Origin of the sequence: Paenibacillus sp. FSL R5-0407 (genome assembly GCF_038009185.1) — a bacterium.
GTDB classification, from domain to species: domain Bacteria; phylum Bacillota; class Bacilli; order Paenibacillales; family Paenibacillaceae; genus Fontibacillus; species Fontibacillus vini.
The window spans coordinates 812,501-870,171 of the sequence record NZ_JBBPAX010000002.1; the positions used below are offsets into that span (position 1 = coordinate 812,501).

The following is a 57,671-nucleotide window of genomic DNA, read 5'->3' on the forward strand; positions in this document are numbered from 1 at the left end:
TGTTGGTGTTGGTGTTGGTGGGCAATCCGGTGTTCGGGTTGGCTTCGGCGTCTTTGTTGGTTTTGGTGTCTTTGTTGGTTTTGGTGTCTTTGTTGGTTCTGGAGTTGGTGTCGGCGTTGGCTTCGGCGTCTTTGTTGGTTTCGGAGTCTTTGTCGGTTCTGGTGTTGGTGTTGGTGTTGGTGTCGGTGTCGGTGTCGGTGTCGGTGTTGGTGTCGGTGTTGGCTTCGGCGTCTTTGTTGGTTTTGGAGTCTTTGTCGGTTCTGGCGTTGGTGTTGGTGTTGGCTTCGGCGTCTTTGTCGGTTCTGGTGTTGGTGTTGGTGTTGGCTTCGGCGTCTTTGTCGGTTCTGGTGTTGGTGTTGGTGTTGGTGTCGGTGTCGGCTGCGGTGTTTTTGTTGGTTTTGGCGTAGGCGTTGGGGTCGGAGGACAATCCGGCGTTGGGGTCGGCTTTGGTGTCTTAGTAGGATACGGGTGATATCCCCCTAAAGTGTTATACTCAGTCCCCCCCTGACTTTCTTCTTGTTCATCAGACGTAGCATTTACTGCATTGGCCGTTCCTAATACCAAGCCGGCAGCCAATGTTGCCGCAAGGGCGGTCCTTGCTTTCATTCTCATTCAGCCCACTCCCAATACAATTGATATACAGTTTCAAGAACCTATTTCCCTCTCTTATATTATTGGACTACAGCTTGCCTTATGCCTATCCGTATACTTATTGGAACATTCCAAAATTGTATAGGCTGCTTATAGGTATTATTGTTTCTATCAGCTATGGCTGCTCTCCCCCGGATAAATATCGAACCTGCTTGTAAACCCACAATCGGCTTCCCAAAAAATTCAGGACGAGCGTTATGCAGGTGACCCCCAGCTTGGCGATCAATACAGGTATCCCTATTGTTGAAACCAAAATTTTCAGCAATACTACGGAAACAACAAGAACGATTAAATTTAGCACAACAAACCGGACTAATCGCCTTGAGTCGAACAAGTGGCTTGTTCCTTTCGCTTGTTGATCACGAAAAGTATACCTTGCATTCAGTAAATAACTGTTTATCATTCCTGCCGAATAGGAGAGCGCTTGGGCCAAAGCATTCCCGATCCCCAAAGCGGCGAATACTGCAAACAGGGCAACATCCACGGCTGTATTTGCTAACCCGACCAGATTAAACTTTAAAAATTGTAAAAAAGATGAACGGAGGCGCTTAACCGGCATATTCCTCAACCTGTTCCCTCAGTCTTTCTTCCAAATAAGGTGACTGCCTCCCCGAAACGTGATTGTCATCGTATTCAAAACCTACTTTCTCGCGAACGATATACAAGGGACGATCCTTCGTCTCATCGTAAATCCGCCCAATGTACTCTCCCATCACGCCAAGTAGCATCAATACAATACCGTTAAAGAACAGATTAATCGCTACAATGGAAGCCCAGCCTGGGACCATGCCAAGCTCCAGCCATTTTTGCAGCAGAACCACGAACAGGTACACGAAACTGGAAAAAGAGAGCACGAAACCAACGTAGGAAGCTATTTTCAACGGTTTATGGGAAAAGGATGTAATTCCGTCGGCAGCAAAACGCAGCATTTTCCGCAAAGGATATTTAGTAACGCCGGCAAATCGTTCTTCCCGAACGTATTCCACCCGGGTCTGGCGAAATCCGGCCCATCCGACGAGACCGCGGACAAAGCGGTTCTTTTCTTTCAATCCTTTTAGCACATCGCACACTTTACGATCAATCAACCTGAAGTCGCCGGTATCCAAAGGAATATCAACCTGCGTCATTTTGCCGAGCAAACGGTAAAACATCTTGGCGGTCACTTTTTTAAATACGGTCTCGCCTTTGCGCTTCATTCTCTTTCCATAAACGACCTCGTAGCCTTCCCTCCATTTATCGAGCATCTCCAAAATAACTTCCGGCGGGTCCTGAAGGTCCGCATCTATGATCACGATCGATTGTCCGGCAGCATAGTCCATCCCTGCGCTGATAGCAATCTGATGGCCGAAGTTTCTGGAGAATTGGATTAACCGAACTTTGGGATCGCGCCGGCAAATGGCTTCCACAATTTCCGCAGTCCGGTCCACGCTTCCGTCATTCACAAAAATAAGCTCATAGTCCTCCTCCGAGCAGTCCATAACCCGCTTTAAGCGGTTATAAGTATGCTCAATGACCTCCTCTTCATTAAACATCGGAACGATCACGCTGCAGCCAATCGGCATTACTATTCCTCCTTCTCATCTATCAATTGAACGCAGCAGGCAGCTTCGGGCTTTAAAGCCTAAAACAACCATGAAGGAAACCAACGCAGAACATGCTCAATATAATTCGAACTGACCTGGATGCCGGACAACACCGGATAGAACATGGCGAACAACAGGATCGCCGCGGTCATGAACGCTTTTCTGATATAGCTGAGATGGGGCCGCTTTTCTTCAATTAACTTCACGACGTATACGATGGCCAGGATCAGAAACGGTACCATGGCAAAATAATGGTATAAAAAGGTTTCCCGAGAAACGAGCATCCAGGGAACATACTGCGCCAGAAAGGCGATCCAAACGACATAGACGCCCCGGTCCTTTCGCTTAAGCGAAAACCATAGAGCGGCAATCAGCATGAACACGCCGACCCACCAGATCAACGGATTTCCCATCGCTACAATGCTAGACACAATTCCAGGGTAATCCCCTTCCCCGCTGAAATACCAGACCGGCCGTTTCATAAAGGGCCATTCCCACCAGGAGGAGGCAAAAGGATGACTGCCCACTAGACCGCTATGATAACTGAACATATGCTGTTGAGCCTGAATCAGGCTGCGCCATGTGAACCCTTCCGATGAAGCCGAGAGCGGCGGAATAAAAGACAAAGCATAAATGAATGCCGGAATCATAACAAAAAATACGAGACAAGCTCCCAGCGTGATCAGAATGTTTTTTGAAAATGAGGTTACGATTCTCCGGTAAATCCGGAGGTGTTGGCCAAAATCATCCGAATCCGGATTCGCGGCTAAGGCTCGCTTGGCGGCCGCATATTCCCGGTAACGCATATACAACGATATTCCCAGCATCACCGCCAGGCCTGCCCCGCCATACAGTACGATCCATTTAGCGGCGACCCCGATTCCGAAGAACAGTCCCGCCCAAAATAGCGGAACCAGCGTCTTGCCGATTCCGATTTTGTTGAAATTCAGACTGGTATAACGACTCATAAAGTAAAACATTAAAAGGATAAAGAATACGCCGAATACATCGATCGTGGCGATTCTGGTTTGGGTGAAATGCATGAACTCGGCCGCAAATAACACGGCGGACATCACCGCATATTTCCGCTGGCCGAAGATACGAAGCGCAAAGGCATAAATTAACGGCAGCATGGCTGCTCCGAACAAGGTGCCGATGATGCGCCAGCCGAACGGATTTAATCCAAATACTTGAATGCCGACAGCGATGAGCAGCTTACCCAGCGGAGGATGTGTGTTTTCGTAGGGAGGAAGTCCATGTAAGTATTCATAAGCGGTACGTGCATGGTAAATTTCATCAAAGTACGTGCCGTCATAAAAATCCGGCTTTATCTTCGCGGTTGACGGTTCATCAAACAGTCGGCCGATTTCCCCGTCCTCTAAAGTCGCGCCCGAAGGCTCATGGATCTGGCGGATAGGAATAGGAACCTGGCCTCCCGTCTCAAAAAATGCCATTTCATTTAGGGAGAAGCCTGCCTTTTCCACTGTAAACTTCGCATATCTGGTCTCAAAACCAAGCGGAAGGCTCTTCCACGCGAACACATCACTGACATCCCCGGTGACCTCCAGAGGTCGCTCCCATGTTATCCCATCCAATCCGAATTCCAGTTTGAAGTCTCCAGACCCGATGCCGCCAAAAAGATTCAGTCGCTCTACCCGCTTTACATCACCTAGGTCCACGTAAAAACTTTCGCCCGCTTGTGGCGTCCATCCGCTCTGCGGCGCCCTAAGCGACCCTAACTGAAATAAGGAGACAGCCAAGTACACAAGTGTGATTAAGCCAATCCATTTCCATTCCTTGATGCGACGGAGAAAAGTAAGGCCTTTACTACCGGTACCCCCATGGTCCGGGGGCAACGCCAGCTCCGCCAACAGGCTCTGATCCTCAAGCTGTCGATCCTCATCCGTTCGAGGCATAAGCGGTTTGATTCTCTTTTTAACGTAAATATCAAAACCGAGGTACAACATATATCCAAGCAGCGCCACATTCGCAATGGAGCAAATCAGCACGATTCCATCATTTCCGGGGCTGGACCCGGCATTTAAATATTTCAGTACATAGGCCGCGTTCACATATTGGGTCAAGCTAAATCCCGTAAAAATCGCAAGCAATCGGCGATCCTTGATCTGAATAAAGCTGAACAGGCTTAATATTAAGGCCGGAAACATATAGCGCTCATGCATTTTCGTCCCCAACACGAACAGGATCACAATCAATGCCATGGCGATAAAATAGGAGCTGGAAAGATCACGTTTTGGCCCTTGTTTTCTAAAGGAGATATAACACACATAAGCAACCGCTGAGAGAATCGCCAGGAGTCCCCACACGCGGAACGTTAGAAATAACCAGCTGTTATCAAGCGGTGACCAATTTTGTCCAAACAACGCATAAATATTGAAGGCATTCACGGACGCATAAGGATACGAAGAAAGAGTTGTGCGATAAAGAGCGATCAATCCGGAGAGCCCGCCTTGATTCCAGAAAAAAGGCAACGCCAATAAACCGAACACACAAATTCCGCACAAAATACTCCTTGAGATCCGCTTGGCATCCCGATAATACAAACAAGCAATCAACCATACCGGTGCAAAGATGACTGCTTGCGGTTTGATCAGCATCGCGATAGCCAGCCATACCGCAGACCATTCAAAGCGGCGCTCCGTCAATGCCAAGATGGAGATGAGAAGAAACAGGACGAAGAATGAATCGACTTGACCCCAAGCCGAGGAATTGACGAGGACGGCCGGGTTCCACAGATATAGAATAGACAGAGCGAGGGCGATTTTGCTTCCCAGTGTTTTGCCGGCAGCCCGGTAGATCAAATAACCTGTAACCAGATCCGCCAGAATGGACGGCATTTTAAAGAGTAATTCCGCCCCTGCCGATCCAAAATCCATTCCTAACACGCTGCGGATAGAACCTAGCACATACAGGACGTAAATATAACCCGGCGGATAATCCGCAAACATCCCTTCATTATAAAAATTGCCGATCCCGCTTTCCGCCGCATGTTGGGCCCATGCCATAAAGGTGTTCATATCGGTTTCAAATCCATCCACGGTCAGACCGATTCCGATCCGAAGCAGCAGCGACGCGCCTATCATAAATGCGAACCAAGCATGTTCCTGGCTCACCGCTTCCCCGAGCCGAGCTTGTTGGCGACGCAGTACTTTTTGATACAAAAAGACGAATAACAGACTGAACATTACGGAAAACAGCATGATAGGCAGTATCGATACGTGGACCGCCGCATTTCCCGTTTGATCTTGCGGCTCTGCCGCCGCTTCACCAGCATCCCCTTGCGGCGGATCGGTGGTCGACGACTCCAGCAAGACCGGATTCACTCCTTCCGGCAGTGTTCCGGCTTCCCGAACGTCCAAATCATCGAAGTACGCTTTTCCCGTATTCAGTCGGCCGTATCCGCCAATGCCAGCGGCAACCGTGAGCTCTTGCTGCTCCGGTCCGGTTTTACCGTAAAATTGCAGCTTTTTCCACTGCCCCTCCGAATCCTTCAGATCCGGGAAAGCTCCGCCCACGCCCAGTGGAAAAATAGTCGCTCCGATCTCTCCACTGCCCATTTGCACGATTTGAACCCAGCCCGATATGACATAATCCGTCTCCGGCTTCACCGAAATTCGTTGTACCCATTTCGCGTGATTGGGCTGGATATTATCCACTACGGCGGCCGTATTTCCCGAATGGGCCGTATCCCGTACGATCCCCAATTGACTTGCACCCTCGGTCTGCACCCATGCATCCCGGCTCCAGTGATCCGGGGAATCCGAAACCGAATCCAAGTTCTCAAACCCTGCGTTTTGCAGCAAATTCCCTTCCTCTGCATGTACAACTCCAGCCGGAAGAAAAGTCAGCATCCACATCATTATCGCGGCCATAACCGCCTTCGTAATCTTTAACACGACCCTTGCTCACCCCGGATTTCAATGCATTTATATATTTTAAAAATATATGCACCGGGACAAAGGTTATGCCGGAATCGCGCTCAAGGTTATATCCGCAGGCCGCCGCAATACAAAAAAAACCCGCCATCCGGTTGATCCGGTTTGGCGGGCTTCCTACATTATATTAATGTTGGTTTATTAGCCTTGGCTTCCAAGGAAGACGTAGCGGAGAACGATAAGGATGGCCAGCACCCACATCATCCAATGTACTTTATATTTTCCTTTTGTACGAAGGTTCGCAATCAGTGCGAGCACGACATAGAACACGATCCCGAAGGAAATCCCGTTAGCGATATTGTAAGTGAAAGGCATCATCGTAATCGTCAAGAAAGCCGGGATCGCCACAACCATATCATTGAAGTCGATCTCACGAATCGATTGAAGCATCAGTACGCCTACAATAATCAGAGCAGCCGCGGTAGCGGAGCCAGGAATAAGCGCTGCGATTGGAGCCAGGAACAGAGCAAGCAGGAAGCAGACCCCTGTAGTTACTGCCGTCAAGCCGGTACGTCCGCCTTCGGCAACCCCTGCCGTACTTTCTACATAAGCGGTAGTAGTCGAGGTACCGAGCATAGCGCCGCCTGTTACGGCAACAGCGTCAACCAGCATCGCTTTACCTACGCGTTTTTTGCCTTCTACAGGATCCTTCATGAGCCCGGCGCGAGTCGCCGTACCTACCAGCGTACCGAAGGTGTCGAACAATTCAACGAAAGTAAAGGTAACGATGGCCGAAATAATGCCCGTATGGACAATGCCATTCCAGTCGAACTTCATAAAGTTAAGCTCGGAGAAATCAGGAATCCATTTAGCTTGGCTAGTCGATACCGAGTTGAAATCAACGGCACCCATCAGCATGGCAATAATCGTAGTTCCGAGAATCCCGAACAGAATAGCGCCGCGAACTTGAAGCACCATCAGAACGCCGATCAGGAGCAAGCCGATAATGGCGAGTTGCACGTCGGTGTTTTCCAGGCTGCCCAAGTGAATTACAGTTTCAAAAGAAAGAACGTCGGTAAATGTATGTGCCGGGATGTCATTGCCGGCTTCTACGCCGACCGTCATCAGGCCGCTGTTTTTCAAACCGACGATGGTAACGAATAGCCCGATCCCGACCGTAATCGCATGCTTCAGTGAATCCGGAATCGCGTCCAGAAGCATTTGGCGGACCTTGGTTATCGTCAACAGGATAAAGATCAAACCGGAAATGAATACGGCGGTCAAGCCCATTTCCCAAGTGAAAGGATGGTCCGTAGAAGCGGACGAAAGCACTACAGAGGCAAAATAAGCGTTCAGACCCATACCTGGTGCAAGTGCTACTGGGAAGTTAATAAAGAGACCCATGGCGATCGTGAAAATACCAGCGGCCAGAGCCGTCGCCAAGAAAACAGAATACCAGCCCATGTCGATCTGACCGAAAGCCGTCAGTGTGTTTGGGTTGACTGTAAGGATGTAAGCCATGGCCATAAACGTGGTGAGACCGGCCATAATCTCCGTACGAACCGTTGTACCATTCTGTTTTAACTTAAAAAAACGATCCATGATTCTAATACTCCTCCTTATTATGAGTCGGAAACGACAAAAATCCCGAGGTTAGATCATCCCCGGGTACCGTACAGCCAGAAGAAGCGCGAAGTAAAAACTCACGGACCGGTTCACTGATTCTGGAACTCTAAATCCGTCACCCTCAATATCGAAGGGTTTCGCTTCTTCTTTTCGTAGCCAGATCATTTACGGTGACCTCGTAGAGACTTCCGGGCCGATTCCCGGAATTATACGAAAAGCATTAAGTTGTAATTTGTCGAATCTTTCCGAAAGTCTTGGACTCAAGACCTATTACATGACTTATTCTAGGCTCGAACAGGCAGATTGTCAACTAAAAAAGCGAATATTATTTTATGTATTTGCTGGTATTGTTCGCATTTAGCGCATTTTTGAAATATATTGTTTAAATTCATGTTTAGTGTATTTGTTTTTCGCTGACAGGATTCGACAATTCAGATAGAAAACGGCTCGTTTTGGTGGAAGGCGCATAAAAGGCTGTCCCATAAGTCTGTATGTTGACTTATGGGACAGCCCCTTTTGTATTGCTGGCTATTGCGCAAAGTAAGCAAGAAGCTTGGCGACTTCAGCGCGAGTGATACTATTTTGGGGTTTAATGGACCCATCCTCATACCCGCTTACCACGCCTGCTTTCACTAGCGCGTTCACCGCTTCTTTGGCCCAAGAAGATACGGCTGCATCATCTATGAAGACTTGTTGATTACCTGAAGCATTCAATTTATCTTTTGCCATTTTATAGATGATCACAAAGACTTCTTCTCTAGTAATTTTTTGATTCGGCTTGAAGGTTCCGTCTTGATATCCCCCAACGATTCCCGCCTCTTTAACTGCACCGACACAGCCCGCATACCACGCATCGGATTTAACATCCTTAAATGCGCTTCCTCCTGCCGTGGACTCCAGCTGCAGCAGTCTGCAAACCAAGGTAACAAATTCTGCTCTATTAATCTCTTGATTTGGCTTGAAGCTTCCGTCAGGATATCCGCTGATAATATTCTTACTTGCCAATTTCTCAATTTCTTTGCTGGCCCAATGATTAGTTAGATCAGTGAACTTAGGAAGAGCCGGGGGTTGTGGTGAAGTCTCAGGGGCTTTTGGTTCTTCCGTTGGTTTTTGTTCTTCATTAGGTACTGCAGGCTTAACCGCCCCTGAATTGCCGGAGCCGCCGCCAGTGCTTCCTCCGCCGGAGCTGCCGCCGCTACCCGGATTGTTGCCGCCGGAGCCGCCGCCGTTCCCCGGATTGCTGCCACCGGATGGATTCTGAACGGTTACTGCGCTTTCTGCGGTGAAGCCGCCATCTTCTGTTGTCACTCTTATCGTTGCCGTTCCAGCCTTAATTCCTTTAACATTACCTTCTTGGTCCACCGTTGCTATTCCTTCATCACTGCTGGACCATGTCACCTTCTTATTTGTTGCATTTGCCGGAGTGACGGCAGCCTTTAATTGTGTTGATTTGTTAACCTCCAGGGTGAGCGTCTCTTTATCCAAGGTTACGCCTGTTACTTTAATGATTTCCGGCTGCGGCACCTCTCCTCCTTCAACCGTTACAACAGTCTCTGCTGCGAATCCTCCGGCATACGCCTTAACGATGGCGTAACCCGGCTCTTCAGCCTTGATCCGCACGCTGGTTGTACCTTCAATGACATCGTACACCGACTCGGTAACGGTCACGGCACTTCCTTCAACGATAAATGTTACATTTTTATCTGACGCTGTGTCCGGATTGACAGTCGCTGTCAACGTATCCGAATCGCCTGTTTCCAGCGCAATTTCGCCTTTATTCAATGAGACTCCCTCAATAGGAACGAAAGAGTCGTCTCCGTTGTACGCTTGTAATTCAATATATTGCAGTTCTGCCGCTCCGGTAGCCGCAGGATCATACGCAATTCTTATTGTGTTCTCACCTGCATTTAATGTGATATCCGGGGTGAACGGGGACAGCTTCCATCCAGTTGGAGCGGATGGATACTTGTACTGAATCGTATTGCTTGTATCTCCGTTAATCGTATATTGATGAGGCACCTCGCCCCAATGGACTACATTATAGACAGACATCTTGTATTTTCCCGCAGTTGGAACATTCACGGTAAACGTAACCGCGCCATCCTGATTTCCATCCGTTCCCTTATCGAAAAATCCGATAACATCACCGTAGACTACTTTGGCCGGTCCCTCAAATTGAGGATGGCTGTTTTTGATGATAAATTTTATAGGTGCAGATACATTCGAAACGCTTACATAAATTTGAGCGGTTACGTTATGTCCCATTGCTCCCTTAAAACTGACAATAACCGAAGTGGTGCCGCTGCCTTTCGCTGTAATTTTACCATTCGACACCTCCGCTACATCCGGATTCGAATTGCTATAATCCGCTAGAGCCGTTACGTCCTCGGTATGTCCATCTTCATATTCAGCGGTAACCTTGAAGGATTCAGTGCTGCCAAGATCGAGCACAGGCTTATTGTTGTCCACAATGAGCTTCTTCACCGTAAGCTCTGCCTTCAAGTTTTTGACTTCAACGTAGATTCCATATGTTTTTCCTTCATAGCTAATATTAATATTTGTAGATCCGTAGTTTACTCCAGTAACAACACCGCCGCTTATATTCACAATCCCTTCCTGTTCCGGGACCGCCGAAGCCTTGGCTGTTACATCTTCACTGGTTCCGTCAGCGTATATCGCTTTGACTGTGATGTTCGCTGTATTGCTGCCGGAAGCGATGTCAATTTTTTGTTTATCGATCGATGCGTTAATCGCTACAAGGTCATTTCGATCACTCTTTTCTTGGAACTGCCAGTAATCGAGGTTTAATAGACGACCTGTTCCCTCACCTCTAAATACCATATACAGATTATGGACACCTTCAGCTCCGGAAATGGATGTAGTCAGTGTTTTCCATTGATCCCATCCGCCCGTAGAAGGTACTGGTAGCGTTCCGATCAGTTCACCGTCGGCTTGATCCAGCCGCAATTCAATGGTCCCTCCCTTGGAACCGCTTGCAACATTGACGGTAAATGTGCCGGCGCCTTTTTCCCCAAAGTCTACATCCGCTGCCGCGATCCAATCCCCATCGTTTATATCGGTAACCTGTAGATTGATGCTCTCGACCATGGCTCCCGGCTGTGTAGTCGGCTCAGTAGATATTCCACCATTCCAAGCTATCGTTTCGGCCTCAACCCTGCTGTAAGGATTTAAAGCTTCTAATTGGCCAACACCTTTATTCTCCATTTGAAGCGGGGTGATTCGTCCGGTGTCTGGATCAATTTCAAGCTCTGTAATGCTCGGAGAACGGTAATCCCGATGCCCGTTTTGTCCGTTGATTAATCTTTGTGCGATGTTTACTTGGCGAGTATGGTAGGTAATATACCATTTGTCTTTAAACTGAAATATCGCATGGTGGTTGTTGCCCGCATCCCCGTTTCCGAACACATGCGGCCCGGGAAGAATAGGTCCGATATATTCGAAAGGTCCCATCGGGCTGTCGCTAACCATGTAAGCGATCGTCCCTGTCGGCGGATAGCCCGGTCCATCATTGCCGCTGAAGTTCGAACAATAGGAGTAGTAATATTTACCGTTAATCTTATGGATACCGGAATCTTCAAAAATTCTCGGCGCATCAATTTCCTGCGGCGTTCCTACAATACTGATCATATCATCGTCCAACTGTACGACACGGGACGATTTCGGATTATTGGCGTCCAATCCGGTGATTCCGCCGCCAAAATACAGATAAGCCTTACCATCATCATCCACCAGGACGGCCGGGTCAAAAAGCCAAGGCACGCCGGTTGTCGTGACATTCGGAACATTTCTGTCAATGAGAGGCTTCCCGAGAGGATCATGGAAAGGACCGATCGGGGAATCCCCTACCAGCACACCGATCCCGGATGCATTGTCCGCGAAATACAAGAAGAACTTGTCCTTGCCGTCGATAGTTTTCCAGGCAATGGCCGGCGCCCAAGCATTGTTAGCCCATGCCGTTCCTCCAACCTGCTTCCCAACAGGTACCCTGCCGTGATCGGTCCAGTTCACCATATCGGATGATGAAATAATCGTGATGCTGCGGGCGTTGGCGTAACTGTTATTCGTATCCGGAGTCAGCTCCCACTGAGCCTGATCATCCGTTAAATAGAGATAGAGTCTGCCGTTGTATTCCATTGCATATGGATCCGCACCATATTTGTGCGTAATCAACGGATTGCTTTGGCCTGGAAGTTTTCCGGCTGCCGGGGTTAGCTTATCGGCCGCTTTTACTTCCTGATTACCGGCAACCAGACCGGATGTCGCTGCAAGAGTGAAAATCAGCAGCATAGTCAGCCACTTTTTAGATCTTTTCATACCTTTACGCCTCCCTTTTCCATTTAGTTGTCCAACTGCTACTAATTTTCGAAAATTGTTAATAGCAGCAAGATTTAGAGATATCTTATTGTTATAACAATTCAATGTAAATAGGTTTTATTGTGTTTAAAGTTGACTTTTTTAGGTTGAAAATTTATTTAACAGACTCTCGAAGCTCCCGCTGCTTTCAGCCTGACCAGATGAGATCCGAATGGCATAAAAAATTCAATGTACTTCTTTTCTCTCCCCAAAATTTCTTGGTTCAGCTTAAATCCTCAATCAGTTCTTTGATTCTGGTCATAAAAAAAACTCCCTTCTATCTGCTAGACAACGCAGATAAAAGAGAGTAATTTTTGAACTCTATTGTTGCAAGTGTACGCGGAATTTCAATTCCACCAACGCTGTGAATTCTTGTATATCAAGGCTTCCCAGCGATCGACGGCATTAAATTTCCCCGTCCTATTCCCACTCGATCGTAGCCGGCGGTTTGGAAGTCACATCGTACACGACGCGGTTTACGTTATCCACTTCGTTGACGATACGTACGGAGATCTTCTCCAGCACGTCCCAAGGGATACGCGCCCAGTCGGCGGTCATGCCGTCGATGGAAGTCACCGCGCGGATGCCGACGGTGTAGGAGTAAGTACGGGCATCGCCCATAACGCCTACGCTCTTCATGTTCGGCAGCGCCGTGAAGTATTGCCAGATCTCGCGGTCCAGACCCGCTTTGGCAATTTCTTCGCGGAGAATGTAGTCGGAATCACGAACGATCTGCAATTTGTCCTCAGTAACCTCGCCAAGCACACGGATCGCCAGACCCGGTCCAGGGAACGGCTGTCTCCAGACGATCTCGCTAGGGAGACCAAGTTCCTCACCGACTTTGCGAACCTCATCCTTGAACAACGTATTAAGCGGCTCGATCAGCGAGAACTTCATATCCTCAGGCAAACCGCCTACATTGTGGTGGGACTTGATCGTTTGAGCCGTAGCTGTACCGCTCTCTACGATATCCGTATAGAGTGTGCCTTGAGCCAAGAACTTGAAGTCGTCGAACTTCGCCGACTCTTCATCGAAGACATAAATAAATTCATTGCCGATAATTTTCCGTTTTTGCTCCGGATCATCGACGCCTGCCAGTTTGGACAGGAACCGTTCGCGGGCATCGATCTTGACGACCTTCATATCAAACTTGCCGACAAACGTCTCCATTACGCTCTCGGCCTCACCTTTACGAAGGAGCCCGTGATCGATAAACATGCAAGTAAGCTGATCGCCGATCGCTTTATGGATCAGCATTGCTACAACAGAGGAGTCCACGCCGCCGCTAAGTGCGCAGAGAACCTTTTGGTCCCCCACTTGCTCGCGGATTTCGCGAACCTGATCTTCAATGAACGTCTCCATGCTCCAGTTGCCTTCGCAACCGCAGATCTCGTAAATGAAGTTCTTGATCATTTCATTGCCATGAACGGAGTGACGCACTTCCGGGTGGAATTGAACTCCGTACATTTTGCTCGCTGTATTGGCAAATCCGGCGATCGGTGCGTGCTCGGTAGAAGCGTCCACAACGAAGCCTTCAGGCAGTTCGACCACATGGTCGCCATGGCTCATCCAAACGGTCTGTTTTGCGTCCAAGCCCTTCGTAAGCGCGGAATGTTCAGCGAAATCAACGTCCGCTTTCCCATACTCGCGTTTTGCGGCGCGTTCCACTTTACCTCCAAGCTGCTGGGCCATCAATTGCATGCCGTAGCAAATACCGAAGATCGGAATGCCAATATCGTAAATGGCTTTATCGATATGCGGCGCATCTTCAGCGTATACACTGGATGGTCCGCCAGAGAATACGATCCCTTTCGGCGAAAGTTCACGAATCCGTTCTACCGGCGTATTAAACGGCAGCAATTCGCTATACACGCCCAAATCGCGAATCCGTCTGGCAATCAGTTGATTGTATTGTCCTCCGAAATCAAGAACGACAATCATTTCATTTGGCTTATTCATTTCCGAGCCTCCCTTAATTCATGAACCTAATTATACGAAACGACAAAAGAGCTCGTCAAGGAAGACCCGGCGGTAATTCAGCGTCCCCGGTAAGCCAAATTCCGGCAAAGCTTCAGAAAGTCTCTGCTCTTGGTCCGATCCATTCCGGCTGCCCCGTAATATAGGTTCTCCCAAATCATCACAAAGCTTTCCAAATTCACGCTCTGTTCGCCAACTTTGGCATGAATCGAACTTAGGTATTCTCTTGCGGTCATCCCCGAGGTCTTCGGTCCGTAAGTAAGGTAGATTTCCTTCCAGACGCGGTCAGCCGCCCGCAGCAATTCACTTCTTTCCGGAAACCTCCGGCGCCGTTTCAACATAAAGAGCCACATGAGATAAGAACCTTCACGAAGCCAGGTCCTTCGGTAAATTATAGCCGTATACAGCACAAAGACGATCCCCAGCGCTACGCTTGACCAAAGTAACAAAGACTCTTGAAGCATGTTCCAGCCTTTGGTAATAAACTTAGTCAAACCATCCGACAATACACCTGTCGTCAAAAGCAGCTTCTGCCACCATCCATCTTTCTCCAGGCTATCTTTTACTCCAGCTGGTTCTTCCTGACCTGCGGCAAATACCGACTCGTAACCCGGCGTTGGGTCAAATGGAATCCACCCTTCCCCCGGGAAATAAACTTCCACCCAGGCATGAGCATCGGCATAACTGACATTAATGCGGTTGTCGTCTTCAGAGACAGGGGTTCCGGGAGCAAAGCCTTTGACCCACCGGGCTGGAATGCCCCCGCTTCGGAGAAGCACGGTCATCGCGGTGGAGTAGTGATCGCAGTAGCCTTGTTTTTGCCCGAACAGAAAATAATCGACGAAATCATTCCCATCCGGCGGTGCCTCCGTATCCAGGTTATAAATATAATGCTTCTCCAAATAATTCATTACAGCCACCACCGCATCATACCTGCTGGCGTGGCCTTCCGTCAGAGCAGTCCCCAGCCGCTCTACCCGTTCAGGTAATTGATCCGGAAGCTGAAGCTCCCTGGCGGTAATCTCCATAGGGTCATCGCCTTGGGCCAAGCGAAGCCGACTCGCAGAGACTGCCGGCACTTGAGCCGTCAGCTCATATCCATAGAGCTCCTGCTCCGGATAAGCCGGTTCAAAATAGTTAGCTCCCGTTCCATCATCATACCGGGAACTGACAGCCGCGGACTCTGCTTTTAGATTCTCGGCGAAAACCTGATCGATACTCACGGTACTGCCGCCGCTAAAGAACGGGACCTTACCGGTGACCGGCTGCATAAACATAACCGATTGTTTAATGACGGCGGAACCGCTAGCGGGAGATGCCGCCAAAGATTCGGCGGTATCTTCTGTGGCTTCTTCGGCGGCAGTTCCGGCAATACCCGCGATACCTTCACCTTCGATAGTTACTCCATCAGCTGCATTCGCATCCTCCGTTGTATTCGACCAGGCCACCAGGTGTGAGGCTGTAGGAGATGAAGCCCAGCCCCGACCGGTATAAACGCTCTTGCTCTCTCCGCGCCAATACGTATTTTGCGGTGATACCGCAGTGAAATACGTCTCATGGCGGAGACGCAGCGGGGCCCCAAGCCGGGAATCGTCCTTGCTGTACCCGGACACAGCATAGCTGGTTTGCGGCCGGCCCGATAATTCAGAGCCGCTCCACCCTTCAAGAGCCTGTACAATTTGATTCCATGGAATGTTCCGTACCGGTTGAATCGGAAGGAGCGAGCTCAATAACAAAGCGCCCAGCACACAAAACGCCGCCACGACGCTGCCGAAGGAAATTCCGCCAGGCTTGCCGCCAATATGCAATTGATTGCGGAACAATAAGGCCTGTAGGATAAGCCCCCACCCTGCGGAACGGATAAGTCCCGAGTACACGGGTACGTTTCCCGCAAATTCGATAGCAATCAAATACAGTAACGTTGCCAGAAAAAAGAGCATAATACTATGCTTGCCGAGCGCCAGCATCTGTACGGAGACGACAAGCAGCGTCCAGCCGATCAGCAGCAGGAGCGCTCTGGATTCCTCGCTGATTCCGTACAATCTGCCGGACTGAACAATCTCCGTAACATCGGCGACGATCAGTCCGGCATAGTCCACAAACCAGGACATCCCGGTCTCTTGCCCGTACAAATACAGCAGAGCGCCTGCCACAAGAACTACAGGGATCGGCGCATACAAATAAGTCGGCAGCCGTAAGCAGCCGGCAGCTAGCAGAATGCCGGTGACGCCCAGGAACAATGCGATGAGCCGGTACGGCTCACCGCCCAAAAAAGAGTGAAGCGGATACAACCATTCCCCAAACATGCCAAACAAAAGCATAGACAGGAATAAACGCTGTCCGGTTTCTCTTAAGGACCGTCTACGGCTTGACGCGAGGGGGCGTACCGAAGAACCGTCATATATTCCGGCGACGGAACCGCCAACGCCGGTTTGCGCTCTAAGCGATGCCATGCTTTGCCCCTCCTTTCGGCGCCACTGATACTCCGCCGATATAACGCGTCAGGTCTATAAGGACCAAGCCTTTTTCCAGCAAAGCTTGGGCCAGGCGGACTGATTCGGCATTCCCCTTCGTTCCGCATGCGTACCAGATTTCCAAGGCAGCCCCTCGCTCTGCCAACTGTAATGCCGCTTCGCCCAGTTCCGGAGTCAAATGGCCCGTAATAAAAGTCAGGCTTTGCCTATGCAAAGAAGCATGCGTCCTCCGCAGAAGCTCGGAGCCCGATAAGCCGGGGTCCAGCGTGGTACCTGCCAGAAGGTCGAGGCCCTCTTTGAGACCGCGGCTGCCCGAGAAAGTCGGAGCCGCCTTGATGGCAAGCTCGCTCATGCCCCCATGGCGGAAGCAGACTTCGCCGGTACGCCCGAGCTCCCGGCTTAACCAAGACGCGGCCGCTGAAACGGCAATTTCAAACCCACCGGTAGGGTTTCCTCTCAGCACCGCCCCGCTCCCATTCCCGCTACCTTTTCCTGCCCGATTTCCGCCAAGGCTCCCCGAATAAGAGTTCATCGCATTATCCAGCAGCAAACAGCGGGATTTGGATTCAGCCGGCTCGGGAATGCGCGTAAGCAAGAGGCCTTTCTTGGCTGAACTCTTCCAATGAATCCGGCGGAGCGGGTCCCCCGGCTCATAAGCCCGAAGCCTGCCCGCAGCGAAATCGGCCTCCGACTCGGCGTTTCGCCCTGACCCTTGCTCGTCCCCATCAGGGTCGGCAGCGTTGGTCCCTATAAGTTCAACGGGCAGCGGCGCAGGGTGAATGACGAGAACATCATTCGCTTCTGCGCGCAAGGAACGCTTGAACCATCCGAAGGAATCTCCCCAAGTGATCCGCACGGACTGCCCCGCATATACCCCTCGGCTCGTTTCTCTCATTAAATAAGTGCCTGTAAACTTCCGTTTCCAACCGCCGAAGGCAAGCTTCCCGCCTTGCGGCTCTTGATCATTGCCTGGCTCCGTCTCCCGCGAAGCCGACCATTTATCCTCCGCCTGCATCCACAAAGGCATAAAACCGCCGGAGAGCGTAATGGTCAACGTAACTTCAACTTCCTCTCCCGCTCGGGGATTCAGGGGATGCCAGGTCCGTTCTACTTTGGCTTGCTTAGGTCCAAACCATTGAACCGCCGCTCCTTGAATAATTACGATGACTAACAGCAGCAGCAGAAAAAGAAGCGATTGGCCGCCCTTCCATCCATAGAGGGCTCCCAGCGAGCCGACGGATATTATTGAAATCAACCACGTCCAAAAGCCGTTCTTCATCGGGATCCCCCCGCCGCGGGGACATGGCTGAACAAAGGCACCTCCGCCCGGTTAAGCAGGTCCGCCACGGCCTGTTCCGCGTGAACGCCCGACAGGACTGCCTCCGACTTCAAGACAATCCGATGGGCAAGCACGGACTCGGCAACGGCTTTCACATCATCCGGGATTACATAAGTTCTGCCTTTATAATAAGCCATCGCTTGGGCCGCTCCCATCCAGGCCAGCGTACCGCGCGGACTGATTCCAAGCGACAGCTGGCGGTGGCGCCGGGAGGCATCCGCGACGGAAACCAAGTATTTTTTGATCCGGTCGTCCACCAGAACGCTTCTTACCTGCAGCTGCATATACCTCATTTCCTCGGGTACAAGAACCGGTTTGATCTCCACGGCAGGTTCCTGCCCACGGCTCAGCATCTCGATTTCCTGTTCCGGCATCGGATACCCCAGGGTCAGCCGCATCAAAAAGCGGTCAAACTGAGCCTCGGGGAGCCTGTATGTCCCCTCGTATTCAACGGGATTCTGCGTGGCCAGCAGCAGGAAAGGCTGAGGCAGCGCTCTCGTAATTCCGTCAACGGTCACTCTGCGTTCCTCCATCGCTTCCAGCAAAGCTGACTGGGTCCGGGGAGCCGCGCGGTTGATCTCGTCCGCCAATACGAAATTGGCATGCACTGGACCCGGACGAAATTCAAATTGCCCGGTCTGCGGCTGATATACTGTAACCCCCGTTACATCCGTAGGTAAAAGGTCTGAAGTAAATTGAATCCGCCCGAACGAACCGCCCATACAAGCGGCGAGCGTCCGAACCAGCAGCGTTTTGCCGACACCTGGCACATCTTCGAGCAAAATGTGGCCGCCGGACAGCATCGATACGACGGCAAGTTCAATTTCCGTCCGCTTTCCGACAATAACACGTTCCACACGTCCCACCAGTCTCTCCAGAATCTCGCGAGCCTGTTCGTGAATCATCTTTAATCCCTCCCATAAGAAAACAACAAATCTATCAACCAGTTTCCCCAAAAACTAGTCGTCATAGACATGGAAGAGAGAAAACCAAGAACAACCTGCTCCTACATTGCTTTGACTCTTCGTTCCTCCCGACCGGCCTCAAACGAAACGATAGGATGCCCGGTCGCCTCTAGAAGCGGCCTCAGAGAGATCCATAGCGAATTGTTCTTCCGGGAGAACTGCACCGGAGTGAGCGGAGACGATACCTCTACCCCTTTAGATACAAGAGTTTCCTTCAGCGGTTCTATGATAACCGTGGCATCGCCCCATACAATGACCGCGGATTGACTTTGTCCATCCCAGCTAACCTTGGCGCCCAGCCGTTCCATCGTCGAACGAAGCGGAACCATGTACTGGCCGTCTGTAAGCTCATATTCTCCGGTAGCCAGCTTCGTCGCTACCCCTCCGGCCTCCACATACAGCGGCTCTCCCGGACCAAACAATGCGGCGTTAGGCTCGATATGACTCTCAATCCAGGCCTTGGACGGGGCAGGCTTCGTTTTGATCTTGGAGGCGGCGGCCAGGCTGAATTGAACCGGCTTTTGATCCGGAGAAAGCGAGCGAAAGGTATATCCGTGTTTTTTGTAAAATTTAATGATTTCAGGTAATGCCTTAACAGACTCCTCATGTCCGGTTCCGTCATGCAACAGCACGATCATTTCGTCCTTCAACTTTTCGGAAGTCGCATTCTTGACGATTTCTGCGGCGGGAACACCCCTCCGTTTGGAATCTCCGCTATCCACATCCCAATCGAACACCTTATAACCGCCCTGCTCCAGCAGCTTGAAATAGGTCTCGTCAAAATGTCCGTACGTGCCGCCCGGAGCCCGGACCATAGCCGGACGTACCCCGGTGATTTCACGTACAACTTCCTCGGTCCGCTTGATCTGATCCCAGAAACGTGGAAAGCTGCTATATAAATCGTCATATTCATGATTATACGTATGATTTCCGATGGCATGCCCCGCTTCCTTCATGCGTTGAATCAGCTCAGGGGATTGCTTCGCGTGCTCGCCCAAAACGAAGAACGTGGCGGTGACTTCCTCTTCTTTCAGTATAGAGAGCACTTGGCCCGTCAATTTGCTTGGTCCGTCGTCAAAAGTAAGGTATACGATCTTTTCAGCCTGAGTAGATGTCGCCCGGGCGGTTGCGGAAGCGGAAACTGCAGACAAGAGCGGTACAGTAACTTCCGCTTCCTGCTTAGACTGCACAGCAAGCTCTTGGAGCGGAACAACGGATGCTCCTCCGCCCTCATTTGGATCAGCCCGAACCGCATCCTCCGTACTGGTAGCTGACGCGGGCGCAAGCAAGGGCTGCGCCGATGCCGCAGGCAAGGCTGCTTCGCGCTCTCCGTACAGGAAGGCTGCGGCTATAATTATTAATATTGCGATAGCTCCCATGCAAAACCTTTTTAAACCGAACATCCACATTTTTCTCATTTATTTCTACCTCCGCCGTTTATATCAATCATTTCTTTGGCTTTCTGGTAGATTGTATGAAGGTAGAGAAGAAAATAGACTTCCTATTCTTTAATCAAAAATTAAGAGATATAGCCACGGCGATTTCAACAAAAAAATAAGGATCGCCCATCGCAAGTCTCTCAGACTGGCGATAAGCAACCCTCTTCTTTAATCCATCGATCGGACGGCCTCCAAGACCTGGTCCGCATGTCCTTTCACCCGAACTCCGCGCCACTCCTTAACGAGTGTGCCGTTCTCATCGATTAAAAAGGTCGAACGCACGATCCCTTCGTATTCCCGGCCGTATAATTTTTTGAGCTGCCAGACGCCGAACATGCGGCAGACCTCATGGTCCTCATCCGACAGCAGCGGAAACGGCAAGTTCTGCTTCTCCTTGAACCTGTCGTGGGATTTGACCGGATCGCCGCTGATACCGAGCACGACCGCCCCCTCCTTCTCCAACTGGCCGCTCCGGTCACGAAAATCGCAGGCTTCCTGCGTGCAGGCCGGGGTCATATTTTTCGGATAAAAATAAATCACGACCTTACGGCCCCGGAAATCGCTAAGTGCCATCTCACCCCCGCCGCTGGCCGGAAGACGAAAGTCAGGAACGGGTTGTCCCATTTGAATCTGTACCTCAGTCATATAATTTCTCTCCTTCTCTCCTTAACCCATCAACAACTTTTGTCAATATATGATAAATTGATTGTAATTATAAAAGAAATTATAATGTAATGATATGAAGACATCCATTTTCGAAGCGAATTCATTCGTTTTTCTCTGAAAGGACGAACAAAATGACAAAACGCACTAAAAGAGCGATCATCTGGTCCGCAGTCGGAGTACTGGTCGTCGTAGCCGCTCTCGTGGCTTACTATTTCATCGCCATTTACAATCAGGTTGACGACTTCCAGAAAACCGGCGAGGATTCTCCTTTTTATAATGTTAAACCTACCGAAACCAAGGTACCGGAACCTCCGAAATGGGAAGGAACCGAGCGCGTCAACATCCTGTTGATGGGCGTCGATGCCCGCGGCTTGAAAAAGGGCGAGATTCCCCGTTCCGATACGATGCTTGTAGCCTCGCTTGATCCGGTCGCCAAAAAGGTGAATTTATTCTCCATTATGCGCGATACTTACACGAAAATTCCGGATCATGGATCGGACCGAATTAACAGCGCGATAACGCATGGCCCGAATACGGCGATGAAGGCGGTATCCGATCTGCTGGGCATTCCTATCCAATATTATGTATATACCGACTTCCAGGGATTCATCGAACTGGTGGATGCTGTTGGGGGCGTTGATTTTTACGTCGAAAAAGATATGCACTATACCAGCAAAGCGGATAATCATGAATATGATATCGATCTGAAGAAGGGCCAGCAGCACCTGGACGGGAATACAGCACTGCAGTATGTGCGTTTCCGGCATGACGCCTTGTCCGACTTTACGCGGACAGAGCGGCAGCGGAATTTCCTGAAGGCCGTTGCTGATAAAATGAAATCGACTACTTCCATCATGAAGCTTCCGTCGATTCTGGATAAGGTCAATCCGTACATCGATACCAACCTGTCCGTTGAAGATATGTGGAAGTTGGCCACGGTAGGCTACTCCAGTGAAATGGGCTCCAGCGAACAGATTCCTCCAATGGATCTGCTCGTGGAGAAGAAGGTGGGAGGCTCGGATGTACTGGGCGTACGAAGCGAGGATCAGCTCAAAGACTTCGTGCAGGAAGTATTCAATGGAACCGGAACGACAGACAGCGAAGCGGACACCTCCATCGACGGAAACGGAAACACCACTCCTTCGGATTCGGGAAACAGCGATAGCGGGCAGACTACTTCCACCGGGCCTTAAGTTCCGGCTTGGAAGCTGAACCTATTATGAAAAGAGTTTCGCACTGAAAGGAGTTTTACTTTATGAACCGAAAGCAATCGGAGCTTCTGTACGAAGAAGCATTGAAACACATTGTCGGCGGCGTCAACAGCCCCTCCCGCTCATTCAAGGCGGTCGGGGGCGGGGCGCCCGTCTTTATGAAAAAGGCACAAGGTGCACACTTCTGGGACGTTGACGGGAACCGTTACGTCGATTATCTCGCCGCCTACGGGCCGATCATTACGGGGCATGCCCATCCTCATGTCACCAAAGCGATCCAGGAAGCGGCCGCCAACGGTACTCTGTACGGCACGCCGACCGAGCTGGAGATCAAGCTGGCTTTCATGCTGAAAGAAGCGATCCCGTCGATGGACAAGGTCCGCTTCGTCAACTCCGGTACGGAAGCGGTCATGACGACGATCCGGGTGGCCCGCGCCTATACGAAACGCAACAAAATCATTAAATTTGCCGGATGCTATCACGGCCACTCCGACTTGGTGCTGGTCGCCGCAGGTTCCGGGCCGTCCACGCTCGGCATTCCGGATAGCGCAGGCATTCCGACAAGCATTGCCCAAGAGGTAATTACGGTACCGTTCAACGATGCGGATGCGCTGGGAGATGCTCTTGAGCAATGGGGCGACGATGTAGCCGCCGTCATGGTCGAGCCCATCGTCGGCAACTTCGGTATGGTCATGCCTGAGCCGGGCTTCCTCGAGGAAGTTTGCCGCCTTACACGGTATTACGGCGCCCTAGTTATTTACGACGAGGTCATTACAGCCTTCCGTTTCCATTATGGATCGACACAGACTTATGCCGGACTTGCCAATCATGATCTGATTAGGCCGGATCTGACCGCGCTCGGCAAAATTATCGGCGGCGGGCTGCCGATCGGGGCTTATGGCGGCAGCAAGGAAGTCATGGAGCAGGTCGCTCCGCTCGGTCCGGCCTATCAAGCCGGGACCATGGCGGGCAATCCCGCATCCATCTCCGCCGGCATCGCTTGCCTGGAGGTGCTTCAGGGAGCGGGCGTCTACGAGGAAATGGAGCGCCTGACTATCAAGCTGACGGACGGCCTGGCCGATTCCGCCCGGCGCCATGGCGTGCCGCTCACGATTAACCGGATTCGCGGTTCCTTCTCCACCCACTTCTGCGACCATCCGGTCGCGAATTACGACGAGGCGCAGGATACCGACGGTGAAGCCTTTGCCGCGTTCTTCCGAGCCATGCTGAACCGCGGCGTCAATCTGGCTCCATCCAAGTATGAAGCCTGGTTCCTGACGACGGCGCACACGGAAGCGGACATCGACTTCACGCTGGAAGCGGCGGAGGCGTCCTTTAAAGAGATCAGTTCAAAATAAGTGCACTTAAAAAGGCTGCCCGACGTAGCAAAAATACGCGGGCAGCCTTTTATTATGGAATTACTTATTGGGCTTGGATTTTATCAAAGAAGTTCTCTTGTACATACTGCGCCGCTACATCCAGCTGTTTCTTGGAATCCGTACCTTTCTTGGAGAAGGACTCCTGTACTACATTGGACATCGTCGCATAGAAGTCCTGTGTTCCGAATTGGGCTTCAGGTTTGCCCTCGAGCAAGCCGAAGAGGTTTGGATCATATTTGAATACATTGTCGTACTTATCATAAATCGCTTGGATCTTCGTTGCATACTCCGAATCTTCGCTAAAGTATTCGAGCGGAGTCGGAATATAATATTTGCCTTCCGCCTTACGCGCTTGAATTGTGTCTTCGACAGATTTCAGCGCATCATCGGTAAAGTAGTCGAACGTGATGTAACGGAAAGCCATTTCCTGTTCATCTTTCGTTGCGTTCGGATTGATTACAAGGTAGTTACCGCCCAAAATCCCGTAATGCTTGCCGCCTTTTTCCGCAGCCGGCATCGGATAAACGATAACATCTTCAGGCTTCATGCCGCCTTCATTCAATGCGGCTTGAACTACGTCAAACGCTCCGGCGATCACCATAGCCGTCCGGCCTTGTTGGAACGAGCTAATAGCGTCGCCCCAGCCCAGCGCCCAGTCTTGCGGAATCGCATTGGCTTCCCATCTCAGCTTCTTATAGAAATCAAGCGCCTTGACGCCCGCTTCGGAATTGAACACGGCCGTTACTTTGCCGTCTGTATTGGTTTCGATATCCCCGCCGGCTTCAAACAGGAAATTCGTCCAGTTCCAGCCCGCTTCATTTCCTTTACCCATTGGAGCAATTCCGGAGATACCTTTTTTCGGATCTGCCGCCCCTTTAGCTACGTTATACATATCGTCCCAAGTCCAGTCGAGAGCCGGGATTTCGAGGTTCTTCGCTTCCAGGAGCTTCTTGTTCACAACGGTGGACGTAACATAACCATTTTGAGTAATACCGTATACTTTGCCGTCTACGATGAACTGATTTTGGAGAACCGGATTAATGTCATCCTTGTACTCCCAGCCGTTCCACAGTTCCGTAATATCCGCTACCCAACCGCGCTCCACGAGCAATTGCGCTTCGGTCGCCCAGGTGTTATAGAAAGTCGGCGCTTCATTGGACGCCATTTTCACACCGATCTCATTGACGCTGTATTGCCAGTCATCCTTTACGATCGTCACGTTTGGATACTTAGCTTGGAACCGGGCGATCTTATCGTCTTCTTGAGCGCGAAGCGTAGTCTCGTCCGGCAACGGATAGTGGATTTTAAGCGTTACTTTTCTTTGCGTAATATCGTCAGCCGGTTCTTCCGTCTGAGCCGCGTTGCCTCCGTTCGAGTTACCCGGAGCTGCCCCTCCGTTATTGGTCTGACTTTCCGCGTTCTTGTTGCCTCCGCCTCCGCCGCACGCTGCAAGCAGCGAACCGAACAGCATGAGGCACATCAATAATGCTGAGAACTTGCGCATTCAAACTCCCCTTTTCATAAATGTTATCGAGGCTTTAATCCTCATTTAGTTACATTTCTATCTTAGAAGAGAAAACAGTAACCGACGATGTGCATTCATATGACGATCATGCGCAGCACTACGCTAAATGTAAACGCTATCCCTTGACTGCCGTCAGGCTGACACTGCGCACAATAAACTTCTGGAAGGCCAGGAATACGAAGATCGGCGGCACCATGACCATAAACAGAATTGAAAACTTGATGCTGCTGTCCAAATTTCGGGCGTTGATCACGTATTTATAAATGGCGGTTGCCAGCGTGTACTTATCTTCCGTTTGCATGACGAGCGAAGGCCAGAACCAATCGTTCCAAGCCGTGGAGAAAATAAAGATGGATAACGTCGCGAAAATCGGAATCGACAGCGGGATGGCAATTCTTAAATAGCTGGTAAGCTCCGACGCTCCGTCGATCCGGGCCGCTTCAAAAATCTCCGGGTGAATCCCGTCGAAGAAATTTTTCATCAATAAGAAAAAGTACGCATTCGCTCCGGCCGGCAGCCAGAAGGCCCAATATGAATTAAGCAATCCCAGTTCCTTCAGGTTTACGAAGTTCGGAATCATATAGCTTGTCGCCGGAATAAACAACGTCAGCAAAATGAAGAAATATACGGCCCGGCTGTAAGGAACGCGAATTCGCGAAATACTGAACGAAGCCAGTCCGAGTACCATAATGGTCATCACGAGATTACCGAGAAAAATGAACATTGTATTTTTCAGATATACCAGCAAGGGAATATAGTTCCAGCCCTTGGAGAAATTCTCCCAATGCCATTTCGTCGGAAAGAACTTCGGCGGGAAGGTGTTGATTTCAGGATTACTCTTCAGACCGTTAAACATGGTCATTGCAATCGGGTACAGCATCGTAAAGGCCATGACGGCAATACATAAAACCATGAAGGCATAGAGTATCTTGTTGACGGGCTTCTGCAAGTCCGAAGGCGACAGTATACCTCTCTCCATCTTAATATTCCTCCCTGTTGAGCTTGAATTGAATGATGCCGAGAATGCCCAAGACCACAAACATAAGCACACCAAGCGCTGTACCGGCTCCATAATCGAGCTGGGTAAATGCGTTTTTCACCGTAAATAACGCATAGGTCAGCGTAGCTTTGTTCGGACCGCCATCCAGCAAGGCCAACTGGGATTGATAGGCTTGAGATGTACCGATAATTTGCAAAATGAGCATCAGCATGATCAAGCTGCGCATAGAAGGAAGCGTAATATATTTGATCCGGCTCCAAACCCCCGCCCCGTCGATTTCAGCCGCTTCATACCAATCTCTCGGGATACTGAGGACGCCGGCCAGATAGATCAGCATCGCAGATCCGAATTGCTGCCACGTTTCCATGAAAACAATGGATATCATCGAGAAGCGTCCGTCGGAAATAAAAGACACCGGATCAGCTCCGAACCACCCGAGCAGGGCATTGATCGGTCCTACCGGATCATACATCCATCTCCACATGCCATACAGAACGACCCCCGGAACGACGAAAGGCAAATAGGCCGCGATCCGGGCGAAGCCTTGAAAGAACTTCAGCTCCGAAATGGCGATGGCCGCCGCGATCGGCACCCAGAACCCCATGACGAGCGTAAGGAACATAAAATATAACGTGTTCTTTACAGAGAGCCACAGGTCCGGATTATTAAAAATCTTGACGTAGTTATCGAATCCGACAAACGTATTGCCTTTTACGAAATCGATGTTGTAAAAGCTGTAGACCATTCCTTTGATGATCGGAACCCATAAAAAAATAATAAAAATGACGATAGCCGGAACGAGAAAAAGATAGCCCCACATATACTTCTTCCAATTTGACGTCCGTTTGAGCTTTTGGGTCTCTTTCTCTGGCCCCGTTACCCTGTTGCCTGGTGAAATCACCGATTGTTCCATGAGTCTCCCTCATTCCTCTTTAGTGTCCAGCTTTCATTTTAGAAAATAGAGAGGAGTTAGAACATGTGTAATACTATGTGAAGTATAGCTGTTACTACTTCTTCAATTCGCTGGGGCTGACGCCAAAATATTTTTTGAATATTTTGCTGAAATGTTCCGGCGATTCATAACCGACTTGCTCGGCGATCTCATAACGGCGCAGATCCGTATTGAGAATCAGGGATTTGCTCTCTTCCATTCTCAGCTTGATCACATACTCCCATAAATTGTAGCCGGTGTTTTTTTTGAAAAGGTAGCTGAGATAGTTGGGGCTCACATGGTTTTTCTTGGCCACGTCATGAATGGTCAGGCCTTTCTGGTTGTAATTCGCTTCGATATATTGTTTGGCGCTCTGAACGATCCGGTTGTTCTGCGAGGTCAATTCTTCAGCGGATGGATCCTGAGCATGGTTGGTCCAGTTGAAATCGCCGTAATAAAAGACGTGATAGTCTCCCTGTTCCCCGCCCCAAAGGACCGCTTTATCACTCTGGCTGCTCAGTACGCTTAAAAACTTCACGCCCTTCAAAATCTGGCTGATCCCGACCGTGGCATCGATTCCAAGATACTTCTTCACATGGTAATGCAAGCTCCGTCCGATCATTTCAAGCTGGTTGATTTTATTCATGTCCAGCTCGGCGTACTCCGCTTCATCCCATTGCAGCAGGATCCTGATATCCCAATCGGAGAAATAACAGGCAAGCGCGTTCCACTCCTTGTAGAGCAGTTCTTTGGCGACATTCAAAGCCGCGTAACGAAATAGCTTGGCATCTCTATCGTTATACTTGGACTCTTGTTCTGTCCCGCTCGTTTTACGATGATCCAGGCTCAATTTGATGACCGAAAAATAAGGACCGCGAACTCCCAATTCCGACTCCAGTTCCCGCTCCGCGGCATCTTCTCCACCAGGAGAAGCAGTTGCCAGCAATGCTTTTAACCGTTCATTTTGTTCCGGGTGAAGCTCTTCCATGTGGAAATGCTCGGTATCCTGCAACAAAAAATCATCGATTTGCGGCACCGGTTTATCCATCTTAAGCAGCGCGTTGCGGACAGAATCGAGAAATTGCTCGCTGCCCAGCGGCTTGATCAAATAGTCTCGGGCTCCTAGCCGGAGTGCCATTTGCGCGTATTGAAAAGTCTCGTGCGCGGAAATAATGATCGTTTGCACCCAGGGCTTGATCATTTTCGCTTGGTGCATCAGCTCGATGCCGTTCATCTCGCCCATCTGGATATCCGTGACGAGCAAATCGATCTCTTCCATACGGACATAGTCCAGCGCCTCATGTCCGCTATAGGCGGTGTAAATCGCTCTAATGCTTAGTCCGGACGAGGTTAATAGTCCCGCTAGCCCTTTGCAAATCAACGGTTCGTCGTCAACGACCAAAATGTTGTACATGTTAGATTCCCCCTGGCTGATTATTCTTGCGACAGAATCGTTCTCGGGAGATGTAGTGTCACCATCGTCCCGCCTCCTTGGCGCTCCGCATAGGTCAGACCGTATCCCGGTCCAAAATGCAGGAGAATACGCTGATGGATATTGCGAATGCCATATCCGAAAGCCGGATTCGGGCTTTCCTCCTCCAGCAGTTGATTGATTTTGTCATAATCGACTTGCTTATATCCGTTGTCTTCGATATGCAGATAAATATTTTCCTCGTCTCCGTAGGCTCTGATCGCGATTTCACCGTCCTCGCCCATATGCTTCACCCCGTGGATAATCCCGTTCTCAATCAAGGGCTGAAGCGAAATCTTGGGAATGACAACCGGAAACAAGTCCTCGGGAATGCTGATCGATACTTTGAATTGATAGTCGTACCGGTGCTGCTGAAGCTTGATATAAGCCGATGCATGCTCCAGTTCTTCCTCCAGCGTAATCAGTTCCCTTCCCCGGCTAAGGCTGATTTTCATCAGCTTGGACAACTCCTTGATCATCTCCGCCGAGGCGTTGTTCCCCTCCATAGAGCTTTTCCAGTAAATACTCTCCAACGTGTTGTACAGCAGATGGGGATTGATTTGCTGATAAAGGATTTGCAGCTGCGACTCCTTCTGCTTCAGATCCATGGTGTATTTGTAATGAATCAGATCGTTCAGACGGCGAGCCATGTCATACGTCGTGGACATCAGTACGCCAATCTCATCATTTTTGTTGTTTCGACGCGGCGTTTCCGGCACTACGTTTCCGGGTTCATACCGCCTGACGAAATAAACCAGCTTCTGAATCGGCATCATGAGCGAGCGCCAAAAATAGAGCATGAAGATCAGGCTGCCGGCAAAGAAAACGATCGAAATCAGCTGGATGACCTGCTTGATCTCATTCTGCTGCTGCAGCAAAGCTTGCACCGGCACCTTGTAAACCAGCTTTTGCTTCATAAAGCGATTATAATTAATGACATAAATAAACTTGTCGGTGATAATATCCTTCACGCCGATAGCGGAATCGCCCATGTCTGCTTCGGGCGGCAATTCCAGCACTGCGCTGTGCTCCTTTGTTCTGGCGGTCAAAATCCGGTTGTCATAATCCGTAAAATACAGCTCCCCTTCCGGCAAGGACACGGTTTGCAGGGATTCGCCGATCCGTCCGTCCAGATTGGTCACGACCAGCACCCCGATCGTCCCGTTCTTGTAGATATTGTTGATCGCCCGGACGTAAGCGAGTGTCTTCTGGCTTCCCTGTCCTTTGGTAGGCAATGACAAATGTTCGAGCAGTCTGAGGTAGCCCTCCCCTTTCTTCTCCACCGCTTCATCGAACCATTCCGGTTTTTCCTCGTCCCCGAAAAAGTACACCCCCGATTTTCGAGGTCCCGGATAAAACGGCGCGAAAAAATAGGTGCTCTCCGGGTCATAGACATAAAGTGAATAATACAGCGGCTCGCGCTCATCCGTTTCCTGCGAATAATTGTTTAACAGGCCCTCCAGCTTTTCGTACTTTTTCACCCTTTCCAGCACCGTTTCTTCGCTGGAAACTGAATTCAATTGCTGCACCTGCGAATTCTGGAACACGGTGGACGTGACCTTGTTTACCGCTTCGATGTCACGGTTGATAAGCCGGAAATTTTGTTTGCTGAGCTCGATATAGGCATTCGTGACATGCCGTTTCAATATTTGCCCGGCCCGGTAATTGCCATAGGAATTCAACACAAACAACGGGATGATGATCACGAGAAATAGCAGTAATAACTGCTGCTTCACGTTCATTTTATTGAGCGGATTGGTGAGTTTAGGTTTCAACGGTTTTGCCCCCTGACCCTTTAAGTGTAGCAAGATTAAAATCACGCAAGCATGTGCGTTTCTACGTACATCATGAGCGTTTCTCCGATCCAACTTCGCTCCGTGTGCCGTTTCCTCCCTAGTGTAATGGATTTTAGGCGGCTTGCCAGTAAAAAATAAATCGCGGTGACATGAAAAAAGACCCTGGGCTATACCAGGGCCATAATTCCAAATTCTATTGTATTCCTATTCGGGTTCTAATGAATTTCAGCCAGTTCGTACAGGCCGTTAATCACGCGATCGGCTTTCGCCAAAATATCCGCACTTCCGATGCCGACCACCTTGCTGCCGGCCGCTTTCCCCGCCTGCACTCCGGCCGCCGCGTCCTCGAATACGACGCATTCCGACGGCTCCAATCCCAGCGCGGCGCTGGCCGCCAGGAACACCTCGGGGTCCGGCTTTGCCTCGGACACTTTCGTTCCGTCGATGACCGCATCGAACAGCTCCGCAATCCCGAGCCGGTTTAGAATAAACTCCGCATTTTTGCTCGCCGAGCCGAGGGCAACCTTAACTCCCCTGCTTCTCAGTTGCAGTAAATACTCCCTCGCTCCCGGCAAAATCTCCGAAGGCTCCAGCCGGGAAATATAGTCCACATACTCCTTGTTCTTGGCGTCGGCCATCTCGAGCCGCTCCGCTTCGTTCGCTTCGACCCCGCCGACTTCCAGCAAGATTTGCAGCGATTCCATCCGGCTCACCCCTTTAAGCCGTTCGTTGTCTTCCTCGGTGAATTCAAACCCGAGCCGCTTCGCCAGCGAGCGCCAAGCCAGGTAGTGGTATTTCGCCGTATCCACGATCACTCCGTCCAAATCGAAGATCGCGCCTTTCATCGTTTCCAGCATGATGTTCTCTCCTTGCTTGATTCTATTTTTACAGATCGGCTTGAGCCGTCTCGCCAGGTGCTACCTGAACTTCATGAGTACCGAGCTTGAACGCTACCGCCTCGTTGTTATCCGCTCCGGCTTCTACGACAACGCCGGTCGGCATGACCCGAACCTTGAAGGATTGACCTCTCAGGATCAGCGGGAGCTCCACCGCCTGCCATTTGTGCGGCATCGATGGTTTAATGCTCACTGTATTTCCATTGAAAGAGATCCCGGCGAAGCCAAGCACCGCCGCCATCCATGCCCCGCCATTGGCCGCGGGATGCGTGCCGCCGATATACAAATCCCCGACGTATTGCTTGGAATCCCCGGTAAGATCAATGGTTGCCGTTCGCAGGAAGTAAGGATATGCCCATTCCGACGAACCGATATCCGCGGCCACCAGAGCATAGATACAGGAGCTAAGGCTTGATCCGTGCTCGGTGCGTGGTTCGTAATACTCCCAGTTCGCCTTCTTCGTTTCCCGGTCGTATTGGTTCTGGAACAGATGCAGCATCAGCACCACATCGGCCTGTTTCAGGATTTGCGTGGTCGTCGCCAGGCCGTTGCCCCCGCCCCAATATTCGTTCTTGTTCAACACTCTCGATTTCAGCTCCGGTAACGGTACGTCTTCAAGAGTATAGTATCTGTCGAACTGCTCGATCAGCTTGGTCTTGGCGTCCGGCTGCGGCACATACAGGCGATCATGCAGATCACGGACCTGTTCCGGCTGAATCGCGCTTCCTTTAACAAGCGCTTCATATTGCTCCGGGTCGTTCGCCTGAAGAAAATCTGTAGCTTCCAAAGCAATGTATAGGGCTCTTTTGACCAGGGCATTCGTAAATGCATTGTTGTTCACCCGCTCATGGTATTCGTCCGGTCCGGTAACATCGAGAATTTCGTAGCGCTGCTTGACCGGATTGAAATAGGCATAGGAGTAAAAGAATTTTGCGCACTCCCATACCGTTTCCGCTCCGCCGTTCAACAGGATGCTGTCGTCACCGGTAAAGCTGTAATACTGCCAGATCCCGTAGGCCACATCCGCGCTGATGTGCACCTGCTTGTCGCGGAAATAGGTGCGCATCGGCCGCCCGGTAAACACATCGTTCACGTTGAACAGCGTGCAAGCGTCATCGCCGGTCTCCTGGCTCTCCCAAGCATAAAACGCGCCTTCATAACCATATTCCGCCGCTTTTCTTCTCGCCCCGTCCAGCGTATGAATCCGGTACATCATCAGATTACGGGCCGTTTCCGGCTGCGTGTACAGAAAGAACGGAAGCATGAACATTTCCGTATCCCAGAACACGGCTCCTTTGTACACCTGACCCGACAGTCCGCGGGCCGGGATCGACAGCTTCTCCGAATGCTCCGGAGCGATGATCAGCAGCTGATACAGGCTGTAACGCAGAGCCAACTGAGCCTCTTCGTCGCCTTCAATCACCACATCGGCGCGGCTCCATTTCTCTTCCCATTTCGCCGCGTGCTCCTTCAGCAGCGATTCGTACCCGAGCCCGGCTGCTTCGCGGCTCAGCCGAAGCGCAGCTTCGCCGGCATCTCCCCTACCGTCCAGGCCGGTAAACACCGCTGCGTATTTATAGATCGTATACGTTTCGCCCGCGCGGCATGGGATCCGGATTTCCCGGATCGGCGAATCGGAGTCTGTCGTCACCGCTTGCTCACCCACATCGAAGGTTGCCGTTTCCGCGACAGCTACAGGCACTTTTAGCTCCCGCGTCATTCCTGCAAGCAGCAAGCTGCCTTCGGCTTCGCGCCCGGCTAACCCTTCGAGATGCGGGCCGTTAATGTCCCACACCTCGCCGTCGATCCCGGTCCGGATCACCAGCTCACCGTCCGCGCTGGATTGCACCGTCAATTTGGCGGCGAGCAAATTCAACCGCTCCGCGCTGCAGAACCGCTCCGCTGTCAGCGTGACCCGGCGTTCCTCCGCGCCGCCGCCGGGAACGCGAAACACCGTCCGGCGGCGATGCACCGCTCGCCGGATATCGAGCTGCTGCTCGTGCTCCAGCAGCTCCACCCCAGCCCCGGCCCCGGCTCCGCCAGTCAGGACGCCGAGAGGCGTCCCTTCCCACTCGAGCCGGGTAAACATCCCGTTCGGCGCGTTCACAGGTTCGCGCCATTTCCCATCCACCCGGTCATATAATCCGGCCAGCGTCGTGGCCGTCAGCTCCTCCCGGGTGAATTCCTCCATCGTCCCGCGGTATCCCATGTACCCGTTGCCGATCATGAATTTATTGCCGTTCGCGGCTATGCGTTCTTTATCAAAGCCCTGTTCGCGTATGATCCAATCCATAGCCCCGGTCATCCTATTTTCACCTGGTCCAAAGAAACCTTGATGCCTTCGGAGCCTACCCGATAGGTTTGGCCATAGAGGGAAATATCCACGGGTTCGCCCGACTCGGCCCGGAAGGTCGCGTATTCCTTGTTCACTTCAACGGCCAGTTTCGTACCCTGGAACGTAATCGGGAAGCTGTAATGCTCCCAACGCTCAGGGATGCTCGGATTAAACACCAGCTTCTCTCCATCCGAACGCATGCCGCCAAAGCCGTATACAATGTTCATCCAGGCTGCGGCAATCGACGTCGTATGCAGCCCTTCCCGGGTATTCCGGTTATAATTGTCCAGGTCGAGCCGCGTAGCAAACTCGAAGAACTTGTAGGCTTCCTCCGGCCGGCCGATCTCGGCGGCGATGATCGAATGAATCGAAGGCGACAGCGACGATTCATGGATGCATCTCGGCTCGTAGTAATCGTAGTTGGCACGCTTCTCTTCAAGCGTGAACTGCCCGCTGTACAGGAACATGAACATCAGCACATCCGGCTGTTTGATCATGTCGTACCGGTATAATCGATCATAGGACCAATGAGAATACAGCGGAAATTCCGTCACCGGAATAGCGCGGATATCCAGATGGGGCATATCGAAAAAGCCGTCATGCTCTTCATAAACGCCGCTTTCCCGGTCCTGCGGAATTTTCATCGTTTCGGCCTTGTGCTTCCAGTCGGCCATCTCCTGCTCCGTCAATCCGAGCCGCTCCGCAAGCGCCTCAAAAGCGGCCGTCTCCTCGTCTCGCATTTGCCGGATCACATCGAGCGTATATTCGAACATTTTTTTCGCCATCAGGTTGATGTAGCAGTTGTTATTGACCATGAGCTGGAATTCATCCGGTCCCATGACACCGAAATACCCGTATTCCCCGGTCTTCTGCCCGAACTGCCCACGGGTCGCGTAAAAGCGGCTGATCTGAATCAGCATTTCCATGCCCTTATCGTATAAAAACCCGGTATCACCCGTTATGTTGACGTAGTGGCGGATGCCGTAAGCGACGGCGGTCCCTACATGCAATTGCAGGTTCGAGTGCTGCCACAGATCGCAGCTCTCCGTCCCGTCGATCGTGGCGATCGGATAGAACGCCCCTTCGCAGTCCAGCTCCTTAGCCCGCTGCAGGGCATAAGGCAGTGATTTATAACGGAACTCCAGCAGGCTTTTGGCTGCCTTCGGATTGTTAAAAATATAAAACGGCAGGCAATACGACTCCGTATCCCAGAACGCCAGACCCCGGTAAGCTTCGCCGGTCAGCCCTTTGGCCCCGATATTGAAGCCCGGGTTATCGCCGTGGTAAGTCTGATACATCTGAAAAATGCAAAACCGGATCCCCTGCTGATTTTCCGGATCTCCTTCGATCACAATGTCCGAGGATTTCCAGACTCTTGTCCAATACGCCAGCTGCTGCTCGGCAGCCTTGTCATAACCTATGCCGGCATATTGCCCGGCAAGTTCAATCCCTTTTTGCCAAACGGATTCGTGATCCAGAGAGAGGTCTTTTTCCGCATAATTCACAGCCAGCTTATCGAGCGTCGTGCTTTTCCTTTGCTCCAGCTTGAGCGTGATGTTCCGGCCGATAAAACAATCGCTTTCTACGGGCGAGCTGTCCAGCAAGTCGGAAGCTTCCAGCCGGAAGGCGGAGAACAGCCGGTTCTTCGTATTCACGGTTTGGGCCAAAATACCGGACATTCCGCCGGTTTCCTGCCGTTTCAACGTCCCCCAGTAGCCCCGGCCCTGATCCTCATGCTGGACGGAAAAATCCAGACCTGTACGGACCTGTACCGTGCCGGAGAAATTCAGCGGTTCGAATACGATCCGCTGACAGCCCAGGTTGGAGACAGTCATACTGACAAACCGCTCGAACCGGAGCTTTATGTCTTTTCCGTTGCGCAAATGCCAAACCAGCTCCCGGGTATAGATTCCGCTTTTGAAATCCAGCTCTCTGCGGAAATCGGAGAACCGGCTTCCGGCCAGATCCAATGTCTCTCCATCCATCGTAATCCGGGTATACAGCCAATCCACCGCATTCACCATGAAGCGCAGCGATTTGATAATCCCTTTATAGTGGGCTGCAACCTTGCTCTCTTCAAACAGCCCGTTGAAATAACTTCCCAGCAGGCTATCTCCGCCGTACCCTTCTTCCGGATAGCCCCTGACCCCCATATATTCATTTCCCAGCGAAAAAATCGACTCGGAAACCCGGTTGCGCACCGGGTCAAACCCTTCCTCCACGACTTTCCAGGGATTGACCTGCAAGTATTTGTCTGCGATTTTCGGCATGATCCGTTCCTCTCCTTTACGCTTTTGCTCTGTACTTCTCCAGATTAGCCAAAAGCGCAAGGCCGCCCAATGTCCAACTCTCATAAGCTTATGTGCATTCTTACGGAGTTTGGGTTACGAAGGATCCGCCGCGCAGCGGAATCCCATATGTCCCGTAGAGCTGTCCGCCGTATTAAAGGTCCGTGCGGAAATCCGGTACCGGCTGCAATAAGAACTGTGGCACAGGTAGGACCCTCCTTTGATCAATTTCACGGAATGGTCCGTTAAGGAGGGGTCCTGGTCCTGCACATTCCGGTTTGCGACGAACGTATCCGCGCTCCACTCCCATACATTTCCCGCCATATTATAAAGCCCGAATTCATTCGGCTCATAGCTGTCAACCGGGGCGGTGCCCCGGAACCCGTCTTCGGCGGAGTTGATCTCCGGGAACTCGCCCTGCCAAATATTGCAGTGATGCTTCTCGCCTTGATGCAATTCATTTCCCCAAGGATACCTAATGTCCGGTATTCCGCCTGAGGCGGCATATTCCCATTCGGCTTCCGTAGGCAGACGCTTGCCCGCCCACTTGGCATAGGCATTCGCATCATTCCATGACATGTGTACGACCGGATGGTTAAGCCGGTCTGTAATCGTGGAGTTCCCACCTTCGGGATGTCTCCACTGGGCTCCCTGGACACCAAACCACCACGGTGTGCTCTCCGGCACACCGATGATCTCCTCTCTTGGAACGGAATCTGCGAATAAATGGAAAACAAACGACCATCCGTATTGCTCGGCATCGGTGATATATCCCGTTTCCGCGATGAAAGATGCAAACTGCTCATTGGTAACCGCAAACCGGTCTATGTAAAAAGAGTCGAGCTTCACCTGGCGGCGTACCGTCTCCCCGTCCTCTTCCGAGCTCTCGGCAAACGAGGAGCCGAGTAAATATTCCCCGGCCGGAATCACCGCCATTCGGGCCGGATTGAAGACCGTGCTATGTTCTGCGCCAACACGGGTTTCCGTCTTAGGAGCCACCAGATTTCTTGATACTGCGCAGCATGATTTCAAATGAGAGGATGACTTGGACATCATAATCGCACTCCTGGCGTAATGGATTTTTATAAATAGCAAAACTGCCGAATCACCCAAGTATTCGGCAGCAGTCTAGCCTTACAATAGATTACATTATTGAATTGAAGTGCTGGGCTCGTTCTCCCCGTTTACAGGCACTTCCTTGCCAACCGTAACGCGGCGCACGACCCGGTGTTCCTCGTAATCGGCGATCGCGTAATGCTGCGTGGCCAGGTTATCCCAGATCACCACATCGCCTTCGCTCCATTGCCAGCGAACGGTATTTTCCAGGCGCTCCACATAGGAATCGAAAATGCTCAGCAATCTTTGCGAATCGCCGCTGCTGAAGCCGGCCAATTTCTTAACGAATCCGCCTAACAGCAAATGCTTCTTCCCTGTTTCAGCATGAATGTGCACGACCGGATGCTTTGTCTTAAACACCGTGGATGAGAATACGGCCCTTGCCTTCTGTAACGCCTCCTCACCTTCTTTGGTCAGGGATCCGTAATCATACTCATTCGTATGAATGGCCCACAGTCCATCCGCCAATTCCTTCAGCTCCTGAGGCAGGTCCTCATAGGCCGTATTCGTGTTAGCCCATACCGTATCTCCACCAACGGATGGAATCGTTACGCCTCTTAAGACCGAATATTTGGGCACCTCTGTGACGAAGGTTACATCCGTATGCCAATGATTCGCCTTGGCCCCATGTTGGGAATCCAATTCAAAAATATAATTGGTCTTGTCTTTGACAGGAACCGTAGGATGGGCATAAGGCTCGCCCAGCAATTTCGCGAATGCTTCCTGCTCGGCATCATCCAAATGATTCTGGCCCTTGAAGAAAATAACCTTATACTCTATTAGTGCCTGCCTGAGCTCTTCGAACACTTCCGGATCCAAGTCCCCTCCAAGCTTCACTCCCGAGATCTCCGCACCAATCCGCCCCGCTCTTGGAACCACTTGCAATTTCTGTTGTTGTGTCGGCATCTTATCTCCTCCTCGTTATCATTCTATTAATTTTTATAAAATAGCTCGCTCGATTCGCCATGCAGATTCTTCGGCACATTCTTGCCGACGGTTACGCGTCTTACGATCCGCTGCTCGGTATAATCATCCACGGCATAATGCTGTGTGGCCAGGTTATCCCAGATCACGACATCGCCTTCCGACCATTGCCAGCGTACTGTGTTTTCCAAACGAGTAACATAAGATTGAAGGGTGCTGATCAAAGATTCGGACTCACTGCTCGAGTAACCGACTAACTTTTGCGCAAAATTGCCGAGCAGCAAGTGTCTTTTTCCCGTTTCCGCATGCACATGAACTACTGGGTGCTTCGTTTTATATACGGTGGCCGCAAACGCATTGCCAAACTTCTTGGCAAGCTCCTCGTTGCTGGCCCCTTTGTAAACCGTTAGCTTCGCATAGTCAAATTCATTGGAATGAATCCCCCAGGCTTCATCCGCTAATATTCTCAAGCCTTCCGGCAGATCCTCATAAGCTGTATTCGTATTGGCCCATACCGTGTCCCCGCCCACACTAGGAATTTTCACTCCTCTGAGTACGGAGTATTTGGGAACCTCCGGAACGAAGGTTACGTCCGTATGCCATTGATTTGCCCGGGCGCCCGAGTGAGAGTCAAGTTCCAGGATCGAGCTCGTGTTGTCCCTGACCGGTACGGTTGGATGGGCATACAATTCGCCGAGCAACCCGGCGAATGCTTCTTGCTCCGCATCATCCAAATGGGTTTGACCCTTGAAAAAAACAACCTTGTATTTCAGCAAGGCCTGCTTGATCTCATTGAATACTTCCGGTGCCAAGTCTTTACCTAACAGGACGCCCTGGATTTCCGCCCCGATGCGGCCTGCGACAGGCACCACCTTGAGTTGCTGCTGAGTCGTCATTTCTCATGCCCTCCAATATACTTAGATTTGTCGATAATCACATACAACGCATTAGTTTGGCAAAAAGAAAAGAGATTTGACGGGAAGCAAACCTTGCTGCTTCTCATCAAATCTCTGCTTGTGCAGTCGATTCGGTTTCTTTAGGAAACTAATGAATTCCATTGTATTGATTATGCGCTCATGTCTTGAACGTATCTTAGCAGGGCGAAAAAACAAGTGTCAAGCATTGTTTTTATTAAACCAATAAACTTAGTTGGTATTATGTATTGATTATAGAATTGATAAATGATAAATTAATACCAATTCCATGCAATGTACGCATTGAATCGACTAGGCATACTAGAGATTCGGCGAAATGACTGCGGTCATTTGGCTGAATCTCTTTTTTGCATTTTACAAGAGAAAGGATGGGAATTGGATATGGCAACCGCTTTGGAGATTAACCAAGTCAGCAAAACATTTAAGAATGATCGTGGAGGCGTTCATGTACTGGATCACTTGGACCTGACCGTTCAGGAAGGTGAATTCGTAAGTGTCATCGGGCCAAGCGGATGCGGAAAAAGCACGCTGCTCAAGCTCATCGCCGGACTGGATTCCGACTTTCACGGCCAAATCGCGGTGGGCGACCATGAAGTCCACGGCCCTTCGATCGACCGGGGATTTATTTTTCAGGAGCATCGATTGTTCCCTTGGCTGACGGTGGAGAAGAATATTGCAGGCAATCTGTCATTAAGGGATCCCGAGGTTCGTTCCAAAGTGAATCATCTCATCGCGCTTGTGAATCTGGGAGGGTTTGAGAAAGCCTATCCCCGCCAATTATCCGGGGGGATGTCCCAGCGGGTGGCCATCGCCCGTGCGCTGCTGCGCAATCCGAAGGTTCTGCTGCTGGATGAACCATTTGGCGCCTTGGACGCTTTTACCCGGGCTCATTTGCAGGAAGCTTTGCACGATATTTGGGAGAAGAACAAAACGACGATGGTGCTCGTTACTCACGACATTGATGAATCCGTTTATCTGTCCTCCAAGGTTGTGGTGATGGATGCCAAACCGGGGCGGATCAAAGCCGTTGTTCCGATAGACCTTCCGTACCCGCGTACAAGATCAAGCAAGGCCTTCCAGGAGTTCAGAACCGTCATTCTGGAACATCTGGACCATAAACCTAGCGAGCCCGATGATTTCAGCATTTAACTCACTTTATTCCCGGAAACAGACATGAGAAAGGAGTAGCATCCTAATGACAACGATAACTCTAGCGGAAAACAAAGAAAATACCTTAAAACGAAAGAAAAGGTCATGGGACCGGGGGCTCGCCCTGTTTAGAGCCTTGTTTTTACCGGTTGTGGCATTGCTGGTGTGGGAGGTGTTGACGAGACTGGGTGCTTTGCCGTCCCTTCTGTTCTCTTCTCCTTCGCTTATTCTAACCCGGGCCGTCAACCTGATCTCCACGGGAAAACTGTGGGAGCATATGGAGATCAGCCTGTTCCGCGCGCTGCTGGGCTTCTTGCTCGGAGGCGGCCTGGGCCTGGCGTTTGGCATCATCGTCGGAATGAACCGGAAATCCGAGCAATACATCAATCCCTCATTTCAAATGATCCGTACCATCCCGTTGTTGGCGATCACGCCGCTATTCATTTTATGGTTCGGCTTCGGCGAGCTGTCCAAGATTCTGCTCATTTCGCTCGGCTCGTTCTTCCCCTTATATTTGCAGGCTTTTCTCGGAATCCGAAACATCGACAACAAGCTGTTTGAAGTCGCGAGAATTATGGAATATACCCGCCTTCAGCAGATTACGAAGCTGATGATTCCCTCCGCCCTCCCCAATATATTGCTGGGAGTAAGGTTATCCCTCAGTGTTGCGTGGATGTGCCTTGTAGCCGCTGAGCTGCTGGGCGCGGATAAAGGAATAGGCTACATGATCCAGGATGCCAGGTCATTTATGCAGACCGACACCGTCTTCGTCGGAATCATCATCTTTGCGCTTGCCGGCAAACTGTCCGACTCCTTCGTTCGTCTGCTGGAAGAGAAGCTGCTGAGATGGCAGGATAGCTTTAAGGCTTAAACCAATGCTTAGTTTAAACCCGATTACGCTGCACCAAAAGGCGCCCCTCATTGGATTAAATCCAATGAGGGGCGCTTTGCATGTGCGATTAATAGTGTCTCATTGGATGAAATCCAATGAGACGAACAGAATGGCACGGATTTTCTCTTAACTCCGCCTTTCTGTTGGATTTTATCCAATGAAACTAACAACGCATGGATTGAACTCCCCTATTGATTGGATAATTTCCAATGAAGAGCCACTTCTCTATCATAATCCGCAAAAGTTACGTAAAAAAGCACGCGCCGCTGTTGTACATGCGAGCGCGTGCTTTGCTTTCTTCTACTTCCTGATCCCTTCAATGTACGTATTATCTACATAAGGCTTGATGTCCAGCTTTTCGGTTAAATATCCGAGATCCGTTAAGATGTCTGCCGAATCCTGCAGCTGTTTCAGTATTTCCTCCGAAGGCGGGTTATTCTCATACTTGGCGTTGGAGGCGAAGGTTTCGATTAACGCCCGGTCACGGCCGGAGTTTTTTGCCGCCAGCGTAATGAACTCTTCGTGGTTCTCCTTCTCCAGCTGGAGCGCGCGGTCAATGACCTTCAGGAAGATTTCCACGGCCTCCGGATGTTCCTTTGCGAATGCCCCGCGGGCGATGTAAAAGGTCGGGGATACGACATCCAGAGATTCTCCCGAAGCTATCAGCTTCGCACCGTTCTTGTTCAATTCGATTTGCGCGAACGGATCCGCGGTCACCCAAGCATCCAACTGTCCGGTCTGGAATGCCGGCTGTGCATCCGTGATGACCAGATTAACGGCTTTTACATCATCCAGTTGAAGATCCGCCGTTTTAAGAGCTTTCAGGAGAAATACATGATGGGAAGTCCCCAATTGAACTCCTATTTTCTTGCCCTTCAGGTCGGCTATCTCTTTAATGTCGCAATTCGCCGGTACGATCAAGTAGTTTACGCCGTACAATCCGTTAGACAGCAGCGAAACCAATTTAACGTCCAGCTTGTTGTTGATACCCGATAAAATAGCTCCTTCGCCCAAAACGGCCAAGTCAATCCGTTTCGATGCCAGCCCTTCGTTGATCGGGGGACCTGCAGGGTGGTTCGACCACTCCACATCGGCGCCTATTTTTGCCAACTCTTCTTCAAGCCACCCTTTTTCCTTGATTACATGCAGGTTCGACAATCCCATATTTGCGACGCTGACCGTGAATTTGGCTTTGGCATCTTTGGCATCGGCCTTCCCTTCCGTGCCGGCGACGGTCGATGAATTGCAAGCCGGCAAAATGATGAGCAAGACGATGAACAATAGCAATATCGATAATCTATATTTAGGATGATTCATGGGCAAAACCCTCTCTTCTCATAAGTATGGTCCATTAATCCACTGATCTATGAATTTATTAATCTACGGCCAATTCTTTGGCGACCTCCGCCTCCTGATCGCGAATGTATTGAGGAATCGTTACGCGAACCTCCTTAAGCTCTCCCGAAAATATAAACGGAGATTCATAGTTGTCGCTTACCGGGGTTTGCGCGCTTTTACCGACCGAGAACACGCCCGGGCCCGTAATATAAGCGACTTTTAGAATATCGCCTTCCCCGGCGAACAGTTGATCCACGTACAGCTTTCCGGTTTGGGTCTCGGCGGAGTAATCAAATCTTACGGTAACCGGCCCTACCGGCAATTCTTCGGCAGACACGATCACATAATGCTGTTCTCCGATAAAATTGTAATGGTAGACCAGTCGATTGTTCTGCACATAGAACGCAAATCCCCCGAATCTCCCGCCGCTCGCGAGAATGGCTCCCTCTTGGTCCGCCGAAGTCCGGACAAGATCCGCCTCAATGGAATGCGTCAGTCTTGGATTGAAGAGAACGTAATGATGGTACCCTTCCGTGCCCGGGTAGTATTTGTAGGTTACAGCTTTCGGGCGCTGCCCTCCGCCGCTGAATTTTCCCAGTATGCCGCGGCCGTCGATAGGCAGCACTCCGTACAGTTCCGCTTCCTTCCACCATAATTGAATTAACTCCTTCAGCTTTTCCGGCTCGGACTGGGCAAGATCGTTATTTTCCGAAAAATCTTTATCCACATGGTAGAGCTCCCACTTGTCATCGTCGAAGGAGGTCCCCGGGATATGGTAGGTGACGGCTTTCCAGCCTTCATGATAAATGGCGCGATTGCCCAGCATCTCATAATATTGCGTCGTTCTCCGGCTCGGCTCCGACGGTTGCTCGAAGCTGTACGCCAGACTTACGCCTTCTATGGACTTCTGCTGGATGCCCTTCAATTCGGCAGGCGCCTGGATCTCCGCCAATTCCAGAATGGTAGGGACCACATCGATCGCATGATGATACTGACTGCGAATCCCGCCGGCATCCTTGATCTTATCCGGATACGAGATGATGAACGGGTCTTTGACCCCTCCCGCATGAACGAAAGTCTTATACCATTTCAAAGGTGTGTTTCCGACCTGCGCCCACCCGATCGGATAATGATTGTATGCCTCGGGGGTTCCCAGCTTATCGATATGGACAATTTCCTGCTCCGCCTGCTCGGCTTCCCCGTTGAAATTTTTATACTCGTTCCATGTACCGATTTGCTGTCCTTCCGGGCTGGCCCCATTATCGGAAACCAGGACAATAATCGTATTGTCGAATTGCCCGATTTCCCGGAGCGCATCCAGGAACCGGCCGATATGATAATCCGTATGATCGAGAAAACCGGCGAACACCTCCTGCATTCTTGCAAATAACTGCCGTTCCGTCGGCGTTAAAGAATGCCATGGCTTGACTCCGGGATTGCGCGGAGGAAGCTGCGCGTTTTGCGGAATGATGCCGAGCTTCTTTTGCCGGCCGAACCATTGCTCGCGGGCAACGTCCCAACCTTGATCGTACTTGCCGGCGTATTTATCTATGAATTCCTTGGGCGCATGATGGGGGGCATGTGTCGCCCCGTATGCGAGATACAGAAAAAATGGTTTATCCGGCGCCGCGCTCTTCTGTTCACGGACATATTGAATCGCCTTGTCGGTCAAATCCTCCGTTAAGTGATAGCCTTCCTCCGGTTGTTTCGGTTGGTCAATGTATTCATTTCCCGAAACCAGATCAGGATTCCACTGATTCGTCTCCCCTCCCAAAAACCCGTAATACCGTTCAAAACCTCGAGATAAAGGCCAGTGGTCAAACGGACCCGCTAATGACCTTTCTTCGGACGGAAGGAGATGCCATTTGCCGACAGCCAGCGTGCTGTATCCTTCTTCTTGTAAAATTTCGCTGAGCAGCGCCGTTTCTTTACTGACCCGTCCCCGCGAATTCGGAAACCCGTTGTCGATATCGGCAAGAAATCCCATGCCTGCGGAATGATGGTTTCTTCCCGTCAGTAAGCAAGTACGGGTCGGGGAGCAGATGGCAGTCGTATGGAAGTTGGTATAGCGCAGTCCCCCGTTCGCCAGCTTATCGATATTCGGCGTCGAAATATCCGAACCATAGCAGCCCAGATGCGAGTAGCCCGTATCGTCTAATACGATATAGACTACATTCGGCGATCCTTCCTGCGGGCGTTTCGGCTCGGGCCACCATGGCTTGCTGTCATCGTAATACGGCTTAATTTCCCCTTGAAACTCATTGGACATGTTCTCAGCTCCTAATATGAATTGTTATCCAGCGCGCACAAAAAAAGAGATCCAATAAGGAGGCTAGGCCTGCTTATTGAATCTCTGGTTAACCAGTCGATTTCACGGACGGCTATTCTTTTGTCGCAATGAACTTCTATTTGAATGAATATTACCAGCTTGAAAGACGGCGTGTCAATTTATTTTTAATTATTCCTATAAAAATAATATGTTTTATATTTGTTTATAGCGTAAACCTATCACCGTGATTCGAACTATATATTTCACCAATTATTGTTTCTGCGTAATAATGGAATCAAGCAAAGTAAAAATGAATTAAAAATACGATACAGGCAAGGGAGGCTACCGTGATGGCGGAAAGCAAGCAAGTTTGGCAGCCCGGATTGTATGATGACAAGCTGGGCTTTGTATCGGAATACGGCAAGGACGTTGTGGAACTGCTTCAGGCCCGGTCCGGAGAACGAATTCTCGATTTGGGCTGCGGCACGGGGGACCTGACTTACGAAATCTCGAAAACCGGGGCGGAAGTGCTCGGCATGGACCTTTCGGCACCGATGATTGAACAGGCTCGTCAAAAATACCCGTCGCTCGACTTTCGTGTCGATAACGCCGAAAGCTTTGAACTGGACGTCCCGGCGGACGCTGTGTTCTCCAACGCCGCGCTTCATTGGATAAAGGATGCGCAAGGCGCAGCCGCCTCCGTTTGGAACGCGCTGAAACCCGGAGGACGCTTCGTCGCCGAATTTGGCGGTAAGGGTAACGTAGATGTAATAATTCGTAGTCTGTCCGCCGTATTGGAGAAAGACTACGGCGTGGCTGCCGGACCGTTAAATCCATGGTACTTCCCGAGTTTGGCCGAATACAGCGCTTTGCTTGAGGAGCTTGGTTTCAGAGTCATTTATGCTGCGCATTTCGACCGGCCTACCAAGTTGGGGGAAGGCGAAGACGGTTTGTCCCACTGGCTGAAGGGCTTTGCCGAGGACTCCTTCCTGTCTGCCTTTAACGAATCTGAAAAACAGGCCATTCTTCAAAAAACAGCCGGTTTGGCACGAAGCGAACTGTTCAAGGAGGGCTGCTGGTTCGCCGATTACGTCCGCCTTCGCGTTGTGGCGGTAAAGCCATAATGAATTAACGATTTCTTGGCTTCAATAAAAAAGGCCGTTCTGCGGGATGCAGAACGGCCTTTTTACCGAGTTAGAAATTATAAATTAATGAATGCCGTTTTTAACTTCGGACTGAATTGAACATCCAATCCCAAACCGGTTGCAAGTAGGGCTAGTGGAACATACGTCTTTTGTTCCTTTCCGACTTTGTGCAGAAATGCAGGTGCTGCCGTATCTACCTTGATTCCGTCCGCAGTGATTTGCTTCGCGCCAACCGGGATGACCACGGTCCGTCCCGCATACGTAATCGTTGCCGTACCGGCTTTAGAGTCCCAACGCGACTGACCGCCGATAGCATCCGTAATATCCTTCAGGGCGACAAAGGTCTGTCCGTTCTTAACCACCGGGGCGTAAGGAGTGGATAACTCTTTTCCTTTAACGACAATCGAAATAGGAGTTTGTCCGGATTTCGCCGCTGTTTCCTGATAACTTCCCCAAATATTCTGGGACATGACCTTGGCGATGGCTTCATAGCCCGACTGATTGGGATGTACATCTTCATTAAAGATATGCGTCAGCGACAATTCTTTACCGACAAAAGTCTCGGCCACATGCGCCGCCTTAACCTTTTTGCCATCTGCGTTAAACTGGCTTACCATCTCATCCACGGTAGAGGTGAAGCTTCCCGATACCTTGGTCAGCTCTTCGTAAAGCGCCGCTCCGGCTACTTTTGGAACCGGTTGATACTGGTCGGCCAGTACAATTTGCGCGTTCGGATTGATTTCCGTCAGAATCGAGACCACTTGCTGTACATTCGACTTGTATGTATTCAGCAATTCTGCAGCCTTGGCCTTAAGCTCATCATTCGTCAGGCCTTTCGCTTCCGTCAAAAGCGCGGAGACGTCGTTCCCGCCGATCGTAATTGTGATTACATCCGCCTGTTCAAGTTTGGTCTTGGCGTTAGGCACGCCGGAAGCGAATTCCGGAAGGCGCGGATCGCGAAGTCCTTCCTGGATATCCCCTGCAGCGATTGCCTTACCTTCTTTGATGGCCGTGACGTAGTTGAATAATCCGCTTGTTTTCAATCCTAAAATCCCGTAATTGACCACCTCGGCCCGGCCATGGAACAAAGCCTGCTCCTTCAGCCGGTCGACATATCCGTAAGGTACGGCATTCTCGGCCATGCCCGGCTCATATCCGGCCGTAATGGAGTCGCCCAGCGCCACGATCAATTGGCTCGCCGGAATCGTCGAAGCGCTCTGAGTTGCCGGATTCCCCGGCGTACTTGCATCATTCTGAGCAGGTGCCGCCAGCGCCGACGCTCCACTCCCCAGCACCAGGGCGGCTGCCAGCATCCCCGATACCAGAACCCGACTCCTGTTTCTTAATTTATAATTATTCATACATACACTCCTTCTATAAAAATAATAAAGCACCCCGATTTACTCGGGGCGCCCCCGTGCGCAATCTTATTCCTGATCCGGGTCCGTTTTCTGTCCCCGTCCCTTATCGCTATGCTCCGTTTTCTTCAAATAATCATCATAGCGGCCGTCGATTTCCTTGGCCATACTGCGATATTTGCGCGTCTCTTCCACTATCGGGTCAAGCGTGGTCTGCACCCGGATTTCATATCGGGGAGATAACCGTCTCCGCTCCTCTTCCCGGCGTTCTTCCTCGCTGCCGTACTCTTGCTCCGTCAACAATTCACTGAGTTCTCTTTCGAGTTCCTTATTGTCGCTCATCTAATGGACACTCCCTCCGGTTAAAATGGATGATGAGAAGCCCTTACCTGAATCTTATCGATTCTAGCAACCTGTAGCTCCAGCCGCCTTAATGGCAGCCAGCAGCTGATCCTGGATTTTGCCGTTGCTTGCGATCAGATTCCGGACTCCGATGTCATAAGGATGGCCTGTGGTATCCGTCACTATTCCGCCGGATTCCGCAACCATCAGAGCTCCCGCCGCCGAATCCCAGGCGCTGAGATTCACCTCATAATAACCGCTGAGCCGGCCGGCGGCCACATACGCGAGATGCAGTGCGGCCGATCCCCCGGCACGGAGGCTGCGGGTTTGTTCCGACAATGCCGTGATCCCCTTTAGATTGATCGGCGCCGCGACCTTGCGGTCGGGATTAAAGCCGACGGCGATGACGCTATCCGCCAATGCCGACTCTTGTGATACCCGGGTCGGATTGCCGTGCATATATGCTCCTTTACCCTTTTCCGCCACGAACATTTCATCCCGGGTCGGATCGTAGATAACCCCGATGATCACATCCCCTTTATAGGCAAGGGCAATGGATACGCAGAAGAAAGGGAAACCTTGTACAAAGTTGGTCGTCCCGTCTATCGGATCGATAATCCATAAGTATTCGGCGCTCTTGGCTTCAGTAACAGCCGCCGCCGATGCCTCGGCTCCCGGAGCCACTCCTTCTTCTCCCAATATTTCATGATCGGGAAAATGGGTATGAATCAGTTTGCGGATCATCGCCTCCGCGCCCTTGTCCACATCGGTGACCAGGTCCTGAGGGGAAAACTTCGTGTTCAAGTCTTTAACCATGCCTAATCGGCTCTTAATCCATTCCCCCGCCTTGGCCGCGCAATTGATCGCTACGGCCATCGGACTTTTACTGCCTACAACATAAGGAATACTAGGTTTGGATTCCAATGGTTTCACACTACTTTCTTAATATTTTCTGATTTTTACTTATTCATTGTTCATCGCTCTATCAATCTTGCAAAATTTCCCTTTTTCAAACTATACGCCACCCGGTGCGCAAAGTTGCGCCTTTTCCGCCGTTCTCCAAGGAAACGGGCAGCCTGTCCGGACTACGTTATTTCATATATAAAAAGTCCGTACCCGGCTTGCCTTGATTCGGCGGCACCGGAAACGAACTTTTCAGATTCTTGCAGACTGGTTATGCGCCGACGATATTATAACCGCCGTCGACATAAATGACTTCGCCGGTAATGCCGCGTGACAAGTGGCTAAGCAGGAACATCGCGGTGTCGCCCACTTCCGCCGTCTCCGTCGTTTTACGCAGAGGCGCTTTTTCCTCAACCTGCTTCAGGATGGAATTGAAATCGCTGATGCCTTTAGCCGCCAGCGTCCGGATCGGACCCGCGGAAATTGCATTGACCCGGATATTTCTCGGGCCAAGGTCGTTAGCCAGATAGCGGACGGACGACTCCAGCGCCGCCTTCGCTACGCCCATGACGTTGTAATTGCGCATCACGCGCTCCGCGCCCATATAAGTCATGGTCATAATGCTTCCGCCTTCAGTCATCAGCTGAGACAGGCGTTGCGATACGGCCACGAGCGAATATACGCTGATATCGTTGGCCAGTGCAAAGCCTTCGCGGGAAGTGTCCAGGAACTCGCCGGCCAAATCCTCAGCCTTGGCAAAAGCAATGCTGTGCACCAGGCCATGCAGTACGCCGAATTCGGCGCGCAGTGTCTCCGCCAGCTTGTCGATTTCTTCGTCGACCGTCACATTGCACGGGAGAATGAGCGAATTCGGAAGGGTCTCCGCCAGCTTGCGCACTCTTCCCTCCACACGCTCGCTTTCGTATGTAAACGCCAGACGGGCACCTTGTGCCGCCAAACTTTGGGCAATCGCCCAGGCAATGCTGCGGTCATTGGCCACGCCCATGACAATAATATTCTTTCCAGCCAACAAATCTCCCATGATTAAAGGCCTCCTTAAAATAATCCGGTATCGTTTTGTTCAACTTACCTTATTTCCCCATTAATTTCAAGAACCAAAGGCCCAGTAGATCATGGCTGAATGCGAACGCTGGCCCCATCCAGAATTTCTACACCTTCTTCTGCATATCGGGCGAGGTCTTCCATTAAAGCAAACAGAGCTCCATCCTTCAGCTTGGCTTCAAGCATCACGTCAACCCGCTCCGTCCCTTTGGCGGCGATCTTCCGAAGGAAGTCAAGCAATGGGGCCGCGATCACATGATCGGCATGACCGCGGGGATCGCTTACGCTCTTGGGACTGGAAGCGTGAATCTTCGGCGGCAGAGGATCCCCCGCCGGGGAACCCGCCTGAGCATACGGGCTTGTCCAAGTTTGCAGAATGCGCGGCCATAAATCAGCGGCGTCCTCGCCCGTGTTGTTTACCCAGTGATGGTGAATATCCAGCACCATCGGAAGGCCGAGCGCTTCACAAATCTCCAGCGTCTCCAGGGCATTGAACGTTTTGTCATCGTTCTCCACGGTCAGCCTCTGTTTGAAGTCGTCGGGCAAAGCCGAAACATTATCTTTAAAGCGCGCTCCGGCGGAAGGCTTGTCCCCATAAGCTCCGCCCACATGGATATTGTTCTTGGCCCGGCCGTCCAGCCCCATCGCTTCCAGCATGTTCACGTGATACTGCAAATCCCTCACCGAGCTCCGCAGCACTTCCGGTCTAGGTGTACTGAGTACGGTGAAATGATCCGGATGAAACGAAACGCGAAGTCCGTGTGTCTTCACGAAATCGCCTACTTCGGCAAACGGCTCCCGAAGCGCTTCGAAAGGATCCCAGTCCGCAAGGGCTTCATGAGTGGCCAATGGAATGAGCTTTGAGGAAAAGCGGTATACATGAATGCCGCTCGCTGCATTATGCCGCAGCAACCGCAGCGAATTGTGCAGGTTCTCTGCGGCGATCGATTCGAGCCGGCGCACAGCCGCCTCGCGGTCCGACAGGCCGCTAAACGTCTTGAACGTCATGGTCCGGGATGGCGAAGCATTTGCCACCACCGTGGACATCGCGACATAGCCGAACCGGACGATCACTTGGATCCGGCTTCCCCGAAGAACATCTCATGGGCGAGCGCCGTCTGAACGGCGGATTCTTCGTCCGTCAGCGGGCGGATCAGATCCAGCTCAACCGCTGTGACTTCTTCGCCGTTAAAGTTGATCTCGGCCACGCAGGCCGTGATCTTAACGATCGCCACAGCCTTGTTGTCGGGCGTATAAGCAATTACCTTCTGGCCCGTCGGAAAAATGCGAAGGCCTTGCTTCCGCATTTTCCCGCGTCCGTATTCCATCAGGTCGAACAGTTCTTGCTCATTTTTAAATTTGCATACCGAATTGAATTCCGTTTGAAAACCCATCGTCTCTACTTCCTTTCCTTCTTGGAGTTTTGGAGATCTGGAGTTTGACGTATCGGACGAATCGGATCGGGCTTGCGTTATTGGACCCCGTTCTCGAAATCCAGCTTCTGCCGTGTTTCGTAGCGTTCCAAGGCGAGCCCGATCAGCCGGTCGAGCAATGCTTCATAAGATACGCCCGTTTCACGCCAAAGCAGCGGATACATGCTGAACGGGGTAAATCCGGGCATCGTGTTCACTTCGTTGATCCAGATACTTTCGTCGGATTTCTTAACGAAGAAGTCGGCACGGCACAGCCCGCTGCCCGCTATCGCCTTGAACGCCTTCACGGCCAGATCGCGGACGCGATCCGCCAGCTCCGTATCCAGCGGAGCCGGAATCAGCATTTGCGATTTTCCGTCCAGATATTTCGCCTGGTAATCGTAATATTCGCCGGAGGATACGATCTCTCCCGGAACGGACGCAAGCGGCTCATCATTGCCCAATACGCCGACCTCTACCTCCCGTGCATCGACGAATTCCTCGACGATCACCTTAACGTCATAGCGTAACGCGTGCGCGATCGACTGAATCAGCTCTTCCCTCGTTCTCGCTTTGGAGATGCCGACGCTGGAACCCAGGTTTGCAGGTTTAATGAAGCAAGGATAGCCCAGCTTCTCTTCCATTCCCTGAATCAGAATATGACTGTTCCGCTCCCATTCCGAAGCTGTGAAATAGCAGTATTTGCACTGCTCCAGCCCCGCCTCCGCGAACAGCTTCTTCATGATCACTTTGTCCATGCCCGCGGCTGAAGCCAACACGCCGGCTCCTACGTAAGGCAGGTTGGCCATCTCGAACAGGCCCTGGATCGTTCCGTCTTCCCCGTTCGTGCCATGCAGCAGCGGAAAAGCAACATCGATCGCCGCTTCCCCGGTCGCAAGGCCTTTGAATAGCAAGTTAATGGCATCCGTCGTACCGCCGATTCCCGCATCCAGCTGCAATTGCTCCTGCGACGTAAACGGGGAAGTCAACTTATCGCCGACTCTCCATTCCCCCTGCTTCGTAATATAAAAAGGAAGTAATTCATATTTCGCGTAGTCAAACGCTTTAGAAACCGCAAAGGCCGTCTGCAGCGAAACTTCATGCTCACCCGATTTTCCGCCGTAAATCAGCCCCACAGTCAATTTTTCCTGTCCCATGCGCAACCTCTTTTCAATAATTGTAACGGGGCCAAAAAAACAAAGTTCCCCTTAGTATGGTCAGAACCGGTCCGAAATATGGAAAAACCGGTACACGGTATTCTCGGTCCATGCATACGAATCCCGGTAATCCCAATACCTGTGCTTGCTTGGCACGGTGTGGGCGTTTACCAGAGGCATACCGCCCGCGTCGAACGCGGTTACGATCGTGCTGTGCTGATAGGCTCCGTTTCCGTCCCAATCATAGATGATGACATCCCCAAGCTGCAGTTGCTCCGGCCGGTCGACGAGCTCGGCGCGCAATCCGGATTCACTGCCCCCCAAAAAGCGCTCCAGGGCATTGGCAACCGACCAGCTGTAACTCCAGGCCTCTTTGTCGCCGACATATCCCTTGTACCACCAGCCCGATTCTCTTTTTCCAGTATAGTTTATTGGGGCTCCGCCTGCAAAGAGGCTCTGGGATATATAGTTGGTGCAATCCACCTCAAAGGCGGCGAATTCCGGATTGAATCCGTCCCACCAACGGTCCGCATATAAAACGGCGTCTTCCCTCCGGTAAGGCACGCTTCGGAGTCCGCCCCCGCCAAGTACTTCCCGGTTCAAAAACGGTCTGGCCGCACGCGCCCTTCCGCCGGAGCCGTCCGTTCCAAAGCCTGCCGGCAACGCCGCCCGGGGACTTCGTTCAGGGACTGGCTGAATGACGCGGGTGATGCTCCATCCTTCGCCGTCCCGCTGAAGCGTCAGACGCTGCTTGTTAATACGCTCCTCCCGGTGGCGGGCGCCCCCCTTTTCGTAGTCCATTTTTTGCGCGAGGAGCATTTCCACTTCCATCTCGCCCTCACGGTTCTCAATTTCCCGCAAAAGACGAGCCCGGGTTTCACTGCGAAGCGGGACAGCCCCGCGTTCCTTGTACCATTCTTCCAGCTTCCGCTTATGCAAGCTGCGATGCATCAAATATTCAAGGTCGGTGATCATGGTGTTTTCCGTCCGAGCCCGATAATCCACCTCATCCTGGTTGTATTCGTTCACATAAAGAGATAACGCCTTTTTCCATTCTTCCGCCATCGTTAGACCTCCTTATTCCACATCCGTACCCATTATGAGATTTATATGAACCCGCCTGACCGAGTATGTACTATACGTTCTTCCCGGACAAGCCTTGTAAGCCTATTCACCCGCGACAATACGCATCAATTCCCGGTCAAATGGGTACAAAAAGTTCTTTACTCGCCGCAGGGAGAACGGTATACTTATTATAGCGAGTTTTTGAAATTGTGTTTCATCTAGTGAAACAAGGAGGTTCATTCATGTCAAAGAACGATTTATTCTCCAGCAGCCGTACGCTCGAAGTCGGTGGCAAGAGCTATCGCTACTATGACCTGCTGGCTTTGGAACAGCAAGGGCTGGGGAAAGTAAGCAAACTGCCGTTTTCCATCAAAGTTTTGCTCGAAGCCGCCGTCCGCCAGTTTGACGGGAGAGCCATTACCGAAGAACATGTGAAACAAATCGCCGGCTGGAGCGAGGGCCGGGACGAGAACAAGGAAATTCCGTTTATTCCTGCACGGATCGTGCTTCAGGACTTTACGGGTGTTCCGGTCGTAGTCGATCTGGCCGCGATGCGCGACACCGTTAAGAAAGCGGGCGGAGATCCGAAACAGATCAATCCGCTGGTTCCCGTCGATCTCGTTATCGACCACTCCGTTATGGTAGATGCTTTCGGAACTCCGGACGCTCTCGAATATAACATGAACGTGGAATTCGAACGCAACGAAGAACGCTACCGCTTCCTGCGGTGGGCGCAAACCGCGTTCAACAACTTCCGCGCCGTACCTCCGGCTACCGGGATCGTGCACCAGGTCAACCTGGAATACCTCGCTTCCGTAGCCGCCACTAAGCAGGTTGACGGCGAAACGGTCGTATTCCCGGATTCCCTCGTAGGTACGGATTCCCATACGACGATGATCAACGGTCTGGGTGTCGTAGGCTGGGGCGTCGGCGGGATTGAAGCCGAAGCCGGCATGCTGGGACAGCCGCTGTATTTCGTTGCGCCTGAAGTCATCGGCTTCAAGCTGACAGGCAGCCTGAGCGAAGGCGCTACGGCGACCGACCTGGCGCTTACGGTAACGCAAATGCTGCGTAAAAAAGGCGTGGTCGGCAAGTTCGTCGAATTCTACGGACCGGGCCTTGCCAACATCAGCCTTGCGGATCGTGCTACAGTAGCCAATATGGCTCCTGAATACGGTGCAACCGTCGGCTACTTCCCTGTCGACCAAGAGACGCTGGCCTATATGCGCAGCACGGGTCGTTCCGAGGAGCAAATCGCGCTCGTCGAGGCTTATTACAAAGCACAGGGCATGTTCCGCACAAGCCAAACGGAAGATCCTGAATTTTCCGATCTCATCGAGCTGGATCTCGCTTCCGTCGTACCGAGTCTTGCAGGGCCGAAACGTCCTCAGGACCGGATCGAACTGACCGATATGAAGGATAGCTTCAACGGCATCATCCGTACTCCGGTCGATAAAGGCGGTTACGGACTGAGCGACGAGAAAATCGAGCAAAAGGTGCCGGTGAAGCATACGAACGGCGATACTAGCGTACTGACCACAGGCGCGGTCGTGATCGCCGCAATTACGAGCTGTACGAACACCTCGAATCCGAGCGTTATGCTGGGAGCAGGCCTGCTGGCCAAGAAGGCCGTTGAACGCGGCCTCAAGAAACCGGGCTATGTGAAGAGCAGCTTGACCCCGGGCTCCCTGGTCGTTACGGAATACCTGGTTAAAGCCGGACTCATCGAGCCGCTTGAAGCGCTCGGATTCCACGTTGCGGGCTATGGCTGCGCCACCTGCATCGGGAACTCGGGACCGCTCCCTGACGAAGTCAGCGCGGCGATCGCCGAGAACGATATGACCGTTGCCGCCGTATTGTCCGGTAACCGGAACTTCGAAGGCCGCGTGCACGCTCAGGTTAAGGCGAACTACCTGGCTTCCCCGCCGCTTGTTGTAGCGTATGCGCTGGCAGGTACCGTCAACATCGATCTGCAAAATGATCCGCTGGGCTATGACCAGAACGATCAGCCGGTATACCTGAAAGACATCTGGCCTACTTCCGCGGAAATCAAAGAAGCGATCGGCCTGTCCGTCAGCCCGGAAATGTTCCGTGCCAAATACGAGAACGTATTTACCCAGAACGAGCGTTGGAACTCCATTCCGGTTCCGGAAGGCGAGCTGTACGAGTGGGACGAGAAATCCACTTACATCCAGAATCCTCCGTTCTTTGAAAAGATCAGCGACGGTCTCTCGGACATCGCCGATATCCGTAGCGCCCGCGTGCTTGCCCTGCTTGGCGATTCCGTCACGACCGACCACATTTCGCCGGCCGGCAACATTTCGCCGACCAGCCCTGCAGGCATTTACCTGAGCGACCGCGGTGTCGCCCGCAAAGACTTCAACTCCTATGGTTCGCGCCGGGGTAACCATGAAGTCATGATGCGCGGCACGTTCGCAAATATCCGCATCCGCAACCAGGTTGCCCCTGGCACGGAAGGCGGCGTAACGAAACACCTGCCTACGGATACGCTGATGTCGATCTACGATGCATCGATGAACTACCAGGCGGACGGCCAAAATCTGGTTGTCATTGCCGGTAAAGAATACGGCACAGGCAGTTCCCGTGACTGGGCGGCCAAAGGCACCTACTTGCTCGGAGTCAAAGCCGTCATCGCGGAAAGCTTCGAACGGATTCACCGCAGCAACCTGGTCGGCATGGGCGTACTGCCTCTGCAATTCCAGGAAGGCCACGGCTGGCAGACACTTGGCATTGATGGCACCGAAACGTTTGATATCGTTGGCTTGAGCAACGATGTGAAGCCGGGCCAACAATTGACCGTTATCGCTACCCGTACGGACGGAACGCAATTCGAATTCCCGGTAACCGCCCGTCTCGACAGCATGGTCGACGTGGACTACTACCAAAACGGCGGCATTCTTCAAACCGTTCTGCGGCAAATGATCGCGGAAAACAATTAATATCCGGCTTAAATAGAGAAGGTCGGGTAAAGGGACATCACTCCCTTTACCCGACCTTTTTTTGCTTCAATATGTCCGTGATCGTTCACTTAATCGCAAACAGCTTGGTTGTCCCGCCCACATATAAGGTTCCATCCTTACCGAGAACCGGCGGCGAGGCTATGTTCTGATAGAGCGGCAGCTTCCAATTCGTCTTTTTCGTTTTCGGATTCACCGATTTGACGCCGGTACCATAGATGAGTAACGCATTCTGGTTTTTATCCAACAATACGGTGTTTACGCTATAATCCTCACTGAACGGAACATCAAACGGGCTGAGCGACCATACCATCTTCCCTTTTGCATCGTATACTCTCTGTCCGAAAATATAGGTTCCATTTACCCCAATGGTCGGGCCCACCCCGTTATTCGATTGAGCTTTGGCAGGCGCCGATATTTTTCGGATTACCTTTCCGCCCGAATCAAACAAGTGTAAGGCCTCATTGGTTTGAACGTACAGGGTCTTATTCGTATAAACCGGCGGCGTGAAGTTATACTCTCCTTTATAGGCCGTACTCCCGATTATTTTCCCTGCCTTATCCATTCTTATCAGCTTGCCGTCGTTAAAATCAATCACCGAGGTCCGCTTGCTGATTTGTCTCTTGATCCCCTTGGAAGCGGTAAAGTAAATCGTATTCTCCGCAATGATCGGAGAGGAAACGCTTATGTATTCATAATTCAGTTGCGTAGTGACGTCAAATGCCGGCTCCCCTTCCGCAGTAATTCCTACGATTCGAGCCTCCTCCTTGTTTTGGACAGACTGTGTCCGTGAACCGGTTAATACGATAAGCCCATCAGGAGACACATACGCATCTCGTGAAAAGCTATTAAAATCGGAGTACTTGTTCTCCCATATTAATGCTCCATCCGTCGCATAGGCGGAAATCGTGGAGTTGATTTTACTTCCATCATTATCGTAAGTCGAAAGGATGATCGTATTATCCTGATAAAGCATTAGGCCGTTGGAATCGCCCTGCAATTCAACCCGCCACTTCACCCTCCCCTCCGGAGAAACCGCAGCCAGCATCCTCGAAAAGTTGTACTTTGAAACGACATAAATCACGCCTTCGGAATCGATCACCATATTGGAAACATCCTTCCCGAGATCAACCGACCATTTGATCTTCGGTTTGGCTGGAGACGGATAAGCGGACTGCCGGGACCATTCATTTCCGGGATGAAGAGAAGTTTTACCTGACTCTGCTCCCGCTTCCCCTGCCGTTAAAGAAACAATAGTGCAGACAAGCAGGGTGATCACGGCTTTTCTGAACTTCATGGAACCCCTCCTATATTCGCTGATTTTTATACAACTATTATCGGTATCAGCTACCAAAGATTAAAGTCGGCATATTTTAGTCCCTATTTTAAAATTAAAACTTTACACATGGAAATACGTCTGTTATATTCAATGTATAACAGTTAGAACAAAAAAAGGAGGGTTCTCTTGATTATTGAGCTTGATTTGCAATCAGAGGTCCCCATCTATACGCAGCTGGTCAACCAGATCATCGAAGGCATCGCAAGCGGGCGGCTTCAGCTCGGCGAACCGTTGCCCTCGGTGCGCAGCCTGGCCTCCGATATCGGAGTAAACCTGCACACGGTCAACAAGGCATATACGCTGCTCAAGCAGGAGGGCTATATTCAGGTTCACCGCCAGCGAGGGGTTGTCGTTCACCCGGATGGGATGCCTCCGGTTACCGAGTCATTTGCCGATAAACAGCGCAGCGAACTGCGGCCCATCATTGCTGAAGCGATCTGCAGGGGTATGGGCAAAGAACAGATG

41 protein-coding genes and 1 riboswitch (2 of these 42 running past the window's edge) are annotated in these 57,671 nt (G+C 51.3%); of the genes, 7 read left to right on the forward strand and 34 right to left on the reverse strand.

Annotation, left to right across the window (positions count from 1 at the left end; translation table 11 throughout):
* The 12 genes from NYE70_RS22720 to bcp all read right to left on the reverse strand — a co-directional run.
* Nucleotides 1–427, reverse strand: the start of a protein-coding gene (locus tag NYE70_RS22720; protein ID WP_341048353.1) for a hypothetical protein. The gene continues 725 nt to the left of window position 1, outside the view; 427 of the gene's 1,152 nt are visible here — the first part of the coding sequence; it begins with the start codon at nt 425–427; its stop codon lies beyond the left edge, outside the window.
* Between the two features lie 339 nt (nt 428–766).
* A complete protein-coding gene (locus tag NYE70_RS22725) occupies nt 767–1,210 on the reverse strand; it encodes a GtrA family protein (RefSeq protein WP_341048354.1) in 444 nt (147 codons plus the stop codon).
* On the reverse strand, nt 1,200–2,213 hold the full coding sequence (locus NYE70_RS22730) for a glycosyltransferase family 2 protein (protein ID WP_213655499.1): 1,014 nt from the start codon (nt 2,211–2,213) through the stop codon (nt 1,200–1,202). Before NYE70_RS22730 ends, NYE70_RS22725 begins: the two co-directional genes overlap by 11 nt.
* Nucleotides 2,214–2,272: 59 nt before the next feature.
* The gene (locus NYE70_RS22735) at nt 2,273–6,151 is read right to left on the reverse strand and encodes a glycosyltransferase family 39 protein (protein ID WP_341048356.1); all 3,879 of its coding nucleotides are present in this window, start codon (nt 6,149–6,151) and stop codon (nt 2,273–2,275) included.
* Nucleotides 6,152–6,331: 180 nt separating this feature from the next.
* On the reverse strand, nt 6,332–7,732 hold the full coding sequence (locus tag NYE70_RS22740; protein ID WP_213655500.1) for an NCS2 family permease: 1,401 nt from the start codon (nt 7,730–7,732) through the stop codon (nt 6,332–6,334).
* 157 nt (nt 7,733–7,889) lie between these two features.
* Nucleotides 7,890–7,990: riboswitch (purine riboswitch) on the reverse strand.
* Between the two features lie 294 nt (nt 7,991–8,284).
* Entirely contained in the window at nt 8,285–12,091 is a 3,807-nt protein-coding gene (locus tag NYE70_RS22745) for an S-layer homology domain-containing protein (protein ID WP_341048358.1), read from the reverse strand.
* A gap of 459 nt (nt 12,092–12,550) precedes the next feature.
* Complete coding sequence (gene guaA / locus NYE70_RS22750) at nt 12,551–14,089, reverse strand: glutamine-hydrolyzing GMP synthase (protein WP_341048359.1); 1,539 nt, start codon at nt 14,087–14,089, stop codon at nt 12,551–12,553.
* A 77-nt stretch (nt 14,090–14,166) separates the two neighbouring features.
* Nucleotides 14,167–16,560 (reverse strand): transglutaminase-like domain-containing protein, encoded by a 2,394-nt coding sequence (locus NYE70_RS22755; RefSeq protein ID WP_341048362.1) that lies wholly within the window; start codon nt 16,558–16,560, stop codon nt 14,167–14,169.
* The gene (locus NYE70_RS22760) at nt 16,547–17,860 is read right to left on the reverse strand and encodes a DUF58 domain-containing protein (RefSeq protein ID WP_341048363.1); all 1,314 of its coding nucleotides are present in this window, start codon (nt 17,858–17,860) and stop codon (nt 16,547–16,549) included. Before NYE70_RS22760 ends, NYE70_RS22755 begins: the two co-directional genes overlap by 14 nt.
* On the reverse strand, nt 17,857–18,825 hold the full coding sequence (locus tag NYE70_RS22765) for an AAA family ATPase (RefSeq protein ID WP_341048364.1): 969 nt from the start codon (nt 18,823–18,825) through the stop codon (nt 17,857–17,859). Before NYE70_RS22765 ends, NYE70_RS22760 begins: the two co-directional genes overlap by 4 nt.
* A gap of 101 nt (nt 18,826–18,926) precedes the next feature.
* On the reverse strand, nt 18,927–20,303 hold the full coding sequence (locus tag NYE70_RS22770; protein WP_341048365.1) for a polysaccharide deacetylase: 1,377 nt from the start codon (nt 20,301–20,303) through the stop codon (nt 18,927–18,929).
* 189 nt (nt 20,304–20,492) lie between these two features.
* Complete coding sequence (gene bcp / locus NYE70_RS22775) at nt 20,493–20,969, reverse strand: thioredoxin-dependent thiol peroxidase (protein WP_211023623.1); 477 nt, start codon at nt 20,967–20,969, stop codon at nt 20,493–20,495.
* A 152-nt stretch (nt 20,970–21,121) separates the two neighbouring features.
* Between bcp and NYE70_RS22780 the strand changes: the two genes are divergently transcribed.
* Together NYE70_RS22780 and NYE70_RS22785 are read left to right on the forward strand one after the other, a co-directional pair.
* Entirely contained in the window at nt 21,122–22,183 is a 1,062-nt protein-coding gene (locus NYE70_RS22780) for an LCP family protein (RefSeq protein ID WP_341048367.1), read from the forward strand.
* Nucleotides 22,184–22,245: 62 nt separating this feature from the next.
* Entirely contained in the window at nt 22,246–23,559 is a 1,314-nt protein-coding gene (locus NYE70_RS22785) for a glutamate-1-semialdehyde 2,1-aminomutase (protein WP_341048368.1), read from the forward strand.
* Nucleotides 23,560–23,623: 64 nt separating this feature from the next.
* Here the strand turns inward: NYE70_RS22785 and NYE70_RS22790 are convergent, their stop codons facing one another.
* From NYE70_RS22790 to NYE70_RS22840, 11 genes are all read right to left on the reverse strand, one after another.
* A complete protein-coding gene (locus tag NYE70_RS22790; RefSeq protein ID WP_341048370.1) occupies nt 23,624–25,084 on the reverse strand; it encodes an ABC transporter substrate-binding protein in 1,461 nt (486 codons plus the stop codon).
* Nucleotides 25,085–25,220: 136 nt separating this feature from the next.
* Nucleotides 25,221–26,084 carry a carbohydrate ABC transporter permease gene (locus tag NYE70_RS22795; RefSeq protein WP_341048371.1) on the reverse strand — a complete coding sequence of 288 codons (864 nt, stop codon included), beginning with the start codon at nt 26,082–26,084 and terminating at the stop codon, nt 25,221–25,223.
* A 1-nt stretch (nt 26,085) separates the two neighbouring features.
* Nucleotides 26,086–27,018, reverse strand: coding sequence for a carbohydrate ABC transporter permease (locus tag NYE70_RS22800; RefSeq protein WP_341048372.1), 933 nt, complete (start codon nt 27,016–27,018; stop codon nt 26,086–26,088).
* 94 nt (nt 27,019–27,112) lie between these two features.
* On the reverse strand, nt 27,113–28,450 hold the full coding sequence (locus NYE70_RS22805) for a response regulator transcription factor (RefSeq protein ID WP_341048374.1): 1,338 nt from the start codon (nt 28,448–28,450) through the stop codon (nt 27,113–27,115).
* A 20-nt stretch (nt 28,451–28,470) separates the two neighbouring features.
* Nucleotides 28,471–30,282, reverse strand: coding sequence for a sensor histidine kinase (locus tag NYE70_RS22810; RefSeq protein ID WP_341048376.1), 1,812 nt, complete (start codon nt 30,280–30,282; stop codon nt 28,471–28,473).
* 236 nt (nt 30,283–30,518) lie between these two features.
* Entirely contained in the window at nt 30,519–31,160 is a 642-nt protein-coding gene (pgmB, locus tag NYE70_RS22815) for a beta-phosphoglucomutase (RefSeq protein ID WP_341048377.1), read from the reverse strand.
* Between the two features lie 28 nt (nt 31,161–31,188).
* Nucleotides 31,189–33,492, reverse strand: coding sequence for a glycoside hydrolase family 65 protein (locus tag NYE70_RS22820; RefSeq protein WP_341048378.1), 2,304 nt, complete (start codon nt 33,490–33,492; stop codon nt 31,189–31,191).
* Nucleotides 33,493–33,500: 8 nt separating this feature from the next.
* On the reverse strand, nt 33,501–35,804 hold the full coding sequence (locus NYE70_RS22825; RefSeq protein WP_341048380.1) for a glycoside hydrolase family 65 protein: 2,304 nt from the start codon (nt 35,802–35,804) through the stop codon (nt 33,501–33,503).
* Nucleotides 35,805–35,918: 114 nt separating this feature from the next.
* Entirely contained in the window at nt 35,919–36,875 is a 957-nt protein-coding gene (locus NYE70_RS22830; protein WP_445323888.1) for a formylglycine-generating enzyme family protein, read from the reverse strand.
* Between the two features lie 96 nt (nt 36,876–36,971).
* The gene (locus NYE70_RS22835) at nt 36,972–37,844 is read right to left on the reverse strand and encodes a TauD/TfdA dioxygenase family protein (RefSeq protein WP_211023648.1); all 873 of its coding nucleotides are present in this window, start codon (nt 37,842–37,844) and stop codon (nt 36,972–36,974) included.
* Nucleotides 37,845–37,870: 26 nt separating this feature from the next.
* A complete protein-coding gene (locus NYE70_RS22840; RefSeq protein ID WP_211023650.1) occupies nt 37,871–38,758 on the reverse strand; it encodes a TauD/TfdA dioxygenase family protein in 888 nt (295 codons plus the stop codon).
* Nucleotides 38,759–39,178: 420 nt separating this feature from the next.
* Here NYE70_RS22840 and NYE70_RS22845 point away from each other — a divergent pair, with 420 nt between their 5' ends.
* Both NYE70_RS22845 and NYE70_RS22850 read left to right on the forward strand, forming a co-directional pair.
* On the forward strand, nt 39,179–39,946 hold the full coding sequence (locus NYE70_RS22845) for an ABC transporter ATP-binding protein (protein WP_213655514.1): 768 nt from the start codon (nt 39,179–39,181) through the stop codon (nt 39,944–39,946).
* A 46-nt stretch (nt 39,947–39,992) separates the two neighbouring features.
* Nucleotides 39,993–40,817: an ABC transporter permease gene (locus NYE70_RS22850; RefSeq protein WP_341048384.1), complete on the forward strand. Its 825-nt coding sequence runs from the start codon at nt 39,993–39,995 to the stop codon at nt 40,815–40,817.
* A gap of 321 nt (nt 40,818–41,138) precedes the next feature.
* On the opposite strand, the gene NYE70_RS22855 is transcribed toward NYE70_RS22850, so the two are convergent.
* Both NYE70_RS22855 and NYE70_RS22860 read right to left on the reverse strand, forming a co-directional pair.
* Nucleotides 41,139–42,155 (reverse strand): aliphatic sulfonate ABC transporter substrate-binding protein, encoded by a 1,017-nt coding sequence (locus NYE70_RS22855; protein ID WP_341048385.1) that lies wholly within the window; start codon nt 42,153–42,155, stop codon nt 41,139–41,141.
* A gap of 58 nt (nt 42,156–42,213) precedes the next feature.
* Nucleotides 42,214–44,445, reverse strand: a complete 2,232-nt coding sequence (locus NYE70_RS22860) for an arylsulfatase (RefSeq protein WP_341048387.1) — start codon at nt 44,443–44,445, stop codon at nt 42,214–42,216.
* A 350-nt stretch (nt 44,446–44,795) separates the two neighbouring features.
* On the opposite strand from NYE70_RS22860, the gene NYE70_RS22865 reads away from it, so the two are divergent.
* Nucleotides 44,796–45,569, forward strand: coding sequence for a class I SAM-dependent methyltransferase (locus NYE70_RS22865; protein ID WP_341048389.1), 774 nt, complete (start codon nt 44,796–44,798; stop codon nt 45,567–45,569).
* A 77-nt stretch (nt 45,570–45,646) separates the two neighbouring features.
* Here NYE70_RS22865 and NYE70_RS22870 read toward each other — a convergent pair whose 3' ends face one another.
* The 8 genes from NYE70_RS22870 to NYE70_RS22905 form a co-directional block, all read right to left on the reverse strand.
* Nucleotides 45,647–46,951: a stalk domain-containing protein gene (locus NYE70_RS22870; RefSeq protein ID WP_341048390.1), complete on the reverse strand. Its 1,305-nt coding sequence runs from the start codon at nt 46,949–46,951 to the stop codon at nt 45,647–45,649.
* A 66-nt stretch (nt 46,952–47,017) separates the two neighbouring features.
* Complete coding sequence (locus NYE70_RS22875) at nt 47,018–47,290, reverse strand: hypothetical protein (protein WP_211023663.1); 273 nt, start codon at nt 47,288–47,290, stop codon at nt 47,018–47,020.
* A gap of 63 nt (nt 47,291–47,353) precedes the next feature.
* Nucleotides 47,354–48,214, reverse strand: coding sequence for an inositol monophosphatase family protein (locus NYE70_RS22880; RefSeq protein ID WP_373316827.1), 861 nt, complete (start codon nt 48,212–48,214; stop codon nt 47,354–47,356).
* A gap of 250 nt (nt 48,215–48,464) precedes the next feature.
* Nucleotides 48,465–49,235, reverse strand: a complete 771-nt coding sequence (gene fabI / locus NYE70_RS22885; RefSeq protein WP_290408356.1) for an enoyl-ACP reductase FabI — start codon at nt 49,233–49,235, stop codon at nt 48,465–48,467.
* Nucleotides 49,236–49,324: 89 nt separating this feature from the next.
* On the reverse strand, nt 49,325–50,329 hold the full coding sequence (gene uvsE, locus NYE70_RS22890) for a UV DNA damage repair endonuclease UvsE (RefSeq protein WP_290408355.1): 1,005 nt from the start codon (nt 50,327–50,329) through the stop codon (nt 49,325–49,327).
* Complete coding sequence (locus NYE70_RS22895; RefSeq protein ID WP_211023670.1) at nt 50,326–50,649, reverse strand: hypothetical protein; 324 nt, start codon at nt 50,647–50,649, stop codon at nt 50,326–50,328. The genes uvsE and NYE70_RS22895 overlap by 4 nt, the downstream gene beginning before the upstream one ends.
* Before the next feature lie 77 nt (nt 50,650–50,726).
* Nucleotides 50,727–51,824, reverse strand: coding sequence for a D-alanine--D-alanine ligase (locus NYE70_RS22900; protein WP_341048394.1), 1,098 nt, complete (start codon nt 51,822–51,824; stop codon nt 50,727–50,729).
* Between the two features lie 60 nt (nt 51,825–51,884).
* Nucleotides 51,885–52,889 (reverse strand): amidase domain-containing protein, encoded by a 1,005-nt coding sequence (locus NYE70_RS22905; RefSeq protein ID WP_211023674.1) that lies wholly within the window; start codon nt 52,887–52,889, stop codon nt 51,885–51,887.
* A gap of 242 nt (nt 52,890–53,131) precedes the next feature.
* On the opposite strand from NYE70_RS22905, the gene acnA reads away from it, so the two are divergent.
* Complete coding sequence (gene acnA / locus NYE70_RS22910) at nt 53,132–55,849, forward strand: aconitate hydratase AcnA (RefSeq protein WP_341048397.1); 2,718 nt, start codon at nt 53,132–53,134, stop codon at nt 55,847–55,849.
* Nucleotides 55,850–55,934: 85 nt separating this feature from the next.
* On the opposite strand, the gene NYE70_RS22915 is transcribed toward acnA, so the two are convergent.
* Nucleotides 55,935–57,164, reverse strand: a complete 1,230-nt coding sequence (locus tag NYE70_RS22915; RefSeq protein ID WP_341048400.1) for an outer membrane protein assembly factor BamB family protein — start codon at nt 57,162–57,164, stop codon at nt 55,935–55,937.
* A 168-nt stretch (nt 57,165–57,332) separates the two neighbouring features.
* Here NYE70_RS22915 and NYE70_RS22920 point away from each other — a divergent pair, with 168 nt between their 5' ends.
* Nucleotides 57,333–57,671, forward strand: the 5' portion of a protein-coding gene (locus NYE70_RS22920; RefSeq protein ID WP_211023682.1) for a GntR family transcriptional regulator. It continues 57 nt past the right edge of the window; the window shows 339 of its 396 coding nt (coding positions 1–339); its start codon is at nt 57,333–57,335; its stop codon lies off the right edge, out of view.

Excerpts from the sequence above, each read along its gene's own strand:
- NYE70_RS22725 (WP_341048354.1), bottom strand. The coding sequence starts at position 1,210 with ATGCCGGTTAAGCGCCTCCGTTCATCTTTTTTACAATTTTTAAAGTTT.
- NYE70_RS22730 (WP_213655499.1), bottom strand. The coding sequence starts at position 2,213 with ATGCCGATTGGCTGCAGCGTGATCGTTCCGATGTTTAATGAAGAGGAG.
- NYE70_RS22740 (WP_213655500.1), bottom strand. The coding sequence starts at position 7,732 with ATGGATCGTTTTTTTAAGTTAAAACAGAATGGTACAACGGTTCGTACG.
- NYE70_RS22745 (WP_341048358.1), bottom strand. The coding sequence starts at position 12,091 with ATGAAAAGATCTAAAAAGTGGCTGACTATGCTGCTGATTTTCACTCTT.
- guaA (WP_341048359.1), bottom strand. The coding sequence starts at position 14,089 with ATGAATAAGCCAAATGAAATGATTGTCGTTCTTGATTTCGGAGGACAA.
- NYE70_RS22755 (WP_341048362.1), bottom strand. The coding sequence starts at position 16,560 with ATGGCATCGCTTAGAGCGCAAACCGGCGTTGGCGGTTCCGTCGCCGGA.
- NYE70_RS22760 (WP_341048363.1), bottom strand. The coding sequence starts at position 17,860 with ATGAAGAACGGCTTTTGGACGTGGTTGATTTCAATAATATCCGTCGGC.
- NYE70_RS22765 (WP_341048364.1), bottom strand. The coding sequence starts at position 18,825 with ATGATTCACGAACAGGCTCGCGAGATTCTGGAGAGACTGGTGGGACGT.
- NYE70_RS22770 (WP_341048365.1), bottom strand. The coding sequence starts at position 20,303 with ATGAGAAAAATGTGGATGTTCGGTTTAAAAAGGTTTTGCATGGGAGCT.
- bcp (WP_211023623.1), bottom strand. The coding sequence starts at position 20,969 with ATGACTGAGGTACAGATTCAAATGGGACAACCCGTTCCTGACTTTCGT.
- NYE70_RS22780 (WP_341048367.1), top strand. The coding sequence starts at position 21,122 with ATGACAAAACGCACTAAAAGAGCGATCATCTGGTCCGCAGTCGGAGTA.
- NYE70_RS22785 (WP_341048368.1), top strand. The coding sequence starts at position 22,246 with ATGAACCGAAAGCAATCGGAGCTTCTGTACGAAGAAGCATTGAAACAC.
- NYE70_RS22790 (WP_341048370.1), bottom strand. The coding sequence starts at position 25,084 with ATGCGCAAGTTCTCAGCATTATTGATGTGCCTCATGCTGTTCGGTTCG.
- NYE70_RS22795 (WP_341048371.1), bottom strand. The coding sequence starts at position 26,084 with ATGGAGAGAGGTATACTGTCGCCTTCGGACTTGCAGAAGCCCGTCAAC.
- NYE70_RS22800 (WP_341048372.1), bottom strand. The coding sequence starts at position 27,018 with ATGGAACAATCGGTGATTTCACCAGGCAACAGGGTAACGGGGCCAGAG.
- NYE70_RS22805 (WP_341048374.1), bottom strand. The coding sequence starts at position 28,450 with ATGTACAACATTTTGGTCGTTGACGACGAACCGTTGATTTGCAAAGGG.
- pgmB (WP_341048377.1), bottom strand. The coding sequence starts at position 31,160 with ATGCTGGAAACGATGAAAGGCGCGATCTTCGATTTGGACGGAGTGATC.
- NYE70_RS22820 (WP_341048378.1), bottom strand. The coding sequence starts at position 33,492 with ATGGATTGGATCATACGCGAACAGGGCTTTGATAAAGAACGCATAGCC.
- NYE70_RS22825 (WP_341048380.1), bottom strand. The coding sequence starts at position 35,804 with ATGCCGAAAATCGCAGACAAATACTTGCAGGTCAATCCCTGGAAAGTC.
- NYE70_RS22830 (WP_445323888.1), bottom strand. The coding sequence starts at position 36,875 with ATGTCCAAGTCATCCTCTCATTTGAAATCATGCTGCGCAGTATCAAGA.
- NYE70_RS22835 (WP_211023648.1), bottom strand. The coding sequence starts at position 37,844 with ATGCCGACACAACAACAGAAATTGCAAGTGGTTCCAAGAGCGGGGCGG.
- NYE70_RS22840 (WP_211023650.1), bottom strand. The coding sequence starts at position 38,758 with ATGACGACTCAGCAGCAACTCAAGGTGGTGCCTGTCGCAGGCCGCATC.
- NYE70_RS22845 (WP_213655514.1), top strand. The coding sequence starts at position 39,179 with ATGGCAACCGCTTTGGAGATTAACCAAGTCAGCAAAACATTTAAGAAT.
- NYE70_RS22850 (WP_341048384.1), top strand. The coding sequence starts at position 39,993 with ATGACAACGATAACTCTAGCGGAAAACAAAGAAAATACCTTAAAACGA.
- NYE70_RS22855 (WP_341048385.1), bottom strand. The coding sequence starts at position 42,155 with ATGAATCATCCTAAATATAGATTATCGATATTGCTATTGTTCATCGTC.
- NYE70_RS22860 (WP_341048387.1), bottom strand. The coding sequence starts at position 44,445 with ATGTCCAATGAGTTTCAAGGGGAAATTAAGCCGTATTACGATGACAGC.
- NYE70_RS22865 (WP_341048389.1), top strand. The coding sequence starts at position 44,796 with ATGGCGGAAAGCAAGCAAGTTTGGCAGCCCGGATTGTATGATGACAAG.
- NYE70_RS22870 (WP_341048390.1), bottom strand. The coding sequence starts at position 46,951 with ATGAATAATTATAAATTAAGAAACAGGAGTCGGGTTCTGGTATCGGGG.
- NYE70_RS22875 (WP_211023663.1), bottom strand. The coding sequence starts at position 47,290 with ATGAGCGACAATAAGGAACTCGAAAGAGAACTCAGTGAATTGTTGACG.
- fabI (WP_290408356.1), bottom strand. The coding sequence starts at position 49,235 with ATGGGAGATTTGTTGGCTGGAAAGAATATTATTGTCATGGGCGTGGCC.
- NYE70_RS22895 (WP_211023670.1), bottom strand. The coding sequence starts at position 50,649 with ATGGGTTTTCAAACGGAATTCAATTCGGTATGCAAATTTAAAAATGAG.
- NYE70_RS22900 (WP_341048394.1), bottom strand. The coding sequence starts at position 51,824 with ATGGGACAGGAAAAATTGACTGTGGGGCTGATTTACGGCGGAAAATCG.
- NYE70_RS22905 (WP_211023674.1), bottom strand. The coding sequence starts at position 52,889 with ATGGCGGAAGAATGGAAAAAGGCGTTATCTCTTTATGTGAACGAATAC.
- acnA (WP_341048397.1), top strand. The coding sequence starts at position 53,132 with ATGTCAAAGAACGATTTATTCTCCAGCAGCCGTACGCTCGAAGTCGGT.
- NYE70_RS22915 (WP_341048400.1), bottom strand. The coding sequence starts at position 57,164 with ATGAAGTTCAGAAAAGCCGTGATCACCCTGCTTGTCTGCACTATTGTT.